This is a genomic window from Mesorhizobium sp. SARCC-RB16n, from assembly GCF_008520305.1.
Classification (GTDB): domain Bacteria; phylum Pseudomonadota; class Alphaproteobacteria; order Rhizobiales; family Rhizobiaceae; genus Mesorhizobium.
In genome coordinates, this window is sequence record NZ_ML703255.1 from 40,458 (window position 1) to 96,873 (window position 56,416).

At 62.6% G+C, this 56,416-nt stretch carries 51 protein-coding genes and 6 pseudogenes (1 of these 57 running past the window's edge); 33 read left to right on the top strand and 24 right to left on the bottom strand.

Annotated elements, in window-relative coordinates; genetic code table 11:
* From C7I87_RS35805 to C7I87_RS35810, 7 genes and pseudogenes are all read left to right on the top strand, one after another.
* Positions 1–429: pseudogene (locus C7I87_RS35805) on the top strand (hypothetical protein); the annotation flags it as partial.
* A 394-nt stretch (positions 430–823) separates the two neighbouring features.
* Entirely contained in the window at positions 824–1,762 is a 939-nt protein-coding gene (gene pqqB / locus C7I87_RS03160; protein WP_149902828.1) for a pyrroloquinoline quinone biosynthesis protein PqqB, read from the top strand.
* Positions 1,759–2,517: a pyrroloquinoline-quinone synthase PqqC gene (gene pqqC, locus C7I87_RS03165; protein ID WP_149902829.1), complete on the top strand. Its 759-nt coding sequence runs from the start codon at positions 1,759–1,761 to the stop codon at positions 2,515–2,517. The genes pqqB and pqqC overlap by 4 nt, the downstream gene beginning before the upstream one ends.
* On the top strand, positions 2,514–2,810 hold the full coding sequence (gene pqqD, locus C7I87_RS03170; protein WP_149902830.1) for a pyrroloquinoline quinone biosynthesis peptide chaperone PqqD: 297 nt from the start codon (positions 2,514–2,516) through the stop codon (positions 2,808–2,810). Before pqqC ends, pqqD begins: the two co-directional genes overlap by 4 nt.
* On the top strand, positions 2,780–3,928 hold the full coding sequence (gene pqqE, locus C7I87_RS03175) for a pyrroloquinoline quinone biosynthesis protein PqqE (RefSeq protein WP_373424611.1): 1,149 nt from the start codon (positions 2,780–2,782) through the stop codon (positions 3,926–3,928). Before pqqD ends, pqqE begins: the two co-directional genes overlap by 31 nt.
* Positions 3,929–4,929: 1,001 nt before the next feature.
* Positions 4,930–6,867, top strand: coding sequence for an AI-2E family transporter (locus tag C7I87_RS03180; RefSeq protein WP_373424617.1), 1,938 nt, complete (start codon positions 4,930–4,932; stop codon positions 6,865–6,867).
* A 123-nt stretch (positions 6,868–6,990) separates the two neighbouring features.
* Positions 6,991–7,181: pseudogene (locus C7I87_RS35810) on the top strand (HWE histidine kinase domain-containing protein); the annotation flags it as partial.
* Between the two features lie 14 nt (positions 7,182–7,195).
* On the opposite strand, the pseudogene C7I87_RS03185 reads toward C7I87_RS35810, so the two are convergent.
* The 3 genes and pseudogenes from C7I87_RS03185 to C7I87_RS03195 form a co-directional block, all read right to left on the bottom strand.
* Positions 7,196–7,878: pseudogene (locus C7I87_RS03185) on the bottom strand (CocE/NonD family hydrolase); the annotation flags it as partial.
* A pseudogene (locus C7I87_RS36710) lies at positions 7,872–8,266 on the bottom strand (class I SAM-dependent methyltransferase); the annotation flags it as partial. The pseudogenes C7I87_RS36710 and C7I87_RS03185, both read right to left, overlap by 7 nt.
* Positions 8,267–8,378: 112 nt before the next feature.
* A complete protein-coding gene (locus C7I87_RS03195; RefSeq protein WP_140765768.1) occupies positions 8,379–8,696 on the bottom strand; it encodes a YMGG-like glycine zipper-containing protein in 318 nt (105 codons plus the stop codon).
* Positions 8,697–8,933: 237 nt separating this feature from the next.
* On the opposite strand from C7I87_RS03195, the gene C7I87_RS03200 reads away from it, so the two are divergent.
* Positions 8,934–10,499: a recombinase family protein gene (locus C7I87_RS03200; protein ID WP_149902832.1), complete on the top strand. Its 1,566-nt coding sequence runs from the start codon at positions 8,934–8,936 to the stop codon at positions 10,497–10,499.
* On the top strand, positions 10,496–11,359 hold the full coding sequence (locus C7I87_RS03205) for a plasmid partitioning protein RepB C-terminal domain-containing protein (RefSeq protein WP_149902833.1): 864 nt from the start codon (positions 10,496–10,498) through the stop codon (positions 11,357–11,359). The genes C7I87_RS03200 and C7I87_RS03205 overlap by 4 nt, the downstream gene beginning before the upstream one ends.
* Before the next feature lie 128 nt (positions 11,360–11,487).
* Here C7I87_RS03205 and C7I87_RS03210 read toward each other — a convergent pair whose 3' ends face one another.
* Complete coding sequence (locus tag C7I87_RS03210) at positions 11,488–11,949, bottom strand: hypothetical protein (RefSeq protein ID WP_149902834.1); 462 nt, start codon at positions 11,947–11,949, stop codon at positions 11,488–11,490.
* On the bottom strand, positions 11,950–12,159 hold the full coding sequence (locus C7I87_RS03215) for a hypothetical protein (protein ID WP_149902835.1): 210 nt from the start codon (positions 12,157–12,159) through the stop codon (positions 11,950–11,952).
* Positions 12,160–12,353: 194 nt separating this feature from the next.
* On the opposite strand from C7I87_RS03215, the pseudogene C7I87_RS03220 reads away from it, so the two are divergent.
* From C7I87_RS03220 to C7I87_RS36600, 3 genes and pseudogenes are all read left to right on the top strand, one after another.
* Positions 12,354–12,646, top strand: a pseudogene (locus tag C7I87_RS03220) (transposase); the annotation flags it as partial.
* Between the two features lie 617 nt (positions 12,647–13,263).
* Positions 13,264–13,920 carry a GntR family transcriptional regulator gene (locus C7I87_RS03225; protein ID WP_149902836.1) on the top strand — a complete coding sequence of 219 codons (657 nt, stop codon included), beginning with the start codon at positions 13,264–13,266 and terminating at the stop codon, positions 13,918–13,920.
* Between the two features lie 134 nt (positions 13,921–14,054).
* Positions 14,055–14,225 carry a hypothetical protein gene (locus C7I87_RS36600; RefSeq protein WP_306440424.1) on the top strand — a complete coding sequence of 57 codons (171 nt, stop codon included), beginning with the start codon at positions 14,055–14,057 and terminating at the stop codon, positions 14,223–14,225.
* 43 nt (positions 14,226–14,268) lie between these two features.
* On the opposite strand, the gene C7I87_RS03230 is transcribed toward C7I87_RS36600, so the two are convergent.
* A complete protein-coding gene (locus tag C7I87_RS03230; RefSeq protein WP_306440426.1) occupies positions 14,269–15,021 on the bottom strand; it encodes a Gfo/Idh/MocA family protein in 753 nt (250 codons plus the stop codon).
* A 129-nt stretch (positions 15,022–15,150) separates the two neighbouring features.
* Between C7I87_RS03230 and C7I87_RS03235 the strand changes: the two genes are divergently transcribed.
* From C7I87_RS03235 to C7I87_RS35815, 6 genes and pseudogenes are all read left to right on the top strand, one after another.
* Positions 15,151–16,161, top strand: coding sequence for a sialic acid TRAP transporter substrate-binding protein SiaP (locus C7I87_RS03235; protein ID WP_149902837.1), 1,011 nt, complete (start codon positions 15,151–15,153; stop codon positions 16,159–16,161).
* Positions 16,162–16,175: 14 nt separating this feature from the next.
* Complete coding sequence (locus tag C7I87_RS03240) at positions 16,176–16,673, top strand: TRAP transporter small permease (RefSeq protein ID WP_149902838.1); 498 nt, start codon at positions 16,176–16,178, stop codon at positions 16,671–16,673.
* Positions 16,670–17,965 (top strand): TRAP transporter large permease, encoded by a 1,296-nt coding sequence (locus C7I87_RS03245; RefSeq protein ID WP_188393715.1) that lies wholly within the window; start codon positions 16,670–16,672, stop codon positions 17,963–17,965. The genes C7I87_RS03240 and C7I87_RS03245 overlap by 4 nt, the downstream gene beginning before the upstream one ends.
* Positions 17,962–18,858: a shikimate dehydrogenase family protein gene (locus tag C7I87_RS03250; protein ID WP_149902840.1), complete on the top strand. Its 897-nt coding sequence runs from the start codon at positions 17,962–17,964 to the stop codon at positions 18,856–18,858. The genes C7I87_RS03245 and C7I87_RS03250 overlap by 4 nt, the downstream gene beginning before the upstream one ends.
* A gap of 11 nt (positions 18,859–18,869) precedes the next feature.
* Positions 18,870–19,772: a dihydrodipicolinate synthase family protein gene (locus tag C7I87_RS03255; RefSeq protein WP_246696173.1), complete on the top strand. Its 903-nt coding sequence runs from the start codon at positions 18,870–18,872 to the stop codon at positions 19,770–19,772.
* Positions 19,769–19,977 (top strand): annotated as a pseudogene (locus C7I87_RS35815) (3-keto-5-aminohexanoate cleavage protein); the annotation flags it as partial. The gene C7I87_RS03255 and the pseudogene C7I87_RS35815, both read left to right, overlap by 4 nt.
* A 59-nt stretch (positions 19,978–20,036) precedes the next feature.
* Here C7I87_RS35815 and C7I87_RS03265 read toward each other — a convergent pair.
* Positions 20,037–21,155 carry an NAD(P)/FAD-dependent oxidoreductase gene (locus C7I87_RS03265; protein WP_149902842.1) on the bottom strand — a complete coding sequence of 373 codons (1,119 nt, stop codon included), beginning with the start codon at positions 21,153–21,155 and terminating at the stop codon, positions 20,037–20,039.
* A 102-nt stretch (positions 21,156–21,257) separates the two neighbouring features.
* On the opposite strand from C7I87_RS03265, the gene C7I87_RS03270 reads away from it, so the two are divergent.
* The 5 genes from C7I87_RS03270 (at position 21,258) to C7I87_RS03290 (ending at position 27,988) form a co-directional block, all read left to right on the top strand.
* The gene (locus C7I87_RS03270; RefSeq protein WP_149902843.1) at positions 21,258–22,163 is read left to right on the top strand and encodes a LysR family transcriptional regulator; all 906 of its coding nucleotides are present in this window, start codon (positions 21,258–21,260) and stop codon (positions 22,161–22,163) included.
* An 89-nt stretch (positions 22,164–22,252) separates the two neighbouring features.
* A complete protein-coding gene (locus C7I87_RS03275) occupies positions 22,253–24,331 on the top strand; it encodes a hydantoinase/oxoprolinase family protein (RefSeq protein WP_149902844.1) in 2,079 nt (692 codons plus the stop codon).
* Positions 24,332–24,336: 5 nt separating this feature from the next.
* Positions 24,337–26,322, top strand: a complete 1,986-nt coding sequence (locus C7I87_RS03280; RefSeq protein WP_149902845.1) for a hydantoinase B/oxoprolinase family protein — start codon at positions 24,337–24,339, stop codon at positions 26,320–26,322.
* A complete protein-coding gene (locus C7I87_RS03285) occupies positions 26,319–26,624 on the top strand; it encodes a (2Fe-2S)-binding protein (RefSeq protein ID WP_149902846.1) in 306 nt (101 codons plus the stop codon). Before C7I87_RS03280 ends, C7I87_RS03285 begins: the two co-directional genes overlap by 4 nt.
* On the top strand, positions 26,621–27,988 hold the full coding sequence (locus C7I87_RS03290) for an FAD/NAD(P)-dependent oxidoreductase (protein ID WP_149902847.1): 1,368 nt from the start codon (positions 26,621–26,623) through the stop codon (positions 27,986–27,988). Before C7I87_RS03285 ends, C7I87_RS03290 begins: the two co-directional genes overlap by 4 nt.
* A gap of 16 nt (positions 27,989–28,004) precedes the next feature.
* Here the strand turns inward: C7I87_RS03290 and C7I87_RS03295 are convergent, their stop codons facing one another.
* Positions 28,005–29,330: an NAD(P)/FAD-dependent oxidoreductase gene (locus C7I87_RS03295; RefSeq protein WP_149902848.1), complete on the bottom strand. Its 1,326-nt coding sequence runs from the start codon at positions 29,328–29,330 to the stop codon at positions 28,005–28,007.
* A 223-nt stretch (positions 29,331–29,553) separates the two neighbouring features.
* On the opposite strand from C7I87_RS03295, the gene C7I87_RS03300 reads away from it, so the two are divergent.
* On the top strand, positions 29,554–30,030 hold the full coding sequence (locus C7I87_RS03300) for an Lrp/AsnC family transcriptional regulator (RefSeq protein ID WP_149902849.1): 477 nt from the start codon (positions 29,554–29,556) through the stop codon (positions 30,028–30,030).
* Positions 30,031–30,069: 39 nt separating this feature from the next.
* Here C7I87_RS03300 and C7I87_RS03305 read toward each other — a convergent pair whose 3' ends face one another.
* A complete protein-coding gene (locus C7I87_RS03305; RefSeq protein ID WP_149902850.1) occupies positions 30,070–31,011 on the bottom strand; it encodes a LysR substrate-binding domain-containing protein in 942 nt (313 codons plus the stop codon).
* 93 nt (positions 31,012–31,104) lie between these two features.
* On the opposite strand from C7I87_RS03305, the gene C7I87_RS03310 reads away from it, so the two are divergent.
* Positions 31,105–33,153, top strand: a complete 2,049-nt coding sequence (locus C7I87_RS03310; RefSeq protein ID WP_149902851.1) for an NADH:flavin oxidoreductase — start codon at positions 31,105–31,107, stop codon at positions 33,151–33,153.
* 63 nt (positions 33,154–33,216) lie between these two features.
* Here the strand turns inward: C7I87_RS03310 and C7I87_RS03315 are convergent, their stop codons facing one another.
* From C7I87_RS03315 to C7I87_RS35095, 8 genes are all read right to left on the bottom strand, one after another.
* Positions 33,217–34,872 carry an ABC transporter ATP-binding protein gene (locus C7I87_RS03315; RefSeq protein WP_149902852.1) on the bottom strand — a complete coding sequence of 552 codons (1,656 nt, stop codon included), beginning with the start codon at positions 34,870–34,872 and terminating at the stop codon, positions 33,217–33,219.
* The gene (locus C7I87_RS03320; protein WP_149902853.1) at positions 34,869–35,720 is read right to left on the bottom strand and encodes an ABC transporter permease; all 852 of its coding nucleotides are present in this window, start codon (positions 35,718–35,720) and stop codon (positions 34,869–34,871) included. Before C7I87_RS03320 ends, C7I87_RS03315 begins: the two co-directional genes overlap by 4 nt.
* Entirely contained in the window at positions 35,717–36,667 is a 951-nt protein-coding gene (locus tag C7I87_RS03325; RefSeq protein ID WP_149902854.1) for an ABC transporter permease, read from the bottom strand. Before C7I87_RS03325 ends, C7I87_RS03320 begins: the two co-directional genes overlap by 4 nt.
* 87 nt (positions 36,668–36,754) lie before the next feature.
* A complete protein-coding gene (locus tag C7I87_RS03330) occupies positions 36,755–38,365 on the bottom strand; it encodes an ABC transporter substrate-binding protein (RefSeq protein ID WP_149902855.1) in 1,611 nt (536 codons plus the stop codon).
* Positions 38,366–38,435: 70 nt separating this feature from the next.
* The gene (locus C7I87_RS03335; RefSeq protein WP_373424618.1) at positions 38,436–39,128 is read right to left on the bottom strand and encodes an HAD-IA family hydrolase; all 693 of its coding nucleotides are present in this window, start codon (positions 39,126–39,128) and stop codon (positions 38,436–38,438) included.
* 266 nt (positions 39,129–39,394) lie between these two features.
* On the bottom strand, positions 39,395–40,768 hold the full coding sequence (locus C7I87_RS03340) for an aspartate aminotransferase family protein (protein WP_149902856.1): 1,374 nt from the start codon (positions 40,766–40,768) through the stop codon (positions 39,395–39,397).
* A 126-nt stretch (positions 40,769–40,894) separates the two neighbouring features.
* On the bottom strand, positions 40,895–41,734 hold the full coding sequence (locus C7I87_RS03345; protein WP_149902857.1) for a GNAT family N-acetyltransferase: 840 nt from the start codon (positions 41,732–41,734) through the stop codon (positions 40,895–40,897).
* A 179-nt stretch (positions 41,735–41,913) separates the two neighbouring features.
* Positions 41,914–42,054 (bottom strand): hypothetical protein, encoded by a 141-nt coding sequence (locus C7I87_RS35095; RefSeq protein ID WP_188393716.1) that lies wholly within the window; start codon positions 42,052–42,054, stop codon positions 41,914–41,916.
* Here C7I87_RS35095 and C7I87_RS03350 point away from each other — a divergent pair.
* Together C7I87_RS03350 and C7I87_RS03355 are read left to right on the top strand one after the other, a co-directional pair.
* The gene (locus C7I87_RS03350; RefSeq protein ID WP_149902858.1) at positions 42,053–42,721 is read left to right on the top strand and encodes a haloacid dehalogenase type II; all 669 of its coding nucleotides are present in this window, start codon (positions 42,053–42,055) and stop codon (positions 42,719–42,721) included. The genes C7I87_RS35095 and C7I87_RS03350 overlap by 2 nt on opposite strands.
* 16 nt (positions 42,722–42,737) lie before the next feature.
* Complete coding sequence (locus tag C7I87_RS03355) at positions 42,738–44,012, top strand: NAD(P)/FAD-dependent oxidoreductase (protein WP_149902859.1); 1,275 nt, start codon at positions 42,738–42,740, stop codon at positions 44,010–44,012.
* A 23-nt stretch (positions 44,013–44,035) separates the two neighbouring features.
* On the opposite strand, the gene C7I87_RS03360 is transcribed toward C7I87_RS03355, so the two are convergent.
* From C7I87_RS03360 to argE, 6 genes are all read right to left on the bottom strand, one after another.
* Complete coding sequence (locus tag C7I87_RS03360; RefSeq protein ID WP_149902860.1) at positions 44,036–45,493, bottom strand: NAD-dependent succinate-semialdehyde dehydrogenase; 1,458 nt, start codon at positions 45,491–45,493, stop codon at positions 44,036–44,038.
* Between the two features lie 17 nt (positions 45,494–45,510).
* Positions 45,511–46,554, bottom strand: a complete 1,044-nt coding sequence (locus C7I87_RS03365) for a tartrate dehydrogenase (protein WP_149902861.1) — start codon at positions 46,552–46,554, stop codon at positions 45,511–45,513.
* A gap of 10 nt (positions 46,555–46,564) precedes the next feature.
* Positions 46,565–48,028, bottom strand: a complete 1,464-nt coding sequence (locus tag C7I87_RS03370) for an aldehyde dehydrogenase family protein (protein WP_149902862.1) — start codon at positions 48,026–48,028, stop codon at positions 46,565–46,567.
* Positions 48,029–48,177: 149 nt separating this feature from the next.
* Positions 48,178–48,531 (bottom strand): cupin domain-containing protein, encoded by a 354-nt coding sequence (locus C7I87_RS03375; RefSeq protein WP_149902863.1) that lies wholly within the window; start codon positions 48,529–48,531, stop codon positions 48,178–48,180.
* Between the two features lie 23 nt (positions 48,532–48,554).
* Positions 48,555–49,478, bottom strand: coding sequence for a 2-hydroxyacid dehydrogenase (locus C7I87_RS03380; protein WP_149902864.1), 924 nt, complete (start codon positions 49,476–49,478; stop codon positions 48,555–48,557).
* A gap of 13 nt (positions 49,479–49,491) precedes the next feature.
* Positions 49,492–50,616: an acetylornithine deacetylase gene (gene argE, locus C7I87_RS03385; RefSeq protein WP_149902865.1), complete on the bottom strand. Its 1,125-nt coding sequence runs from the start codon at positions 50,614–50,616 to the stop codon at positions 49,492–49,494.
* Positions 50,617–50,848: 232 nt separating this feature from the next.
* Between argE and C7I87_RS03390 the strand changes: the two genes are divergently transcribed.
* Genes C7I87_RS03390 through C7I87_RS36715 form a run of 3 tightly spaced genes read left to right on the top strand, consistent with a single transcriptional unit; the run spans position 50,849 to position 52,158 of the window.
* A complete protein-coding gene (locus tag C7I87_RS03390; RefSeq protein ID WP_149902886.1) occupies positions 50,849–51,751 on the top strand; it encodes a GNAT family N-acetyltransferase in 903 nt (300 codons plus the stop codon).
* A 60-nt stretch (positions 51,752–51,811) separates the two neighbouring features.
* Positions 51,812–52,039: an SDR family oxidoreductase gene (locus C7I87_RS03395; protein ID WP_246696175.1), complete on the top strand. Its 228-nt coding sequence runs from the start codon at positions 51,812–51,814 to the stop codon at positions 52,037–52,039.
* Between the two features lie 5 nt (positions 52,040–52,044).
* Positions 52,045–52,158 carry a tautomerase family protein gene (locus C7I87_RS36715; protein WP_373424615.1) on the top strand — a complete coding sequence of 38 codons (114 nt, stop codon included), beginning with the start codon at positions 52,045–52,047 and terminating at the stop codon, positions 52,156–52,158.
* A 389-nt stretch (positions 52,159–52,547) separates the two neighbouring features.
* On the opposite strand, the gene C7I87_RS03405 is transcribed toward C7I87_RS36715, so the two are convergent.
* Positions 52,548–53,561, bottom strand: a complete 1,014-nt coding sequence (locus tag C7I87_RS03405) for a LacI family DNA-binding transcriptional regulator (RefSeq protein WP_246696176.1) — start codon at positions 53,559–53,561, stop codon at positions 52,548–52,550.
* A 199-nt stretch (positions 53,562–53,760) separates the two neighbouring features.
* Between C7I87_RS03405 and C7I87_RS03410 the strand changes: the two genes are divergently transcribed.
* The 3 genes in view from C7I87_RS03410 to C7I87_RS03420 are tightly spaced (at most 36 nt apart) and all read left to right on the top strand, a layout consistent with a single transcriptional unit that may run on beyond the window.
* On the top strand, positions 53,761–54,804 hold the full coding sequence (locus tag C7I87_RS03410; RefSeq protein WP_149902867.1) for an ABC transporter substrate-binding protein: 1,044 nt from the start codon (positions 53,761–53,763) through the stop codon (positions 54,802–54,804).
* Positions 54,805–54,840: 36 nt separating this feature from the next.
* Positions 54,841–55,878 carry an ABC transporter ATP-binding protein gene (locus C7I87_RS03415; RefSeq protein ID WP_149902868.1) on the top strand — a complete coding sequence of 346 codons (1,038 nt, stop codon included), beginning with the start codon at positions 54,841–54,843 and terminating at the stop codon, positions 55,876–55,878.
* Positions 55,875–56,416, top strand: partial view of an ABC transporter permease gene (locus tag C7I87_RS03420; protein WP_149902869.1) — the 5' portion only. 346 nt of this gene lie beyond the right edge of the window; only the first 542 of its 888 coding nucleotides appear in the window; the start codon lies at positions 55,875–55,877; the stop codon falls past the right edge of the window. The genes C7I87_RS03415 and C7I87_RS03420 overlap by 4 nt, the downstream gene beginning before the upstream one ends.

A 56,416-nucleotide genomic window follows, 5' to 3' on the forward strand; every position in this document is an offset into this window, starting at 1 on the left:
GCCGCGGCCATCGACGGCACGCTGGATCCACGTCCACCAAACCTATATGCCGAACGAGCCTGGAATTACATCACACTCGGTTACGGTCACGGTGAGACCTGGTGGCGGCAGTTCTGTACCGCGCTCAAGCAGGTCGGCTACGACGACGTCTTGTCAATCGAGCACGAGGACATGATGCTGACCCCGATGGAAGGAATGCGAAAATCCGTTGCGCTGCCGCGCAACGTCGCAATCAACCTCTCATTAAGCGGGAACTTGCCGCGGTTCTGGCTGAGAGAGCATCGCACGCGCACTCTCATGCGTCGGCACCATCCAAGACCCCAACGCCTGTCCAATCGTAGCGCTTTGACATCGAGTCGATCGCTGTCACCTCCGGGTGAACTCGGTCGGTATAACAGGACGGCGATGAAAGGGAGGAACCGACCTTGAGGTAGACAGTTATGTTTTGTTCGCTATTTTTGGTCGTTTCAGAACCCAGCGTTTCATTTGTCCATTTTTCACGTGATGCACGAGCCATTGCATACGCACTGGCGCTGATAACCGGCCCCTTTTCGGGCTAGCAAAACAGGAGGCTGCGATGAAGAAGAGCTGGAAGAAACCAACTATGTACCAGATTGCTGCGGGGTTCGAAATCTCGCGGTATCTGCCTGCCGAAACTGCTCCCAGGAAGTAGGCCGCAAACGGGCATGTGGTTGGCAACCGGGGCATGCACCTTGCCGCGTGGGGTCTTCGCAATGGGCATTGCCGCGGGGAGTGCAGGCGCCAAGCCGTCTAGCGCCGAGAATTTCGTGCCGGTCAAATGGGCCGCCGAGCAGGCACTGCCATGCGCGTGAAGATCATTGGATCCGCGGCGGGAGGCGGCCTTCCGCAATGGAACTGCAACTATCGCCTGAGCCGCGCAGCTCGCAGCGGGTTGTTAGGCGTGCATTCACGAACACAATCATGCGTTACCGCATCGGCGGACGGGATAGGCTGGGTTCTCTTCAATGCATCGCCCGACATTCGCCAGCAGATTGCGCAAACGCCTGAACTGCAGCCCGCGGTCGATGGGCCGTTGCGCTCGACGCCAATCCGCGCGGTGGTGCTGACCAATGCCGACATAGATCATGTCGCCGGCCTGCTCAGCCTGCGTGAACGACAGCCTTTCGCGATCTACGGCACGGCGCAGGTACTGGCGACGCTTGAGGCCAGTGCGATCTTCAATGTTCTCGATCCGGCGATCGTGCCGCGGCGCCTACTAGCGCCAACCGAGGAGCTGGCGATCCGCGATGCGGAGGGCGGCGAGACAGGCATTGTCGTTGACAGCTTTCCGGTGCCCGGGAAGGTCGCGCTTTATCTTGAGCAGGGACGCGATCCCGGCGCCGACTTCAGCTCCGACACCGGCCACACGATAGGCGTCCGTATCACCGAGGCCGGCAGTCGCGGCGGCGTTTTCTACATCCCGGGCTGTGCGCGCATCGATGTCGCCCTGCGCGCTCGGCTGACCGACGCCGCCTGCCTTCTGTTCGACGGCACAGTCTACACGGACGACGAGATGATCGCTGCCCGGGTCGGCCAGAAAACCGGTGCGCGCATGGGGCACATCGCGATCTCTGGAGCAGCGGGTTCGATTGCAGCGTTAGCCGATGTGACGATCGGCCGCCGGATCTTCGTGCATATCAACAACACCAATCCTGTTCTCGAAGAGAATTCCGCAGAGCACGCAGCAGTCAAGGCGGCTGGCTGGGAAGTCGCCAGCGACGGCATGGAGATGGAATTTTGAGAGATTTCCACGACGCGGCCCGATGCGGCCTCTCGAAGGGCGAACTCGAGGCCGTGCTGCGGCAGGTCGGTCGCGAGCGCTATCACAACCACCATCCGTTCCACCACAGAATGACCAGAGGCGCACTGTCGAAGGCCGAAATGCAGGCCTGGGCGCTGAACCGCTATTGCTACCAGGCCGTTATTCCGCGCAAGGACGCCATGATCCTGGCACACGCCGAGGATCCGGCGTTTCGCGCCGCCTGGCGCAAACGCATCGAGGACCACGACGGCGAGGACGGCTGGAGCGGCGGCATCGCGCGGTGGCTGCATCTGGCCACCTCGCTCGGGCTCGATGCCGAAGCCGTCAAGAGCGAAAGGCTGGTGCTGCCGGCGACACGCTTTGCGGTCGGCGCCTATCTCTCTTTCTGCACGAACCGGACCTTGCTCGAGGCGGTCGCATCGTCATTAACCGAGATGTTCTCGCCGCTCATCATCGACGAGCGGGTGTCGGCGATGCTGGCCAAGTACGAATATATCACAGAGGATACGCTGGCCTATTTCAGTTGGCGGCCCGAACAGGCATCGCGCGACGCTGAGTTCGCCCTCGCCTACGTGCTCGGCCATGCCGACTCGGCGAAACGCCAGCAGCAGACGATCGATGCGCTGGTGTTCAAATGCGATATACTCTGGGCCATGCTCGACGCGCTTCAAAATGCCTATGGCGCGCCAGGAAACATACCGCCGGGCGCCTTCCGCCCAGAGGCAGTCCGATGATGGCGCTGCGCGAAAGAGCCTTGGTGTCGTTGCAATCGGTGCCATCGCTGCCGAAGCATGTGCGCATACAGTACGACGCCGTGCGGCAAGCCTTCGCCGTGCTTTCGCCGGAGAAGATATTCTGGCCGAACGAGATCAGCCTCGACATATTGCGCCGCTGCGATGGGCAGTCCACGGTCGATCACATCATCGCCGATCTTGCCTCGGACTATGAGGCCGATCGGAAGGAGGTGGCGGCCGACGTCATCGCGTTCCTGCAGGAATGGTCGGACAAGCTGCTGGTGAGGCTGTGAGCGAGCCCATTCTCCCTCCGATCGGCATGCTGGCGGAACTGACACATCGCTGCCCGCTCCAGTGCCCTTATTGCTCCAATCCGCTCGAATTGCTGAAGGCCAATCGCGAGCTCGACACGCAGACTTGGCTCGATCTCTTCTCGCAGGCTGCCGATCTCGGCGTTCTCCAGGTGCATCTATCCGGCGGCGAGCCGACGCTGCGTCGCGACCTCGAGCAACTGATCGCCGGACTCTCGGCGCGCGGCGTCTACACCAACCTCATCACCGCCGGTATCAACATTGCCGAACGCCGCATCGAAGCCTTTGTCCAAGCCGGCCTCGACCATCTGCAACTGAGCTTTCAGGGTGCCCGTCAGGCGACCACCGACCGTATGGGCAACCACAGCGGCAGCCATGAAAAGAAGCTGGAGACGGCACGCCGAGCCCGCGCCGCCGGCCTGCCGCTCACCATCAATGCACCGATCTATCGCCACAACATCGAGGAAGTGCCGGAATTCATCGATCTGGCCCTTTCGTTGGGTGCGGAGCGGCTAGAGATCGCCAACGTGCAGTATGCCGGCTGGGCTTTGGCTAATCGCAATGCGCTGATGCCCGAACGTGCCGCGGTCGACCGGCAGATGGAGATCGTCGCGGCGGCGCAGGAACGGCTTGCCGGCATCATCAACATCGATTTTGTCCCGCCGGATTATTTCGCTGTTTATCCCAAGCCGTGCATGGGCGGCTGGGCGCGAGACGCCTTCATGGTGACGCCCGACGGCACCGTGCTGCCGTGCCACGCCGCGCAGACCATCCCTTCGCTCCGCTTCGAACGTTTCGGGCCGAACTCGCTCGCCGAGATCTGGACCGATTCAGCTGCACTCAATGCCTTCCGCGGTACCAAATGGATGCAGGAGCCTTGCCGAAGCTGTGAGCGGCGCGAGCTCGATTGGGGTGGCTGCAGATGTCAGGCAATGACAATTGCAGGCGATGCGGCTGCAACGGATCCAGTCTGCATTAAGTCGCCGATTCACGCCCGCATGGCCATGCTCAGCGGCGAGACGGGGCGCACAGCGAAACCTGCCTCGGCGGACGAAGCCTTCATCCATCGTCAGATAGGAATTATGACTGAACGCGCTTAGAGGGCGTTTGGAAATCGGAACATTGTGATTCCGGCCGCCGCTGGTTGTGATTCAAGCTGTGGAGTGGGCCCGACAGAGCCGTGCCCGCCGATCGGCCCTCCGCCGCACAAGCTGTGGCGCCGGCCGTCACTGCCGCCAATTAGGTTACCTTCGCTCAGGCGACGACTCCCTGGTGAAAGCAATCCAGGATCAGCGCCCGTGTCGTGAAACGGCACGGATACGCTTACAAGGGAGTACTAGCTGTTGAGGTCTGTTCGCCGTGTGTTCCTCCAAAAATCGCATAATTGGCAGTCTGGAATTTGCGGAGAATTTCCAGAAACCGCCATCTCTTAGCGGCCTCAGATTGCGGTGAACCTCAAATCAACAGTCGTGACGATCATTGCAATTGTCGCGACCTTTGGCCTGTCGTTCACGGCAAGACTCGCCCTACACATGCCGATCGATTGGCTGAGTTGGATTGAGTGCACCCTCATCCCCATCCTGATTGGAATACCCGTCGGGGCCTATATCTCGCTCAGTCGGAAACGATCCAGGGCGCATGTGACAAGCTGGAAATGTCGTATGCGGCCCCTGAGAGAGACCCACGACAAGCTGGCGTTCGTTCACCGGAAGAGGATCGAGCGCTGGGGGGTCGGAAACGACAAGAGCTGCCTAATTGTCAGAGATTGACTCTAACATGATCTCCGCCGATTTTGACGTCTCGTCACCGGACGCCACTGTTGTCCAGGGTAATTTGCCAACCCGCGAAGGCGTTTGATGCAGAACTGTCGATCCGCGGGTATCCTCCTCTTGGTGGAACAATTACACTCCTGCACCGGTAGGCACTCCAAGTTCGCATTGGGTTACGGATTCCGAACCGTGCATTATGCGCAAAAACCCACTGCAACCATTAGTCTCTGCTAACGTTGCAGGACCAGCTGACAGGCGCCCCTATCACTGAAGGGCAAGGTGGAGGGGTTATTGTGGGGATCGATCGTAACGGCAGATATCCCTTCTCCGGACTGCAAAGTACCCTTCCGGCAGCACATCGGCGGACCGCGTTGCCCACCGTCGCGACGGTCGTCGTGACCGTGGCCGCTCTGTATTTCGGGCGCGAGGTTTTCCTGCCGATTGCGATTGCCCTGCTGTTGACCTTCGCGCTCGCCCCGATGGTTTCCTCGCTAAAACGGGCCGGCATTCCCCGGGTCGCGGCTGTCGTATTGAGCGTCCTTGGCGCCTTCGCAGCGCTGGCTCTGTTCAGCTTCATTGTCGCCTCGCAGGTCAACGAATTGGCGCAGAATGTCGCGCTTTACCAGGCGAACATTCTAACCAAGGTGCGCTCGCTCAAGGAAAGAGGCGTAGGGGGCGGCATCATTGGCAGGTTGAGCGATGTGGTCGAGCGTGTCGGCCAGGAGATCGATAAACAAGAACCTGCGCTGCCCTCAGCGGCAAACACGCCAAAGCGCGAACCGGTGCCAGTCGAAATCGTCCCGCGCGAAAGGCCGCTCGAGGTGCTCCAGAGCATCGTCGGCCCCCTGATCAGTCCCTTGGCATCTGCCGGTCTGATCATAGTCGTTGTCGTCTTCATGCTCCTAGAACGGGAAGATCTACGGGATCGTTTCATCCGGCTTGTGGGCTACGGCGACCTTCATCGAACGACTCAGGCGTTGCAGGATGCCGGAAGGCGAGTCGGTCGCTATCTGCTGATGCAGATGGTGGTCAACGTCGCCTATGCAGTGCCAATTGCGATTGGGCTCTGGATACTCGGCATCCCTAACGCCTTGCTCTGGGGCTTGCTTGCACTTGCACTGCGCTTTGTGCCCTATATCGGTCCGATTATCGGTGCTTCCCTTCCTTTATTCCTAGCGCTCGCCGTGGCTCCCGGATGGTCGCTCCTATTGTGGACAGCGGCGCTGTTCGTCGTGATGGAGCTGATCACCGGCAATGTCATCGAGCCTTGGCTTTACGGGTCGCGCACAGGCTTGTCGCCTCTGGCGATCATAGTCGCCGCAATTTTCTGGACCTGGTTATGGGGGCCACTCGGGCTGGTCCTGTCAACGCCCTTAACTGTCTGTCTGGTCGTGCTCGGTCGGCACGTTCCGCAATTTGAGTTCCTCGACGTGCTGTTCGGCGATGAGCCGATGCTTGAACCGCATGCGCGGCTCTACCAGCGTCTGCTCGCCGGTGACCCAGAAGAAGCCACAGACCATGCTGAGGAGTTTCTTGAAGAGGGATACTTGGTCGAATTCTACGACAAAGTGGCCATTCCCGCCTTGCTGCTAGGTGAGCAGGATCGGGTTCGCGGCGTAATGGGCGAACCGCAAAGACGCCAGGTGGCGGCAAGCGCCCAGACTATGGTGGCAAACTTGGTGGAAAGCGCGCAGCAGGAGGCCAGCGAGGAAGAGGAACCGACCTTGGCCGACGACGCCGAACCGAGCGACGCCAAGGACGGCGAGTATGAGATCGAACTGCCTGATGGTACAGATATCACCGTGCTGTGCGCAGGCGGGCGTGGCGAACTCGATGACGCTGCGGCCGCCATGCTGATGCAGGTGCTGGAAGTCCAGGGTGCGGAAGCATCAATGGCCAGCTTTGCCGATTTGGAGCCAAACGCTCTTCGCCGCCTCGAACTTGGCAGCTTCGACACCGTTGTCGTCAATTTCCTCAACCAGGATTCGGTCAAACACGCTCGCTTCCTAGTTCGTCGCTTGAAGCGGGCAAAGGTGTCGCTACGGGTAGGCGTGGTGCTTTGGTCCGGGCCGGGCAATGACGACAACGACGCATGCGAGAAGCTCGCCACTGGCATCAACGCCGATTTCGTCGCGGATGGCATGATCAGTGCTGTGCTGGGTGCGCTTTCCAAATCCGCGCCAGTGGGGCTCAAATCAACGGCAAAACGCCGTCCCCGTCGCCCTCCGCCTCGACCGAAGAGGGCTCTCTCGGCCACTCCGGCCGAGTGATCTCCATATCATCACGACGCGGGCGATCTTTACCGTTCCATCCACCCAATGTGCGACCTGACTGATCCGTTGCGGTGGGAAAGATATTACCTGGAAACTCGCGACTAGAGACCGCACGGGTGGCTCAGTCCCATCCATGACGAGCGGCTAGCATATCACTTCGGCTCACAGAAGACCGAACCGACTATCGCAAAATCGAGAGCCTTGAAGTGTTGGAGCATCGTCTGCTCCTGGAGGTCGACCATCGTGCCAATAACGTGCTTGCCCTAATCGACAGCATCGTTCGGCTGACCGCGTCACACGAAGCTGCCCTGGAACCTAATAGGTCCGGTCGCGGCCCGTCCACGATATCGGCACGCAGCTTCGGCGTATTCTCCACCTTGTTGTCTTCTGCGCAAAGCCAATGGCGCCACCATGAAATCGCCTCGGCATGGAAGTCGGCGCGGGGTTTGGGATCAGCAAAATGCGGATACTTGTATATCCATGGGCCGATCAGGTCCCAGGCCATTTCCGGCATTCCGGCGACCGCCTTCAAAGGCGTGTTGCGGTAGCCGTCGGCCCATCCAGCAATGACCAGTGCGGGGACGGAAAAACCGTCAAAATCCTCGCAGATCGAACCGTGGCGCCAGAAGTCGTCGGGGCGCTAGTGAGAGAGCCACTCCTCCATGAAGAACGGCTCGCCTTCCAGCCGCTCGAGCCACATGTCGCGCCAACGTTCTTTAACGAGATCGGGATCGGGGGGCCGCGCCTGGAAGGCAATCATCGCCGCCCATGACAGTTGCGCCGATAGATGCGTTCCATTCTTGTAATGAATATCGTCGTTATAACGATCGACAGTCGATGACAGGGAGATCACGGCCTTGAGAGCAGGGGCTTGAGGGCCGCCTCGATAACCTCGACCGCATCGGCAAGCTCACGTACGGTATATTCGCCGTCGATCACACCGTCGGACTCGCCGCAGCCACGAATGTCGACAAGCACGCCCGCGATACCGGCCGCCGCGACCGGCCATGCACGCGAAACAAGAAAGGTGTCGCCACCATCGCCCAGCCGCCGGGCTTCGTCATTGCGTGGATATTGGCGGCCGCCGCATGCGGGCACTGCACATGCTCCAGCACCTGGTCGGCGATGACGATGGAATATTGCTCGTCGGTGCGGTCCTTGCAGATGTCGAACTTGGGAAAATCCACCGACCGGTAATCCGGGCACAGCGCCCGCCAGTAGCGGTTCCAGCCCGGCGAAATCTCGATCACGTCGCGCGACTTGCGTTGGCGGCTTCGAGGAAAACCGTGAAGGCTTCGATCTGGCGGATGCGCAGCCAGTTGCGGTCGTCGTAGCGAAGTAGCCGCTTCACAGCATGCTTGCCGCGGTTTTTCAGGGCACCGGCAAGGCTTGACATTCTCGACCTCCTCCTGCCCGCCGCAAAACCGTCATATCCCGCAAAGCGTACAAAAGAGTGACGGTGTGAGGGAGCCGGCGTTAACGCGCCGGCTCACACAGTCAGAAGCTCATCAATAATTGCCGTTGTAGTAACGGTCGTCGCAGGGCGCGGTGTAGATGCGGCCGTAACGGTCCTGGTAGCGGCAGAGCTGGTCCTCTCGGCGCTGAGGGGTGGTGGCGGAGCCGACGACGGCGCCAAGCAGCGCGCCGCTGGCCGCGCCGATGACCGTGCTCTTGGTGTTGCCGCCGATGGCCTGGCCGACGAGAGCACCGCCGGCGCCTCCCAATAGCGCACCGGTGGTGGCGCGCTGCTGGCCTTCGGTCTGCGACTGGCAACCTGCAAGCGCTGCGGTGATCAGAACCGCCAGAATAGCCTTCTTGATGATCATCACTGGAACTCCTCTGAAGCCCCGCGGACTGACGGACAGGGGCGAACGAAGCCGATGCGGCTGCATTGCGGCGGAACGGCGGCGCGGCTTCTCACGAAGTGAGTCAGGGTTTCCCATGAGTTGAAAGCCATGGTTTCCAAAGTGCAAAGCTGTCGGGCGGACGCTTCGATTTAATCTTGACTGGAATTGGCATGGGCTGCCCGCTAGAATTGACATTCGTCCCGATGGTGCAAGGCGATGGACAAGGTTCCTGCGGCCCGCGAACCTCCTACGGAGAGGCGAAGGGTTCGCGCGGCTCAATATGTACGAATGTCCACCGAGCACCAGACTTATTCCCTCGAGAATCAGAAGGATGCAATCCACAGCTATGCAGAGGTCATGGGGTACGACATCGTCGCCACCTATGAAGACCCCGGCCGTAGCGGGTTGCACATAGAAGGCCGGCCCGGGCTCAAGAAGCTGCTGTTCGACATTGAACACGGCCTCGCCGATTACGAGACTGTCGTCGTCTATGACGTGAGCAGATGGGGCCGGTTCCAAAGCGTCGATGAAAGCGCTTCCTACGAATATCGATGTCAGATGGCGGGTGTTCGGATTGAGTTTTGCGCCGAGCAGTTCGCGAACGATGGCACCGTCGGATCCGATGTACTCAAGGCCATAAAGCGCAGCATGGCTGCAGAGTACAGCCGGATGTTGTCACAGAGGGTCTTCTTGGGCCAGGTGAGGATGGCCCGCATGGGCTTCCACGTGGGCGGCATCCAGGGGCTCGGACTAAGGCGTCTGATGGTTGACCAGTTCAGACAGCCCAAACTCATCCTCGCCCGCTATGAATACAAGAACTTCCAGACAGACCGGGTGATCATCGTGCCGGGGCCACCGGAAGAGATAGCTACTGTTCGATTGATCTTTCGCCTGTTTGTCCGGTCACGCAAAAACGAACCTCAAATCGCAAAATATCTGAATGACCGAGGGATCCTGAACGACTTCGGCCGGCCCTGGAAAGCCGATGGCGTGCGCCGTGTCCTGACCAATGAGAAATATATCGGCAACAACGTCTGGAATAGACGCTGCACCAAACTAAAAACCAAGGTTGTGTACAATCCCCCGGACCAATGGGTCAGAGCTGAAAACGCCTTTGAGCCTATTATCAGTCGCCAATTATTCGACAAAGCACAGCAAATATTGAAATCGCTTTATCTTCACATGAGCGATGACGAGATGCTGGCAGTCCTACGAAGACTCTACAAACGTCATGGGAAACTGTCGTCCGACATCATCAACGCAGCGCCCGAATGCCCTTCGGCCTATCGCTATAGCGCGCATTTCGGAGGTCTGCTCGGTGCATACAAGCTGATCGGTTGCCTGCCGCCCAGAAAGTCTCATTTCATCGAAATTGACAGGCGCCTCAAGGCTATCCGCCATCAGGCATTAGAAGACCTGCTGGTCGCGATCGAACAGGCAGGCGGCCACGCTTCCCAAGACCCTGAAACGGAGATCATCCGCATCAATGGCGAGTTGACCGTAGCGCTCGCGATCGCCAGGTGTCGCGTTTCGCATTCTGCCTATCCCCGCTGGTCTTCGCGGGCCGTGCGAGAGGCCAGGGCGGGTATTTTCGTCTTGATCCGCATGCAGCCGGGCAATCTGATCGTTCGCGACTACCTGATCGCTCCGACGCATGAAATTTCCGGGTTCAAAGGAGATTTCCATGTCAACAATGGAATGAAGCTGGATGCGTTTCTTTTCCGATCGCTAGATCCGCTCGTTGCGCTGGCTGAGCGAACATTTGTCGGGAGCGCCACATGAAGGAGCGCCGCACAGTTTTAGGCCTGGAAGCCGCCGACCTCCTTTTGCAGAAAAACCGCACAAGACATGCGGCGCTTTTGGAAAAGATGCAAGAGCCCAACAGATGGTTCACCGGTCCATGGCTGTGCAGAACCTATCAGGCTGAATGCCAAAGAACGCGCGACATGATCGCAGAAGCGATTATCTCTCGGCATCTGCTGGAGACGATCGCCGAGGTGTTTCGATATCCGATCAAGCAGGAACCGTTCCGTCGCCTGCTATCGGCCGAAAGCCTGGCCTTTGTGCCGAAGGCCCTGGCCGAGGGGCCTACTTTGAACCTGATTGCGGAGAGTTCAGCGCCAAGCCCGTTGGTCAATGGAGTTTCTCCCGAGGCTCTCGAGCTTTTGCAGGATTGGAATGTGCCGCCACAGGTCTTCGCGTCCTTGCGCAAGATGGTTCCGGAAAGGCAGCTCAAAGCGGCAAGGCTCATGATCGCCCTGAAGAGAGTGAGCTTCCATTATGCGCAACTCCTCTCAACGCTTACTCCGGCGTCGCAGTTGGTGGATCCCTCCAGGCCGAGAAAGAAGTTTGTCGGGGTGACAGCCGACCAGCTGGCCGCCATGGAAGCTGAGTTTGATTTGCTGAACGAAGAATTTCTGTACTGCGCCAGCCTTCGTGGCACCTGGGCGCTGGAGTTGATGGTGGCAAGGCTCTATCTCGACCGGTTGATGGAAAACGCGCGGGTGGTTAGACACCTTGCGCGGGATTTTCCGGAGCAGCTCGCAAGGTTCCAAATGATACTGGACATTCCAGCGGATCAGGAAGCTTTGACGAGCCAACCGGTAAAAACCGGGCTAAAGCGCACGCATTTTGTCTTCTGAGTTGGCGCCTTCGGGCAAGATGCTGCCCGCTCGCACAAAATGACGCGCTTCTCCCAGCAGCTACGCGATCTGGCTAATCCAGGCGCCCACGACAGCGTCGCCGCGATGCAAGCCGGGCCGTAAGGAATTCAGTTTCGTGGCATGCTGTGGACCTCGAGCCGGACCGGCCCGCCCCGATCGCAATTCGTGCAGAAAAGCGCCCGTTCGACCGAGCTGAACAGGGCTTCCCTGCCGTAACGCCGGATCAGCCCTTCCGGCTTTACCGTGGCGTGATGCGAGCATTTCGTGCACCAGGCCCGCAACGTGTGCCATGAGCGCAGATCGCCAAGCGCGACATCCAAACCGGCGTGGATGCTGCCGTCGATAATCGTTTGCGGCGGGATTTTCACTTCGCCCGGAGTGATGATCTTTTCCATGACATGGCGACTGTTGTAGTGGATCAGCAGCATGCCTGGGCGGCGCCGGATGGCTGCCTGCCAAGCGGCCTGGCTGACCACGGCATCCGGAGACCGACAGATGGTTTCGAGATGCGTGTTCTCCTCTCGGTCCCAGACCTCGATCCAGAAATTGTCTTCGGCCGTGTCCGCCATTTAGGGTCGCGCCTTGTGCCAGCCCCGAGAGAAACCGTTGGAAACCGCTTTGCGCGACAGCGCGAGCTCGCGCTCGAGTTCTGCGTTCCTGGCCAGAATGTTCAGCAGTGCGATCACGGCGTCGCCGCCGGCCGCAGCAATGGCATCCTGCGCCGCCATTTCCAGTTCCGACATGCCTTCGTCGGCTGGCTTGTTTTTGCGCTTTCGCATCTTTCCTCCGATCGACACGACGGCTACGACAACCCCGGAACTACATGCTTGGGAGGCGTGTAGCGGCGCCGGGCAGCTACCGTGTGCCATGAGAACGAATAAGGAACATTCTCCTTGCCCGTCAAGATCGATCGTGGAATCTATCCCGCATGAGCGACGAACCTACCAAGCTTGCGATGGCATGACGCGGCGCGGGCCTGACGCCAGCACGATGCCAGTCCGGTGAAACTGACATTCAGGGCAAGGTCAGCGTTGCGGCGACGAACTCGCCCGCACCGCCCTCTACGAGGCAGCACATTCGCTACTCGTGCGCTCGAAGAAATGGTCGAGCTTGCGCGCCTGGGGCATGAACATCGCCAAACGTCGCGGCATGGCGCGCGCCCGCGTGGCGGTAGCCCGCAAGCTGGCCGCCATCCTGCATCGCATGTGGGCCGACGCAACCGAATTCCGCTTTGGAAAGGAAGCCGCCGGCCCCACATTGGCATGAAATAGAACAAGGAACAAAAACGAACACAGACAGCGGTTCGCCCGAGAGGGTGATCCGGATCGTTCCCGGGGGGACGGTGGGCAAGGCGATCTCGTTAGCAGGCACGATCCTGGGGGGAATTCTCCAAGGTCGTTCAACAGATTGAGACGCCTCGCTCTCCCTGACCCCATCATGCGGCGGCTCCGCGCCGACTGCGAAGAGAAGCCAGTGACCCGCGGGGCGACATGATCCGGAAAAATATCAGGAGGAGCTTGACCTCAACGACCCCAATCAGAGAAGCCTGCTAGAGCACATCACCTATATCGATGCACTCGAAAGCCGAAACTCTGCCCGGGTTGCAAAGGCCTGCCGAGCGCATCTTGCTTCGGCAAGAGCAACGCTGATGCGTTCACTGATTGCATTCGAAGAATGATCAAAGCAGCCGAGCCTTCATGCTAACCGGTAACGGGATGAATAACGCGCAATTCCTGACCCAAAACGGCAGGCTTAAGAGTCGGCGAACTCATGTTCATCTCGACTCAATTAGGGGCGCATATTGTTTGGCTTCGGGCGGTTAACCATGGCTGTCGAACGTCACGATCTATGGCATTTTCGGAAATTTATGATATTCCTGCGAAATGCTCGCGAACGCTCCCGCCGCCACAATATCGGACACGACCTATCACCAGATAAGGGCCGACATAATCTTTGGCCGGCTCGCCCCTGGGGAGAAGCTTAAGCTCGACAAGCTGAAGGGCCTTTATGGGGCCAGCGTTTCAACCCTGCGGGAGATCCTCAATCGACTGGCTTCCGATGGGCTCGTTGTCGCCGAGGGGCAACGGGGCTTCCAGGTCGCGCCGGTCTCGCCCGGGGATCTCAAGGAGATCGCGGCGCTGCGGCAATTGCTGGAATGCTATGCGATGGAATTGTCCTTCCCCGCCGGCGACATGGATTGGGAGGGCAGGGTGGTGTCGGCCCATCACAAGCTCCACCAGATGGAAATCAGGATGATCAGCGGGGACCGGTCGGTCACCAAGGACTGGAAACGTTACGACTGGGAATTCCACCAGTCGCTGATCTCGGCCTGCGGTTCTCGCGCTCTGATGGAAACGCATGCTGCCGTTTTCGACAAGTATTTGCGGTATCAGATGATTTCGCTGACCTTCCGCGGCCAGATCGCGGCCGACGAGCACAAGCAATTGTTGGACGCGGCGCTGGCGCGGGACGTGGCCTCGGCACAGGCAATCCTGCGCAGGCATGTCGAGGCGGGCGTGAAGCACGGCTTGACCGCCTGACGGGATCGCGTGCGGCAGCCCGCGCGCATAGCTGGTCTAAGCGACTGCAACCCGCTCGCGTGCGCGCCGCCTTTTTTATCGCGGCCAAGCTTCAACGCTTCTAACCCTTCGCGCCCGGAGACCAGCGGGGCGGCATGGCCAAGCGCGACATCGGCGAAATGCCGGATCTGCAAGGCCAGGGGATCGTCGATGCGGTGTTCGAGATGACCGCGTTCGATCGGCTCCCACCAGCTGCGCCGATCATCGTAATGCCAGAGCGCGAGATCGGGATCGACAGCGGGCCGCGCGTGCCGCCGATCAGGTAACAGGCCTGGCCGGTGTTGGGGTAGGCCAGGTTCTCGCCAGCCGTCAGTTCCCAACTCCAGGGTGCTGCGATCGTGTCGGAAATGGCCATCGTACCGATCGCGCCGCTGCGAAATTGCAAGAGGAATGCCGGCCGTCTCCTCGACCGGATTGCCGCGCACCGCTTTCGATTCCATGGCGTGGACCGAAGCGATGTCGCCGCATAGATGCCGCAGCAGGTCGATGTCGTGGATCAGATTGACGAAGACGGGTCCGGCACGGGCTGGCGCCGCCAGCCGACGTCGAAATAGTCGTCGGGCTTGTAGAACCAGCATGTCGCCTGGATCGCCAGCACGGTGCCGATGCGGCGGCCTCGATCTCCTGCATGGCGCGCCGGATCAGCGGATTATGGCGGCGGTGGTGCCCGACGAGGATCGGCACGCCGGCGGCGTCGGCCTCGTCCATCAGGGTCTTCGCGGCCGCCAGGTCGTCGGCAATGGGTTTTTCGATCAGCATCGGCAGCCTGGCGGCGACGCATTGCAGCCCGTTTTCCACATGCAGCTGGTTGGGCGTGGCGACGACGATGCCGTCCGGCCGTTCCGACGCGAGCAGCGCCGCAAGGTCGGCGAACCAGCGGACATTATGGGCATCGGCGATGGCCCGGGCCGCCGGCGGCGGGTCGACAACCGCCGCGAGCTCGGTTTCACGCGCAATTGTTGGACATAGCGCCGGCCGAGGAGGCCGGCTCCCATCACGGCGAGGCGGGCTTTGCTGACCATCGGGAACCCGATTCGGTGGAAAAGATGTCTCTCGGATCATCCTATAAAATGGTAAATCTCCGATGTCTATAATTTTATGGGTTGAAGAAGCACAGGTGTCATGCAATGCTCGATGATTGGCGGGCCTGCGCGCGACGCGGCCCGGACATGCAATTCAGGGAGGAAAAGCATGACCACCACAACAATCGATCGCCGCAGGTTTCTTGGTACCACCGCTTTTGCCGTCATCGCCGGGGACATGTTTGGCTCGCGCGCAACCCGGGCACTGGCGCAGGACAAGATCACGCTGCGGCTGTCGTCGCCGGCATCGCCGGGCGACCAGCGCGCGGTGGCGCTGACCGACGTTTTCGCCCCCGCGGTCAGCACCTTCGCCACTTTCGAGCCGCACTGGAACGCCGAACTGTTCAAGCAAGGCACCGAGCTGGAAGCGATCGCCCGCGGCAATCTCGAAATGTCGATCACCTCGGCGCAGGAACTGGCCTCGCTCTATCCCGAATGGGGGATCTTCACCGCCGGCTATCTGCATCGTGACGCCGAGCATCAAAAGAAGGTTTTCGCGGCCGACTTCATGGACCCGATGAAGAAGAAGGTGGAGGACGAACTCGGCGTCAAGCTGTTGACGGTGATGTATCTCGGCCGCCGCCAGTTGAACCTTCGCATCGAAAAGGAAATCAAGACCCCGGACGACTTGGCCGGCGTCAAGCTCAGAATGCCCGGAACCGATGCCTGGCAGTTCCTGGGCAAGGCGCTCGGCGCCAATCCGGTACCCGTGGCGTTCACCGAAATCTACACCGCGTTGCAGACCGGTGCGATCGACGGGCAGGACAATCCGCTGCCGTCCGACAAGGACTCCAAATTCTACGAGGTCACCAAGCAGATCTGCCTGACCAGTCACCTCGTGGACCTGAACTACCTCGCCTTTTCCAAGAAGGTCTGGGACGGCCTTGCACCGGATCAGCAGGCGGCGGTGCAGAAGGCGGCGGACGATGCGGCCGAGTCAGGGCGGCAGAAGCAGCTGACGCTGGAATCCGAACTCGAGCAGTTCTTCAAGGACAAGGGTTTGAAGGTCTACACACCTGACGTCGACGCCTTCCGCAAGCATGTTCAGAAGGCCTATCTGGACTCCGACTTCGCCAAGGACTGGCCGGAAGGCATGGTCGACAAGATCAACGCCCTCTGAGCCGGGATAGACCGATGTCCGCAACCATCCGCTGGTTGCAGGCGCGGGCCGACAACGTGGCGGTGGCGCTCCTCGCCGCCATGTTCATCGCCTTCATCCTGCAGATATTCACGCGCTACGTGATCAACGATCCGCTCGGATGGACACTGGAAGTGTGCCTGACAACGTGGCTGTGGCTGGTGTTCTGGAGTTCGGCATTCGTGCTCACCGAGCGCGACCATGTCACGTTCGACCTGTTCTACCTGATCGCCAGCCGCCGCACGCAGCGCGTCTTCGCGATGATTTCGGCGGCGGCGATCGTCGTCGGATTCCTGGCGGCGCTGCCGGCGACATACGAATACATCGCCTTCTACAAGATCAAGAAGAGCGCCACGCTGCGCATCCGGCTCGATGTGGTGTTCAGCGTCTACGGACTGTTCGCCGTCGCCGTCATCGTACGTTGCGCCCTGCGCATATGGCAACTCGCTCGCGGCGGCGCGCCCGAGCCGCACGACGAGGCGACACCGCTGTGACCCTCGCCTTCACCCTTTGCCTGTTGGCGCTGTTCGTCCTTGCCGGGATCGGCACGCCGGTCGCCTATTCCATGATCGTGGCGGCGATCGTCTATCTTGCCGTGAAGGGCCAGGACCTGGGGCTTGCCGCCGAGCAGATCATCCAGGGGCTCTATGACGGCTTCATCATCCTGGCCGTGCCGCTGTTCATCGTCGCCGCCAACATCATGAACGCCGGCACGATCAGCGAGCGGCTGCTGCGGTTCTGCATTGCAATCGTGGGCCGTATGCGAGGCGGGCTCGGGCACGTCAACGTCGTCGCCAATGTGATCTTCTCCGGCATGTCCGGCTCGGCCGTGGCCGATGCCGCCGGTCTCGGCAAGATCATCATCGAGATGATGACCAGGGACGGCCGTTATCCGCGTGGCTACGCCGCCGCCATCACCGCCGCCGCTTCGACCATTGGGCCGATCATCCCGCCGTCGATCCCGATGGTGATGTACGCGCTGGTCTCGGATGCCTCGATCGGCTTCCTGTTCCTCGGCGGCATCCTGCCAGGGCTGCTGATGGGCGCGGTGCTGATGGGCCTCAACGCGTGGCTCGCCCGCAAGCGCAATTTCGCGGTCGAGGAAGCCGTGCCACTGCGGGCCTTGCCGAAGGTGACGCTCAATGCATTTCCGGCGCTGCTTATGCCGGTCATCCTGCTCTACGGCATCTATGGTGGCGCGACGACGCCGACCGAAGCCGCAGCAGTCGCGGCCGCTTATGCGCTGATCCTGGCCGGCGTCTTCTACCGCGCGCTGAGCTGGCGAGGCCTCTATGCCATCCTTTCAGAAAGCGCGCGTTCGTCCGCTGCCGTCGGCTTGGTCATCGGCGGTGCCCTGATCTTCAACTACATCGTCGCCAGCGAAAATATTCCAGCCCATATGGCTGCCTCGCTTCAGGGACTGAACATATCCCCGCTCGCTTTCCTGTTCATGGTCAATGTGCTGTTGTTGCTGCTTGGCTGTCTGCTCGATGCGTCGACGATCATCCTGGTCATCGTTCCGCTGTTCATCCCGACCTGCCGGCTGCTCGGGATCGACCTGGTGCATTTCGGCGTCGTCGTGGTGGTCAACACCATGATCGGGCTGATCACCCCGCCCTATGGCGTCGTGCTCTTCGTCATCAATGCGACGACGCGCATTCCGCTGCGCGAAATCATCAGCGAGATCTGGCTGTTCATCGGCGTGCTGGTCGTTGCGCTGCTGCTGATGATGCTGTTTCCGGAAATCGTGCTGTGGCTGCCGAGGCAGTTCGGATACCAGGGATGAGCACGGCTCCGCACGATCGCCGGGGTGCCGGCCCGGTCATGCTGGGGTTGGTTGGTGACAACATAAAGCGCTCGCGTTCGCCGGACCTGCATCGCCTCGCCGGCCAGCTCAGCGGCCTGGACGTCAGCTACGACCTCTTCATCCCGCGCGACATGGGCAAGGATTTCGACACCGTGTTCGATGCCTGCCGCGACAGCGGTCTTCGCGGCATCAATGTCACTTATCCCTACAAGGAGATGGTGGCCTCCAGGCTGCGAATAGACGACGAGCTGACCAGACGCATCGGTTCGGTCAACACGGTGCTGTTCGGACCACGGGGCGCAAGCGGATACAACACCGACCATACGGGGTTCATCGCCGCCTACCGCGAGACCTTCGGCGACATGGCGCCGGGCAAGGTCTGCATGATCGGAGCCGGCGGTGTCGGCAAGGCCGTGGCTTTCGGGCTGCTGGCGCTTGGCGCCGAGGCCCTGACCATCATCGACAGCGATCCCGGCAAGGCGCGCTCGCTCGCCGCCGCGATCGCGGCAGCCTCGGATGGCGCCGTCAAAACGTCATCCGGCGATGCTATCGAGACGGCGATGGACGGCGCGGAGGGCATCGTCAATTGCACGCCGCTCGGCATGATCGGCCATCCCGGGTCTCCGCTGCCGCCGGAATTGCTCGGGGCCCAGCGATGGGCGTTCGACGCCGTCTACATACCGGTCGAGACGCTGTTCAAACAGCAGGCGGAGGCGGCGGGCCTCAAGGTGCTCAGCGGCTACGAACTGTTTTTCCACCAAGGCATCGACGCCTTCCGCATCTTCACCGGACAGGTGCCGGCCGATCTTGGCGCCTTGCGCCGAATGCTTCTCGACACCTCCCAACTGACCAAGGATTATCCGCAGTGCTAGACGATCATCCCATGCGCAAGAAAATCGGTGTCAGCGCGGCGCTGACGTCGCCGTTCGACGATAGGGGCGCAATCGACTGGCCGCGCTTTGCCGCCCACGCCAAACACCTGCTGGCGCAGGGTATGCGGGTGGTGACCGCCTTCGGCACGACCGGCGAGGGCATTTCCATTTCGGCCTCGGCCCGCGCTCCGCTCTACGAGCGCATGGCCGCCGCCGGGATCGGGGCCGGCAGCCTGGTCGAATGCGTCTACGGGCCGTCGTCGCAGGATGCCGGCGACCATGCCCGGCGATCGCTGGATGCGGGTTGCGGGGGCATCCTTTTGACGCCGCCCTTCTATTTCAAGCAGCCGACGGAGGAAGGCGTCTATCGCTGGTTCTCGGAGGTTCTAGAGCGTGTCGGCCCGGCCGGCCGCGACGTCATTCTTTACAACATCCCGGGCCTCACCGGCGTGCGCATCGGCCCGAAACTCGTGGCACGCTTGCGGTCGGCCTTTCCGCAAGCCATTGCCGGGGTCAAGGATTCAAGCGGGGACTGGGACCAGACCACGGCGCTGCTTGCCGGGCATCGCGATCTCGCCATTCTCGTCGGCCATGAAGGTCACCTGGCCCGGGCGGTCAGGCAAGGCGCCAGCGGCGCGATCAGCGGCGTGGCGAATTTCGCTCCGGCGCTGGTGGCGAAGCTGGTGCGCGGCGAAGACGATCCAGTGATCGATGCCTTGCTCGGCATGCTGCTCGAACTACCCGTCGTGCCTGCAGTCAAGGCCGTCCTGGCGGCTCGGACGGGTGACGCCGCATGGTTGCGCGTCCGCGCTCCGTTGGAGGCTATCGGCGAGGCAAGCGGTTTGGAGGCCTGCCGCAGAATGGCCGCGATGGTTTCGGCGGAGGCGGCGGATCAAACCACGATGTCGACATGAAAACCTCGATTGCGACGGTCTCCGTCAGCGGCGATTTCGCGGAAAAGCTGTCCGCCATCGCCGCGGCGGGGTTCGACGGGATCGAGATCTTCGAGAATGATTTCGTCGCCTTCGACGGCACAGGCGACTTCGGCCGATGGTTCGCGACGCCGGGCTGGAAATCACCTTGTTCCAGCCGTTTTGCGATTTCGAAAGCCTGCCCGAGCTATCCCTCCTTTCACGGCCAAAGAAGCCATGGTTGCGCGGATGTCGGAAGTTGCTTCTTCAGGCGGCGCGGCCGAAGCGATCGACCCTGAAATCATCGAGCGGCGTTCCGCATCGGTCGGTCATAATGAGCTCGGCCATGGCATCGCCCACGCCCGGACCGAGCTGGAAGCCGTGTCCGCTGAAGCCGAAGGCGTGGAACAGGCCCGGCGTCGTCGCCGAGCGTCCCATGACCGGCAGCATGTCCCTGACATAGCCCTCGCAGCCTGACCAGGTGCGGATGACGATGGCGTGCGCGATTGCCGGCAGCAGCCGTGCTACCGCGCGTAACTGCACGGGCAGGCGCATGGGGTCGGCCGCCGCATGGCCTCGATCGAGGTCCACCGCTACTCTTTCGGCCGCGCCGCCGAACACGATGTTGCCGCGCTCGACCTGGCGCAGATAGGCGCCATGGTTCTTGTCACGCGTCCAGATGCCGACCACCGGCAGGATCCGGTGCGGCAGCGGCTCGGTCACGCCCATCTGCGGGCCTCGGGCGTCGAGCGGCACCGCTTCGCCGAACTGTGCGGCGATGCCCGAGCCCCAGGCGCCGGCGGTGTTAAGCAGGCACTCGGCAGCGAATGTGCCTTTTGAACTGGTGACAAGGAAGCTGGATCCGGTGTGCCCGATCGTCGTGCCTTTCGCCTCCTCCACGATTTCGGCGCCTAGCCTGCGGGCGGATTCGGCAAAAACAGGCGCGATGAGCCGCGGATTGGCGCTGCCGTCATGCGGCGAGAACGACGCCGCGATCGCATTGGGGCCGAGGCCGGGAAAGCGGGTGTGAATCTCGCGCGGGCTGAGTTCCTCCAGGTCAAGTCCCCAGGGCCGCGCCGCCTCCGCATAGGTCCGCATGTCGGCGAGACCATCTTCACCGAAGATCAGCCGGATATGACCGGTGGCGCGGAATTCGACGTCGCGGCCAAGCATTTTCTCGGCCTCGCCCCAGAGCCTGAGCGAGCGATGGGCCAATGGAAGCTGGGACAGATGACGCGCCGTGCGCCGGATGTTGCCGAAGGAGGCGACCGTTGCCCCGGTGCCGATGCGGTTGCGCTCGATCAATGTCACGCGCGCGCCGCGCCGGGCGAGGAAATAGGCCGAAGCCGTCCCTATCAGTCCGCCGCCCAGCACGATCACATTCATGGCGCCCTCTGGCGATCAATCCCAGCCGATCTTGTGCGCGCCGCGCTGTTGCGTCAAAGATGGGTTTGGACAGAAGCCATAAGCTTTACCTATGGAGTAGCAATGCGGGCCCGGCAGCTCGAAGTGTTCATCGCCGTGATGCGCGCGGGTACCGTGACCGCCGCGGCGCGGATGCTGAACATTTCCCAGCCTGCACTCAGCCAGATCCTACTTCACGCCGAGGACGAACTCGGCTTCACCCTGTTCGAGCGGGTGAAGGGCCGACTGCGACCAACTCCTGAGGCGCTAGAAATCTTCCCCGATGCCGAGAGGTTGTCGGCGGGGCTCGACGGCTTGCGCCGCAAGACCACCGATCTGCGCCTGGGTAGGGCCGGGCTGGTGCGGGTTGCGGCGTCGCCGCCGCCGGCAATGGCGATATTGCCGCGTGCGTTCACCAAATTCCGGGCGCAGCATCCCAACATAATGCTGCGTGCCCATACCGCGCCCATCTCGGAAATCGTCGACATGCTGCGCGCGGGCGATGCCAGCCTCGGCCTGGCAATGGACGACCGGCTGCCTCCGGATATCGAGGCGGAGGTGGTCGGCAGACTCGGCTTCGTATGTCTGCTGCCCGCCGGACACGCGCTGCAAACGAAAGCCGAGCTGACGCTCGCCGACCTCGTCGAGGAAGAGTTGATATCCTATCGCGGCAACACCCGCCCTGCCGACGAACTGGCCCGCGCGGCCCAGGCGCAAGGCGTGGCGCTTTCGCCGTCGCTGGAGATCGACGTATCCATCTCCGCAGTCGGCTTCGTCCAGGCCGGCCTGGGCATCGGTTTGGTCGATGCGCTGCTGCCGTGGCATCAGTTTGCCGGGCTTGCGGTCAGGCCGCTCACGGCAGGACCGGAATTCCCTATCGCACTGCTATCCTCACGCGCCCGCGCCCTTTCGCGGGCCGATGAGATGATGCGCGACGAAATTCGCGCGGCCTGTTCCGCCGTCCTCGGCGAGCATCGAGCCGAAGCATAAGCACGACTTATATCCTTGCTCCTCATCCATCTTGGACCGGAACCATCCGGTCGTGCCAGCTTTGGTTGGCAGACAGGAAGGGACGCATCATGGATGGTGTCATGGCGACGGATGCAGCGCGGAACGGGGACGACTGGAAGGTCGGCATCGATATCGGCGGGACGTTCATCGATTTCTGCGCGCTCGAAGCAAACTCGGGCCGCGTCGCCTCCCTGAAAGTGCTGACGACGCCGGAGGATCCGGGCGCCGAGCTGATGACGGGTCTCACCCTGCTGGCTGAGCGCGAAGGCTTCGACCCTTCTCATATGACGCGCTTCGTGCACGGCACGACGGTCGGCATCAACACGATCATCCAGCGCAAGGGCGCGCCGCTCGCGCTGTTCACCAATGCCGGCTTCGAGGACGTGATCGAGCTCGCACGGCTTCGAATGCCGGACATGTATTCGCTGTTCTGCTCGCGGCCGGACCCGCTGATCTCGCGCGACATGGTGTTCGGCATTCCGGCGCGCATGCGCGCCGATGGCAGCGAGACGAAGGCGCCCGATATAGCGGTCGTGGAAAGCGCGGTCGCGGCGGCCAAAGCGAATGGGGCGCAGGGCATCATCGTGTCCTTCCTCCATGCCTGGCGCAACGCCACGCAGGAGGCCTCCGTCAAGGCGGCGATCGCGCGTCTGGCGCCGGACCTCTTCGTCTTCACCTCGGCCGAGGTCTGGCCGGTCATCCGCGAATACGAGCGCAGCTCCACCGCCATTCTCAACGGCTATGTCCATCCCCGCGTCTCGGGCTACCTGACGGCGCTGGAAGAACGGCTGAAAGGGCGGGGCGTGCCGGCCCGCCCGATGCTGACCAAGTCGAATGGCGGTCTGATGAACGCTGCCGAAGGCAAGCAGGCCTGCGTCAACATGCTGCTGTCGGGAACGGCCTCCGGCGTCATCGGCGCCGCGTGGCTGGCACGCCAGGCCGGCGAGGACAGGATCCTTACGCTCGACATCGGCGGCACCTCCGCCGACTTCGCGCTCATCATCGACGGTGAGCCGCAATTCGGCACCGGCGAGCTGATCGGCGAATTTCCGCTCCATATCCCGTCCGTGTCGGTGAGCTCGATCGGCGTCGGCGGCGGCTCGATTGCCAGTGTCGATGCGCAAGGCGTGCTGCGCGTCGGCCCGGAATCGGCCGGCTCGTCACCGGGACCGGCCTGCTACGGCCGTGGCGGCAACCGGGCGACGGTGACGGACGCTATGGTGGTGTGCGGATGGCTCGGTCACAGCGAGATGGCCTATGGCCAGCTCCGCATAGATACCGGGCTGGCGCAGCGTGCAGTCGGCGAACTCGCGGCGCGGCTTAGCCGCCCGGTCGAGCAGACCGCGCAGGCGATCCTCGACATCGCGGTGTCGGAGATGTTCGTCGAGGTCGAGAAGCTCGCCTCGCGCGCCGGCGTCGACTTGCGCGATTTCACGCTGATGCCCTTTGGCGGCGGCGGCCCCATGCTCGGCGCTTTCCTTGCCCGCGAACTCGGCATGAAGCGCGTCATGGCGCCACGACGCCCCGGCGTCGTGTCGGCGCTCGGCGGGCTGGTGGCGGATCTGCGCGGAGATTTCATTCGCACCATTTTCTCGCCGCTGTCGGCCGCGTCGCTCCCAATTATCCGCGCGGCTTTCGAGGCCCTCGCAAGCGAGGGCCGCGATTGGCTCGCGGCGCAGGGGCATGACGCGGCCGTTGAGCTCAATTTCTCGTGCGATATGCGCTATCTCGGTCAGAGCTATGAGATCGAGATCGTCCTTTCGCCTGAATGGCTCAAGGAGAGCGACGCAGAGGCCATCGAGCAGGCCTTTCACCGCACCCATGAGCGGCTCTACGATTTCCACGACCCGGACGGCGAGATCGAGCTTGTGAATATCAGGCTGTCCGCCGTCGGTGCGGGTCCGGCGCTCTCCTTTCCAGAGATCGACGAGATCGACGTCTCCGCCAGTCCGGCGCGCCGGCTTCCGGTCTATACCGGCCTGAGTGTCGAGACCGTCGACCTGCACGACCGGCAGACTCTTGTGCCTGGCAGTAGTTTCCAAGGGCCTGCCGTGGTCGTTCAGGAAGACACCACCTTTGCCATTCCCGCCGGAGTGCAGGCGCGGGTCGATCGCCACCTCAATCTTCTTCTGACTTTCGCGGAGTGACGCCTTTGTTTGACCGGACAAACCTTCAGGTTCTGGCGAACCATGCCCGCGCGGCGGCCGAGAACATGGCCCACACGCTGCACCGCACCGCGCATTCCGCCTTCGTCAAGGAAACGCAGGACTTCACGGTGATGCTGATGGACCGCTCGGGCGCGACCTTCGCCGTCCCCATGGAACTCGGCGCCACCTGGTATCCCGGACTTTCCTATCGCCGCGCCATCGCGATGGTCGACGATTACCGGCCGGGAGACGTCGCCTTCACCAACGATCCCTATTCCGGCCATGTCGCCACGCATGCACCGGACACGCATCTTTGGAAGCCGGTCTTCGTCGATGGCGAGATCGTCGCCTGGACCGGAGGGCACATCCACAACACCGACATGGGCGGGGCGGTGCCGGCTTCGCTCAGCCGGGCGCTGACCGAAATCCATCAGGAAGGCATCCGCTTTCCTCCCATGAAGCTGGTGCGGGAGGGTGTCTTCGACGAGATGATCCTGCGTATCATGAGCACCAATGTGCGCAAGCCGGATCTCAACATCGGCGACATCAAGGCCCTGGTCGGCGCGCTCAACACCGGCGAGCGAAAGATCCAGGCGATGGTCAGGAAGTTCGGCAAAGCCGGCTTCGTCGAAGGCGTTGCCGCTCTTCTCGACCATGCCGAGGCACAGGCGCGCGACGTGCTGCGCGCAATGCCCGACGGCACCTGGGAATTCGCCGACTATGCCGACGAGGATTCCGTCGAGGCCAATCCGTGCCGGCTGAAGCTGACGCTGACGATCAAAGACGGGGAGGCGGTGCTCGACTTCACCGGCTCCGATCCGCAACTCGGCTCCTCGCTCAACGTGCCCTCGGGCGGCGACCCGCGCCACACCATGCTGCTGGTGGGCGTCTATTACGTTCTCTATACGCTCAACTCGAAGATCCTTCTCAACACCGGCCTCACTCGGCCGTTTACCTGCATCACCCCTGAAGGTTCGGTGCTGAACCCGATCCACCCCGCCGCCGTTGGCATGCGCTCGCTCACCTGCGCTCGGCTGCGGTCGGTCATCTTCGGCGCCTTCTCGCAAGCCGTGCCGGAGCGCCTGCCTGCGGCTCCGGCCGGCAACAACTGCATCATCAACGTCATGACGACGGACGAGCGCACCAGCCGGAGCGTCATCGCCGCGGTAAACCCCGTCGTTGGCGGCGGCGGCGCGATGCCGCATCGCGATGGCACCAACGGATCGGGCGCCGATGCCGCCTATCTCAAAAACACGCCGATCGAGATCACCGAGACCGAAACCCCAGTCGAATTTGTGAAATACGGGCTCGCCAGGGATAGCGGCGGCGCCGGCCGCTGGCGCGGTGGGCTGGCGACCGAGATGGCGTTTCGCGTCTTTGCGCCCGATTCCAGGATCACGGCGCGCAACCGCGACCGCAGTTTCTTCCGCCCTTGGGGCGTACTCGGCGGCAAGGCGGCCGGCCTGTCCGACATGGTCGTCAATCCGGGGGGCGAGCACGAGCGGCGGCTGGGCAATATCGACACGGCGGTCCTGCAGCCTGGCGACATGCTCGAGATCCGCTCCGCCGGCGGCGGCGGGCGCGGTGACCCGTTTCAGCGCGAGCCATGGCGGGTCGCTCAGGACGTGCGGCGCGGCTATCTCTCGCCGACAGCCGCCGAGCGTGACTATGGCGTCGTCATCCGCAGCGGCGAGACTGATGAACACGCGACCAAGCTGCTGCGCTCACGCAAGGAACCATCAGTCGGTCATTTCCATTTCGGTCCGGAGCGCGATGGTTACGAAGCGCAGTGGACGCCGGCGGCCTATGACCAGCTTCATGCGGTGCTGGACGCCTTGCCGATTCATTGGCGCTTCTTCGCCAAGACGGAGATCTTCCGCCGTATGAAAGGACGGTCCGGGCCGGAGGGCGTTCAGGCAGCCTTCGATGCGGTCTGCGAACGCTTCCACGAATTGCCGCGACCTCGTCCGCTGCAAGAGGCAGCGGAATGAGCACGGCCGGCCGTATCGTCCGGCTGGCCGAGCGTAACCGGGCACACGTGCACTTCTTTCTCGACGGTGAGATGCGTCACGCGCTGGCGGGCGACACCGTGCTGACCGCCATGCTGGCTTCGGGGCACACCTTGCGACAATCAGAGTTCGGATCCGAGCCGCGCGCAGGGTTCTGCCTGATGGGCGCATGTCAGGATTGTTGGATATGGCAGGAGGAGGAGAGACCGCGTCTGCGCGCGTGCACAACCCTTATCGGTGAGGGTCTGCGGCTGCGCACGACACCTCCGGAGAGCTGGCCGTGAACCAGGCCACACCGCCACGGATTGTGATCGTGGGTGCAGGTCCCGCCGGCATCAGGGCCGCCGCCACGCTGGTCGAGGCCGGGCTCCATCCGACGGTGATCGACGAAGGGTATCGCGCGGGCGGGCAGATCTATCGCCGTCCGCCTGCCGGGTTCGGCCGCACGCCAAAGCAGCTCTACGGGTCGGAAGCGGCGAAGGCGCGCGCACTGCATGCGCTCTTCGATCGGCTGGCCAAGGATGAGCAACTCACCCATTGCGCGGGCAGTTCTGTCATAGCCGCGCATGGCGGCCAGTTGCATGTGCTGGGCGAGGACGGCGTTCAGGTTGTCGGCTATGAGCGTTTGATCCTTGCCACGGGCGCGTCCGACCGCGTCGCGCCGATCCCCGGTTGGCAGAATGCCGGCGTCTACAGTCTTGGCGCGGCGCAAATCGCGCTCAAGGCGCAAGGTGTGGCCCTTGGGCGGCGGATCGTCCTGGCGGGATCGGGGCCCTTACTGACGCTGGTCGGCGCCCAGCTCGTCGAGGCTGGAGCGGATGTGGCCGCGGTGCTTGATACGTCTCCCTGGCATCAACAGGTGCGGGGATTCTCAGGCGTTGCCGCCCGGCCGGTCGTTGCGTTGCGCGGCATGGCCCTGCGGGCGCGGCTCGGGCGCCGCTATCACGCAGGTGTGACACTGGAGCGGATCGAGGCCGACGGGCAGGGCGTCGCAGCCTTGCGCTGGCGCGATGCCGGCGGACGGCAGCAGCTCACCTCCTGCGACATGATCGGCATGGGCTGGCACTTGCGGGCCGAAACCCATCTGGCCGATCTGGCGGGATGCGCCTTCACCTATGACGAGCAATGGCGGCAGTGGCTGCCAAAGACCGACGAAATGGGTCGGGCCGGCAACGGTGTCTACTTTGCGGGCGATGGGGTTCGCCTGCTCGGTGCCGATGGCGCCGAGATTGCGGGGCGCCTTGCAGCGGCGGCGTGCCTTGCCGACAGCGGATGTCGGGCGCCCTCGGTCAGTGCCGATCTGCGCAAGCTCGTGCGGCTCGAGCGCTTTGCTCGCGGTCTGGCTCGCGCCTTTCCCTGGCCGGCGGCCATGGTACGGGCGCTGCCCGATGAGGCGATCGTCTGCCGGTGCGAGAACGTCACCGCCGCAGCCGTGCGCGAGGGGACGGATTTCGGCGGCTGCGAGGCCAACAGGGTGAAATCACTTTCACGCGCCGGCATGGGGCGCTGCCAGGGGCGCTATTGCCAGTTGGCTGCCGTCGAACTCGTCGCCGCGCAAACCGGCTGTATGCTCGAAGCCGTCGGCAGGTTTCGCGCGCAAGCCCCTGTCCGGCCAGCACCCATCGGCGCCTTCCTCCGGGAAGACTGATGCGACGTCGCCGGCTCTAGAAGTCGGCGACCTTGCCCCATACCGAAACGTCGAAGCGGCGCGGGTTATAGGATGTCGCATCGACGATCGGTTCTGTTCCGGTCACCAGATCGGCAACGAGGTGCCCGGCGCCTGGGCCGATGCCAAAGCCGTGCCCCGAAAATCCGGCCGCCAGGAAGAAACCCGGAACGCTATGGATCTCGCCGATGGCGGGCACTCCGTCCGGCGTGCTGTCGATATAGCCGGCCCAGGCCGCGCTGATCCTGGTCTGGCGAAGTGCAGGCAGCAGCTCGAGCGCCCGGGCGTGGGTCAGTCGAATGGTCCCCTGATCCGGAACCGGGTCGAGGATGCGCATCCGCTCCATCGGCGTCGGCCGGTCGAGCCGCCAGCGTTGCAGCGTTTCGTGGCCCGAACGCATGCCTTGCAGCCCGCCAGGCCCGATGCTGCGCCAGCGCTTCAGGAACATGGGAAGGAACTGCGACGAGAAACGCAGTTGCTGCGCGGTCACGTCCACGCGTCCGCGTCCGCTTATGGCGAGCGTATAGCCGCCGTCGCCGCGGCGCGTGGCCGAAACCTTCGCGGTGTGCAGCGCGTCCGGCAGGCCCTCCGCACCGGGCGAGACGGACAGGATGGACGAGCGTACCGACGCCTGCGGGAAGCGGAAACCAAACTGGTGGCAAAAGGAGGAGGCCCAGGCGCCACCGGCCATGACCGCAGCTTTGGTCCGGATCGTTCCACTTTCCGTGACCACGGCGCTCAGTCGCCCGCCCTCGGTCTCGATACCGCGCGCCGCGCAATTCTGGTGGACGATGCTCCCAAGCTTGAGGATGGCGCGGGCGACCGCGGGCGCCGCCCGCGAAGGATCGGCTGTGCCGTCGGTCGGCGAGAAGACGCCGCCCCTCCAGCGCCGGCCGGTGGCACGGCCCCGCTCGGTGGCCGCGGCACTGTCGAGCATGTGCGTTGTAACGCCGGCGGTTCTGGCGAAGTTACGCCAACGCGCCCAGCCGGCAAGTTCCGCCTCGTCATTGCTGAGATAAAGCAGCCCGCAACGGCGAAAGCCGGTGTCTTCGCCGGTTTCCGCCGCAAAGCTGTCCCATAGGTCGAGGCTTCGGGTTGCAATAGGCAGCTCGCGGGCGTCGCGGTTCTGCTGGCGGCACCATCCCCAGTTTCTGCTGGACTGCTCGGCGGCGATGCGTCCCTTTTCGACCAGCGCGACCTTCAGGCCGCGCCTGGCCAGATAGTAGGCCGCAAAGACACCTACGATGCCTGCGCCGATCACCACCACATCAGCCGATTGCGGCAGTTCGGCGGACGTTTCGATTTGCTGCAGCGGCGCGCGCATGGTTCTCTCTGCCTTGAAGCGCCAATCTAGCGTGTCGCGCAGGCAGCCGCTGCTGCAGTTGTGGCCTGAGCAGAATTTTATTCCGGCAGCCGTCTTAAAATCGGGAGTCCCTGCGTTTCAAGCGGCATCCGGTCGGATGGACAGCCCGGCGGGCTGTGGTAGTCTCGACGGTCACTAGCAAGGCAGCATTTTGTGCTGCGGCCTTCTTCCTCGGAGACAACCCGTGAAACTCGATCGGATCGATATCAAGATTCTTCACGAACTGCAGAAGAACGGCCGCATCACCAACGTGGAATTGGCGGAGGTGGTGCATCTATCGCCGAGCCCATGCCTGATGCGGGTCAAGAGGTTGCAATCGGAAGGTTATATCGAAGGCTATTCGGCGCAGATCAATATCGGCAAGCTCGGCCAGACGTTGACCGTCTTCACCGAAATCACCTTGAAGAACCACCGCCAGGTAGACTTCGCCCGTTTTCTCGCCGTCGTGGACAAGATCGAGCAGGTCATCGAATGTCATCTTGTGTCGGGTGGCTACGACTATCTGATGAAATTCGTCACCTCCGGCATCGGCGAGTATCAGTCGATCATGGAGCGGCTCACCGACATGGATATCGGCATCGACAAGTATTTCAGCTTCGTGGTGCTGAAGTCTCCCATCGTCAAGGCGCACATGCCGCTGCCCAGCCTGTTTCCGAGGTAGGGGTGGCCGCGACGCGCGCGGTTGTCGCCCCGCAGCCCGCTACAAAATGTCCAGCCGCAGTATCGCGTGCAATGCTTTCAATTCGGCTTGCATCTCAGCGACCATCCAGGCGCTGATATCAGAGACGACAGGCCGTACCGGCTTTGAGCGCGGCGCAATCAACTGATGGATCCGGCCCGTCTTGATCTGCCTGTCCGAGGCCGGAACAAGCGTTCCCTGAAGCAGCGCCCTTGAAACATTGCTGAGCCAGCCGAGCGCCACGCCTTCCCCGTTCATCGCTGCCTGAAGGACGACCGCGTAGTCCGAGAACTCGAGCCACTTCGCCCTGCTGGTCTTGCGGTCCGCTACACCGCCCCATGCATCCAGCCACTGCTCCTTGGCGTCTGTAAGATGAAGCGGGACATGACCGTCCCCGGTTCCGGCATGTATCAACCGACCGTGGGCCGACAGATAGGATGGACTGCATACGGGAACGATGATTTCCGGCGAGAACGCCCAGCGGTGATACTGCGTATCGTCATCGGTCAGGATTCTCGTGGCAAGGTCCACATTCTCGGCAGGCCCTCGTAGAACGCCGGCGATCAATTCGAACCTCAGGTCCACATCAGGAAATCTCTTGTTGAACGCCCCTAATCTGGGAACAAACCAGTGTGTTGCCAGAGAACTCGAAAGGGAAAGGGTAACCAGCGGCTTTGCAGCGCTGTTCTGCCTGATCTCCCGGATGACCTGCGCGATGCCTTCAAATCCTTCTCGCACAGCTGAATAAAGGGCGCGCCCTGCCGGGGTCGCGGCCAATCCCGTTGGCTCCCGGGTGAACAGAGCGGCTCCAAAATCGGCTTCGAGTTGGGCGATGCTGCGGCTAACGGATGGTTGAGTGACGTTGAACTCCCGCGCGGCGGCCGTGAAGCTGCCCAGTCGGACAGCAGCCTCGAAAACGAGAAGTCCGCGCGCGGAAGGAACGAGTTTTGCAAAACCAGTCATACGTCCAGCGTATAGCCACCCCAACAATTTTCAAGCTTTCTGAAGTCTCGTAAAGAGCAGACTATAACTCTCGGGAATGGCACGGAGCAGGACGTGAAGGTAGCGGCATCTCAAGCAGACAGCACATCCGGCGATCCTCTGCTTCAGCCGTTCCGGCTCAAGGGTCTGACGCTGCGCAACCGCGTCGTCAGCACCAGCCATGCCTCGATGCTTGACGAGGGCGGCCTGCCGCTCGAGCGCTACCAGCTCTACCATGAGGAGAAAGCGCGCGGCGGCCTGGCGATGACCATGGCAGGCGGCTCGGCGATGACCTCGCCCGACTCGAGCTGGGGCGGTGGTCAGCTAGATCTTTCGAGCGATCGCATCGTCCCCCATCTTCAGTCTCTGTCGCGGCGAATCCATCGCAACGGCGCGGCAGTCATGTGCCAGGTCTCGCATCTTGGCAGGCGCGCCACCGCCTATGCCGGGAACTGGCTCCCGCCGGTGGCGCCGTCACGGGTGCGCGAGACGCGAAACCGGAATTTCCCGAAGGAGATGGACGCAGCCGACATCGACAGGATCGTCAAGGATTACGCAAGCGCCGCCAAGCGCTGCCGTGACGGTGGGCTGGACGGCATCGAGACGGTCACCGGCGGCCATCTCGTCGGCCAATTCCTGTCGCGCAGAACCAACAGACGCATGGATGGATTTGGCGGCTCGCTCGAAAATCGCGCCCGCTTCGGCCTGATGGTTCATGAGGCAATTCGCCAGGCGGTTGGCGACGATTTCGCGGTCGGCATTCGATTCGTCATCGACGAGGGGGTCGATGACGGATCGGATTTCGAGGAATGCCTCGCTTTCGCCCAGTTGTTCGAGCGGGAAGGCCATATCGATTTCTTCAATTGCATTTTTGGCCGCATGGACACCGACCTGTCTCTGGCCGAGCAGAACATGCCTGGCATGTTCACCCGCAGCGCGCCGTTTGTGCCGCTGGTTGGGCAGTTCAAGCGGGAGACCCGATTGCCTGTCATCCACGCCGCAGCCATCAGGGATGTAGCCACGGCCCGGCATGCCGTCCGCGAGAACCTTGTCGACCTGGTCGGCATGACGCGGGCGCATATTGCCGACCCGCATATCGTCAACAAGGTGATGCGGGGAGAAGAAGACCGCATTCGCCCGTGCGTCGGCGCTTCCTACTGCCTGTATAAGAAGGTGCAGTGCGTTCACAATCCGGCCAGTGGCCATGAAACGATCATCAGCCATACCATCGCCGGGGCCGAAACGCCGAAACGTGTGGTCGTGGTCGGCGGGGGGCCGGGTGGAATGGAAGCGGCAAGGGTCGCCGCCGAGCGCGGGCACAAAGTCTGCCTGCTTGAAGCCGGAGCGCGGCTCGGTGGGCAGGTGCTCGTTGCAGCCTCCGCCGTCGACCGCAAGAATCTCATCGGCATAGTCGACTGGCGCGTCGACGAACTTGCCCGCCTCGGCGTGGACGTCCGTCTCAACACCTATGCGGACGCAGAGATCGTCCTGGCCGAGAAGCCGGACGCGGTGATCGTTGCCACCGGCGGCGTTCCGGACATGGAATGGCTGGAGGGCGCCGAACATTGCGACAGCGTCTGGGATGTCTTGACCGGCGTCCTGCCGGCGAAAGACGATGTGCTCATCTACGACGAAACCGGACGCCAGGCCGCCATTTCCTGCGCCCTGCATCTTGCCCGCCTGGGGCGCGTGGTTAGCCTGGCCATAGCGGACGATACCTTGACGATCGAGACACCCTATCCGGACAGGGTGAGTTTCCGCAAACTTGCCTCGGAACTCGGCATCCGGGTAGTCAGCGACGTGCGCCTAGTAAAGGCGGTAGGCCAAGGCAACGGGATCGCCGCCCGGTTCCGGCATGAGCTCACCGGCGCGGAAACGGAAATGATGGCAGCCCAACTCATCGTCGAACGCGGCACCGCGCCCATGGAAGATACCTACCTGGAATTGCGTGCGCGCTCCTCCAACAATGGCGTCACCGATATCGCACTCATGATGGGAACGAAGACAAAGGGTGGTCCCCACGCTGCTGGATCGTTCATCTTGCACCGCATTGGAGATGCGGTTGCCAGCCGGGATATATACTCAGCGATCTATGAAGCCTACCGGCTCTGCTCGCAATTGTAGAGCGGGAGAAAGCAGGCATGCTGGCTGACCTCGATGCCGCTGCCCAGCCTGTTCCCGAGGTAGTCAGCGGTGGCCGTACTGGCTGACCAGTTCGGGATCGCGGACGAGGCCGTCGAGCCATGCGGGATCGAGTTTCGGCACCGAGGAGAACAGAAGCTTGGAATAGGGGTGGGTGGCTGCCTTGACCTTGTCGGGCGTGATCTGCTCCACGCGCTGCCCATTATACATGACCATGATCTCGTCGCAGATGGCCTCGACGACCGAGAGGTCGTGGCTGATGAAGATGTAGGAGAGCCCCAGCTCGCGTTGCAGCTCCTTGAGCAGCTCGATCACCGCGGACGCCACCACCGTGTCGAGTGCCGAGGTGATTTCGTCGCAGATGATCAGCTTGGGGTCCGCCGCCAGCGCGCGCGCGAAGTTCACGCGCTGCTTCTGGCCACCCGAGAGCTCGGATGGATGGCGGTAGCGCAACGTCTTGGGCAGGCGCACCATGTCGAGCAGTTGGTCGACGCGCTTCGACCGCGTCTGTCTGTCGAGCCCGTGGTAGAAGGCCAGCGGACGGGCGATGATGTCTTCCACTGGCTTGGCCGGATTGAGCGCGGTATCGGCGTACTGGAACACGATCTGCATCTCGCGCAGCTGGTCCTGGGTGCGTTTGCCCGCCGCGCGCTGCAGTTCCTTGCCATCGAAGACGATCTCGCCGGCGGCCGCCGGATGGATGCCGGCGATCACCCGCGCCAGCGTCGATTTTCCGCAGCCGGATTCGCCGATGATGCCGAGATTGCGCCCCTTCTCCACGACCAGGCTGACGGAGTTGACGGCACGGATGAGGGGCAGTCCGTCATCCCGAACCGCGCCGTAGCCGGCCGTCAAATCGTCGATGCGCAGCAGCTGCTTGGTTGCCGCATTCGTGTCCGCATGCGCTTGCCGCCGCTTCGGTTCGAACGCGGCCAACAGTTCGCGCGTATAGGGGTGCTGGGCAGCCGAAAGAATTTGAGCCGTGGTGCCGGTCTCCTGCACTTCGCCACCCTTCAACACCACGATATGGTCGGCGATCTGGGCGACGACCGCGAGGTCGTGGGAAACGTAGACGCCCGCTATGCCGCCCGCCCGCATAACCGATTTAAATGCCTTCAGCACGTCGATCTGCGTCGTCACGTCGAGGGCTGTCGTCGGCTCGTCGAATATGACCAGCTTGGGATCGCCGATCAGCGCCATGGCCGCCGAGAGCCGCTGCAATTGTCCGCCCGAAACCTGGTGTGGATAACGGCCGCCGATCCCATCGGGATCGGGTAGTGACAAGGCCCTGAACAGCGCGATCGCGCGCTTTCGAGCCTGTTCGGGAGGCATCAGTCTGTGGATCCGCGTCACCTCGATCACCTGCTCCATGATGGTGGACGCGGGGTTGAAGGACGCGGCGGCACTTTGCGGAACATAGGCGATGTCGGTACCGCGTAATTTGGCGCGCTCCTTTTCGGAAAGTGCTGCCATGTTCTTGCCGTTGACGTTGATCTCGCCGCCGGTGATCCGGCAGCCTGGCCGGGCGTGCCCCATGAGCGAGAGCGCCACAGTCGTCTTGCCGGAGCCGCTCTCACCGATGAGGGCGACGATCTCGCCGTCGGCTATATCGAGGCTGACGCCTTTGATGATTTCGACAATCCGCCCGGCGTCGGTCGTTGCCTCGATCTTCAGGTTCCTGACCTCGACGAGATTGGTCATGCGTCCCTGTCCCTGATCTTGTTCGGCAAATTGTCGATCAGCAGGTTGACGCTGATGGTGAGGCTGGCGATCGCCAGCGAGGGCACGATGACAGCGGGCGCTGCGAAAGGTAGGCCGCCGATATTTTCGCGCACCAGCGCCCCCCAATCGGCGAGCGGCGGCTGCAACCCAAGCCCTAGGAATGACAGGCCGGAAAGCAACAGCACGATGAAGACGAAGCGCAGGCCGAAATCGGCCAGCACTGGGCGGATGATGTTGGGCAGGATCTCGGAGCCGATGAGATAGATAATGCTCTCGCCACGGACACGGGCGACGGTCATGAAGTCCATGGTGTTGATGTTGACGGCGAGCGCCCGTGCGAACCGGTAGGCGCCCGGGGTATAGATGACGGCGAGCGTCAGGATCAACACTGGGATCGATGAGCCGACTGCCGCAACGACAACAAGGCCGAACAGCTTGCTGGGAATGGAGTTCATGGCGTCGAGGAAGCGGCTGAGGCAGGTGTCGAGCCAGCCGCCGGTGACGGCCGCGATCATGCCGAGCACGACACCGGAAAAGCAGGCGATGACGACGGCGGCAAGCGATATGCCGACGGTATAGCGCGCGCCCATCAGCACCCGCGAGAGCATGTCGCGCCCCAGATAGTCCGAGCCGAGCCACAGCCCCTGGCGGATCGGGCCGAAATAATCGTCGTCGACGATGTCGCCGATCGAATGGGGAATGATGTAGGGCGCGAAGATGGCTATCAGCGTCCATGTCAGGATGACCAGCGCGGCGATCACGCCCACGAGATTGTAGCTGTGGCCCAGGAACGACCGTCGGGAGGCTACGACGCGTGCCGCCATCATCTGAGCCTCGGGTTGGACATGATGGCGATGATGTCTGCGGCGGTGATGAGCAGGAGATAGCCGAGACAGAAGATCATGGCGCAGCTCTGGATCAGCGGCAGGTCGCGGGTCGCAACCGCGTCAACCATCAGCTTGGCGATGCCGGGATAGTTGAAGATCGTCTCCACGATGATGACGCCGCCGACCAGGTAGGACAGCGACAGCGCGACCGCGTTGACGATCGGCCCGAGCGCATTGGGAAGCGCGTGCTTCAGCACCATGCGGCTGCGCGAAGCACCCTTGAGAAGCGCCATCTCGACATAAGGCGTGGAGAGCGTTTCGATCACCGCGGCGCGGGTCATGCGGATCATCTGGGCGGAGATGACGAAGGTAAGCGTGATCACAGGCATCGCATAAATGCGCAAGATGTCGGTCAGCGAATGAGCCTCGTTGACCGAGGACAACGCAGGTAGCCATCTGAGATAGACCGCGAACAGCAGCACCGCGAGAGTCGCGACCATGAATTCCGGTACGGAGATGATGCCGATCGAAAGGATGGTGACGGTGCGGTCGTAGAAGGAACCCCGCAGCATCGCGGCGGTGATGCCGAGCATCAGCGCCAGCGGCACCGAGAGCAGCGTGGTGATGCCTGCGAGCTCCATTGTGTTGAGCAGGCGTCCGCCAATCAGTGCCGCGACGGGCATATTGTTGGCGTAGGACGTGCCGAGGTCGCCGTGCAGCAGGCCCACGAGCCAGAGCAGGAAGCGCAGGATCGCAGGATCGTTGAGATGCATGGCCTCGCGCAGGCCGGCGACCGCTTCGGGGGTCGCCGCCTGGCCGAGCAGGATCGACGCGGTGTCGCCAGGCAGCATGCTGGTGGCGAAGAAAACCGCGAACAGGACGATCAGAAGGGTGACGACCGCGATCGCCAGCCGCTTCAACACGAGGTTTAGAACCCCAGACGTCATGGAAGCGCTCCTGCGGTTGCGTTCGGCCAAGCCATGTTGCGCAATAGGTGCCGGGGACCGGCTGTCCGGTCCCCGGGCAGGACCCTCTCAGGATTCGAGCCAGAGGTGTTCGGCCATTGCGTAGCCCATCATGCCACCAAGCGGGTTCGCCTCCAAACCCTTCACCTTGCTGGATAGCGCATCGACGTTGGAAATGTAGGCCGGGATGATGGTGCCCGCCTCCTCGGAGACCATGGCCTGCATCTGGTTGTAGATTTCCTTGCGCTTGGCCTGGTCGAGCGAGCCGCGAGCTTCGACAAGCAACTTGTCGAACTTCTCGGACTTGTACTGGCTTTCGTTCCAGGGCGCGTTGGAGGCATAAAGCAGCGAGAACAGGATGTCCGGGGTCGGGCGCGGATTGATGTTGCCGAAATGGACCGGCGCTTTGAGCCAGTAATTGTCCCAGTAGCCGTCTGCCGGGACGCGCTGGACGTCGAGCTTCATGCCGATGTCGGCGCCGGCGGCCTGGATGATGACAGCCATGTCGATCGACGAGGTCGCGGCGTCGGACGCGACCACCGGGATTGACTGGCCGAGCAGGCCCGCCTTCTGGAAGTGGAACTTCGCCTTGTCGGGGTCGAAACCCTTCGGCTTGAGGTCGGCATTGTGGAAGATGTTCGCCGGCGAGACAGGCTGGTCGTTGCCGATTTCACCGAGGCCGCGCAGTGCCGATTTGACGATCTGCTCGCGATTGACGAGATACTTCATGCCGGCCACGAAGTCGGCCTTGTTGCCTGGATCCATGTCGAGCCGGATGTTGAGATCCGTGTAGTTGCCCGAGGTTGTCTTCGACAATTCGAAACCCTGCTGGCCGGAGATGAGCTTCATCGCACGTGGATTGATCGAAGCGGCGAAATTGATGTCCCCTGACAAGAGTGCATTGACGCGGGCACTGTCGTCGCTGATGGCAATGAATTCGAACGAGTCCAGATAGGGCTTGCCCGACTTCCAGTAGTTTTTGTTCTTGGTGACGACCGATCGCACGCCCGGTTCGAACGTCTGGAGAACGAAGGCGCCCGTGCCGTTGCCCTTGGAAAAGTCGGTGGTGCCATCCGCCACGATCATGAAGTGATGCAATGCCAGGATGGTCGGAAGGTCGGCATTCGGATCGGCGAGGGTGATTTCGACGGTCGATTTGTCGACCGCCTTGAAGCCGGTCATCTGCGCGGCGATCTTGGCGACCTTGGAGCCGACCGCCTTGTCAAGGTGGCGCTTCAGCGAGAAGATGACGTCTTCGGCGGTGAGGTCCTTGCCGTCGTGGAAGGTGACGCCCTTGCGCAGCTTCACGGTCCAGGTCTTGGCGTCCTTGCTGTCGAAACTCTCGGCCAACTCCATCTGCGTCTTGCCATCCTTGTCGAGGAAGGTCAGGCGGTTATAGAGCGAGCAGCAGCGGACATAGTCGGTGGAGAGCGACGCCTTTGCCGGGTCGAGCGTGTCGGCGGTCGAGGACGACCAGCCGGCCGCCTTTAAATTTCCGCCGGAAACAGGCGTGGCGGCGACGGCTTGGGTCGCTCGGCCGAGCACCAAGCTGCCCGCAGCAACCGCAGCGCCGCCGGCCAGCAGCATCTTGAGGAGTTCGCGACGGTTGGCGCCCCGTCGAATGGCATTTTCGACCATTGCATCGTCTGCTCCGGTCCAGTTCGTGATCTTGTCGGTCATGTCATTCCCCTTTTCTGTTTTCCGTTGGTTCGCCTGGATGCTCGTCTTGCCGCGCGCTTTCCGGCCTGGCTCAGGTTCGTTCCTTCAGGCTTTCCCGCACGGCCACAGCCAATGCGGCCATCGACTTGAAGTGATAGTCCGGCACGGTGAAGCGCTCAGGCTCGATCGTGCCGCCATAGCCCTTCTGCGCATGCCGGCGCTCGATCCAGCAATTGGTCATGCCAAGCGTCCGGGATATGCCGATGTCGTGGTGCTGGCTTTGCGCGACGTGCAGGATGTCGTACTTGCTGTCGCCACGGACAGCCACGAAGTCGAAGACCTTCTGAAAAAAGGCCGGGTCGGGTTTTTCCGTGCCGGTATCGTCGGCCGTGAAGGTGGCGAAAAAGGATAATCCGAGCTGCTTCTCGAAATGGTCAAGCGCCCAGCGCCGGGCATTCGTCGTGGCGATCAGCTTGTGCGACTTCGCAAGGTCGGCCAATGCCGCCGCGCTGTCGGGGAAGTCCTTCCAAATGCTGGCTGAATCCCGCAGTCGGACACCATATTTCTCTTCGGTCGGCAGGCCGAGCCGCGGCGAGATGATACTGTAGACACGCACGAGATCGTCGGGAAACAAACCTGCATCGGGCATGTAGCGGGCCTGCCGGTAAAGGACGAGCGCCTCTTCGCTGTCGATCGAAACACCGGCCTCGGCGGCAATGCCAGCCAGGCAGGTCATTATACCGCCTTCGAAGTCGATCAGCGTGCCGACCACATCGAAAGTCATGTATTTGAATTCGCTAAAGCCCCTGGCCAAGACTGGCTCTCCTCTGCGCGCTGCCGAAATGCATGTGCTGAACAGAACAAAATTCCGTGCTGCCCGGGGCGTCGGCCGTTTCCGAAGGCCCGGAAATCGGGCTTTCTGGCCTTGTCTTAACTGCAGTCTGGCACTTCCTCCGCGCTGGATTCGCCGAAAAGGCGCAAGTGCGCGGCACAAAATTGCGAAATCGTCCGCCCCGGCGATATTTCGAGATGTGAAAAATTCGTCGCTCGTCATGCCATGGCCTGGCGGACGTCTGGATCGTCCAGCGTCTGGTCGAGAGTTCGGCGCGTGCGCTCGATGATCGCATCGATATCGCTGTCGGTACAGCACAGCGGCGGCGCATAGCCGAGAACCCCATGCGCGAAGGCACGGATGATGAGGCCATTGTCCCACGCCCTGTCGAAGACCCGCCGCGCCGGCATGGCCGAAGCGGGAAGCGGTGTTTTCTTCTGCTTATCAGTCACCAGTTCGACCGCTGCAAGCATGCCGCGGCCGCGCACCTCACCGACGAGCGGATGGTCGCTCAGGCTGTTCAATCCCGCCATCAGGCGTGCGCCGGCCCTGATGCCGTTCTCCAAAAGCCCATTTTCATAGAGCCTCAACACTTCGAGCGCGACGGCGGCGCTGACGGGATGGGCGGAGTAGGTGTAGCCGTGGCCGACCGCCGAAGCGCCCGCGCCGTCGGCGATCACGTCGTAGACATGATCGGCCATGAACACCGCGCCCATCGGAACATAGCCCGAGGTCAGGCCCTTCGCTGTCGTCATGAAGTCGGGAACGATGTCCTCCTCCGTGCAGGCGAACAGGGGCCCGGTGCGGCCGAAGCCGGTGATCACCTCGTCGGCGATGAACAAGATGCCGTACTCCCGGCAAAGCTCGCGTATCGCCTTGATCCAGCCTTTCGGGGGGACGATGACACCGCCAGAGCCCTGGATTGGCTCGGCATAGAAGGCGGCGACCCGCTCCGGGCCGATCGCCTCGATCTTGGCCTTCAGCGCGCCAAGCGATGCGGCGATGATGGCGTCGCCGTCCTCGCCCACCGGGTTGCGGTAGGGATAGGGGGAAAGAATCCTGTGCTGCCATTCGAAGGGAATGCCGAAACCGGCGTGAAAAGCGGGCAGTGCGGTCAGGCCCGCGCCGACCACCGACGACCCGTGATAACCCTGCTCGATCGAAATGAACTGGTCGCGTTGCGGCTCGCCCCTGGCATTCCAGTAGTAGCGGACGAAACGGATCGTGCTGTCGACCGCGTCCGACCCACCAAGGGTGAAATAGACGTGGTTCAGATCCCCGGGTGCGCGCTCGGCCAGTTCTGAGGCGAGCCGGATGGCTGGCTCCGAGCCGAGGTCGAAATAGGCGGTGGCGTAGGGAAGCTCGCGCATCTGCCGGGCCGCGGCCTCGATGATGCTGTCATGGCCGTAGCCTGCGTTGACGCACCACAATCCTGCGAAACCATCGACGAGTTGCTTACCGGACGCATCGGTCACGGTCGCACCCTTCGCCGATTTCAGCACGCGCACGCCGAGCGCCTCGTGGCCGCGATATGACGAAACCGGATGAATAAGATGGGCGCGGTCGAGTTCGATCAGGGAATTGGCGAGCATTGATACCTCCGGCTAGAGCATGATGCCGAAAAGTCTGAAGCGGCTTTCGGACGACATCATGCTCTATCCCTTTGATTTAGAGTCGGATTCAGAATTCGGATCCACTCGATCCGAAATCATCCGACTCTAGCCGAGCGCCTGGTTGGCGAGTGCGTAAACTTTTGGCCGCGCCTGTGCCGCGTCCGGCCTGGACGGACGGTCCATGGTCACGCCACCGCCGACATGGGCGAGGCCGATTTCTGTGAGCCAATCGGCGATGCCGCTCCTGCTGTCGGTATCCACGCGCAGGAAGGCGCGGAGGCGCGACGCGGCGAAAAAGCTGATCAGGCCCTTGGCGTCCTCGACACTTCCGGCGATCACGGGGCCGATCACCTCGCCGCGTCCGAACGGGCGGATCGCCGCATAGGCCTCGAGGGTGCCGTTGCGGCGGACGACGGCGAATTCCCCGCGCTCGGCAAGCGCATCGATCAGAGCTTCACGGTCCGCGCCATAGGCGTCGCGGTCCATCGCCTTGATTTCCGGCAGGTCGACAATGGCCGCGGCCTCCACCCCGGCAGGCGCATGAAGCTCCGCGACCTGGCCCTGATGCTGCAGGACCGTGCCGGAGGGCACAAAGCCTAGTTTCTCGTAGAGAGGCATGCCATCCCGCGTCGCGACTAGCCGCAGTGGACGGTCTTCGGCAAGGGCGAAGGCCTGCTCCATCAGCCGGCGGCCGAGCCCCTTGCCTCGCACATTCCTGTCGACAATCACCATGTTGATCATGGCGCAATTATCGCCATAGGGCGTAACCAGGATGGTTCCAGCGACCCGACCGTGATCGCCGAGGGCGACCGCGCCGCTGGAGAGTTGCAACGCCATCTGCCAGTCCTGCGGGCGATGCGGCCAGTTCTCCTGACGCGAAAGCGCGACGGCGCCCTCGATATGGTCCGGCCCGAACGCTCGGAGTTCGATTTCATCCTGCTGCATGAGGCATCCTTCCGTCTGCCGTAAGTCTCGACCATCGGCGCGCCGCAGATCGTCTGAAGGCGCTGGCTTCGGCGGTATCATTCGCCGTAGCGCGAGCGGTGCGCCGCATCTTGTGCTGGTGTCGCCCATGGCGGATGCGTTTCAGGTCGAGAAAGGCACACTCATTGGCCATCGGGATGCTACAGCGTGCCAAACCAGCAGGCGGATACGAAACTTTCTGCTTTCGGGAAGGCTATTTCGGTCAGGTGGCTCGCCGCCCGGCGGCCTATGATGAAATACATCCCAGCGCGGATGTGCTTCCACCGGAGATCGACGGACATGGCTTCCTTCAGGCCCAAATACATCACCTTCGACTGCTACGGCACGTTGACCCATTTCCAGATGGCGGAAGCGGCGCGCGACTTCTACGGCAGCCGGCTCGACGAGCCGCGCATGCAGGAGTTCATCAAGAATTTCGCGGCATATCGGCTCGACGAGATCCTGGGCGACTGGAAGCCCTATGCCGACGTCGTCCACAATGCGCTTGAGCGCGCCTGCAAGCGCAATGGCGTCGCCTTCAGGCCCGATGACGCCAGGATGGTCTATGAGCGTGTGCCGACCTGGGGGCCTCACGCGGATGTCCCGGCCGGCCTGGCGAAGGTCGCCAAGGAAATTCCGCTGGTCATCCTGTCCAACGCCATGAACGCGCAGATCATGTCCAACGTCGAGAAGCTCGGCGCGCCCTTCCATGCCGTCTATACGGCCGAGCAGGCGCAGGCCTACAAGCCCCGTTTCCAAGCGTTCGAATACATGTTCGACAGGCTGGGCTGCGGCCCGGAGGACATTCTTCACTGCTCGTCCTCGTTCCGCTACGACCTGATGTCGGCGCATGACCTCGGCATCAAGAACAAGGTCTGGGTCAACCGCGGCCACGAACCGGCCAACCCGTACTACGGCTATGTCGAGATATCGGACATTTTGGGCCTTCCAGGCGTGGTCGGTCTCTAAAACAGGCGGATTGCCGATGAAGTTCGTCTCCTACTGGCACGACACGGCTCCCGTCTTTACCGGCGGGGCGCAACACCCGGTCGAGGGGCACTATGATGCCGCCATCATCGGCGGCGGCTTTACCGGTCTCGCCGCCGCGCGCCAACTGGCGAAGGCCGGCGCGAAGGTGGCGGTGCTGGAGGCGGAGCGGGTGGGCTGGGGTGCATCGGGTCGCAATGGCGGGCATCTGAACAACGGGCTTGCCCACAGCTACCTCTCTGCCAAGGCGGAACTCGGCAAGGAACGCGCGATCGCGCTCTACCGGGCTCTGGACGACTCCGTCGACACCATCGAGGCACTGGTCGCGCATGAGGGCATCGATTGCAATTTCCGCCGCGCCGGCAAGCTCAAGCTCGCCTCCAAGCCGCAGCATTTCGAAGCGATCGCCCGCAACTTCGAAGCCATCCATGCCGAGGTGGATCCGGATACGGCGCTGCTGTCGGTAGATGCTCTGAAATCCGAAATCGGTTCGCCTTTCCATGGCGCGATGCTGTCGAAGAAGAGCGCCATGATGCATATGGGCCGCTATGTAGCCGGGCTGGCCACGGCGGCTGCCCGTCACGGCGCAATTATCCATGAGAACGCGGCGGTGACGGATCGCAAGCAGGTGGGAAAAAGGCATGAGTTGACCACGTCGCGTGGCCGCATCAGTGCCGATAATGTGCTGGTGGCGACCGGCGCCTATACCACGCCCGGGTTCGGCTATTTCCGCCGCAGGATCATCTCCGTCGGCAGCTTTATCATCGCCACGCGGCCGTTGAGCGACACCGAGATCGCCACGACCATGCCGGGCAACCGGACATGCGTGACATCGATGAACATCGGCAACTACTTCCGGCTTTCGCCTGACAATCGCCTGATCTTCGGCGGCCGCGCTCGCTTCTCCGCGACATCGGACCAGCGCTCCGACGCCAGGAGCGGCCAGATATTGCAGGCAAGCCTGGCCACGATCTTCCCGCAACTCGCCAAGGTCGAGATCGACTATTGCTGGGGCGGGCTGGTCGACATGACCAAGGACCGCTTTCCGCGGGCCGGCTACCATGACGGGGTCTGGTATGCGATGGGCTATTCCGGCCACGGTGCGCAGCTTTCCACGCATCTCGGCATGGTCCTGGCCGATGCCATGCTTGGCCGCGACGACCGCAATCCGCTGAAAGGACTCGAGTGGCCTGCCATCCCGGGCTATTCGGGCAAGCCGTGGTTCCTGCCTATGATCGGCCTCTATTATAAGGCGCTAGACCGGATCCAGTGACCTCCGATCCGACCGGGTCGGCTTCAGCCCAGCCCGCCGATGTGGAAGCTTTTCATCTCGAGATATTCCTCGATGCCCGCCTGCGCGCCTTCGCGCCCGAGGCCGGACTGCTTGACGCCGCCGAAGGGCGCCACCTCCATCGAGACCGAGCCGGTGTTGAGCCCAACCATGCCGAACTCCAGTGCCTCGCCGACGCGCCAGGCGCGTTTCAAATTTTCGGTGTAGAAGTAAGAGGCAAGCCCGTAGGGTGTACCGTTGGCCAGCGCGATCGCTTCCTCTTCCGTCTCGAAACGGAAAAGCGGTGCGACCGGGCCGAAGGTCTCCTCGTCGGCAAGCTGCATGTCGTTCGTGGCGCCGGTCAGCACTAGCGGCGCGACATATTGCAGGCCCTCCGGCAAAGCCGGCTTCTGCGTGATGATCTCAGCACCCTTGGCGAGCGCGTCCTCGACGTGGCGGTTTATCTTTTCGACCGCAGCCATGTTGATCATCGGTCCGATGGCGATGCCAGGCAGCGTGCCGGGCCCCACCGTCATGGCGTTGACGCGGGCGCTTAGCTTGGAGGCGAAGGCGTCATAGACTCCGGCCTGGACAAGGATGCGGTTGGCGCAGACGCAGGTCTGGCCGCCGTTACGGAACTTCGAGACGAGCGCGCCCTCGACGGCGAGATCGAGATCGGCGTCGTCGAAGACGATGAAGGGCGCGTTGCCGCCAAGTTCGAGGCTCAAGCGCTTCACACTGTCGGCCGCGCCGCGCATGAGCAGCGAGCCGACCCGCGTCGAGCCAGTGAAGGAGATCTTGCGCACCGTCTCGTTCGCCATGATCTCGTTGCCGATCTCGGCTGGCATGCCGGTGACGATGTTGATGACGCCGGCGGGGATGCCCGCCCGTTCGGCGAGTACGCCGAGCGCCAGCGCCGAATAGGGCGTGAACTCGGACGGCTTGATAACCACCGTGCAGCCGGCGGCCAGCGCCGGCGCGACCTTGCGGGTGATCATCGCGTTGGGAAAGTTCCACGGCGTGATGATGCCGCAGACGCCCACCGGCTCCTTCAGGACGATGATGCGGCGGTCGGATGTGGGCGAGGGGATGGTGTGGCCGTTGATGCGGCGCGCTTCCTCGGCAAACCATTTAACGAAGGATGCGCCGTAGCGGATCTCGCCCTTGGCCTCGTCCAGGGGCTTGCCTTGTTCCGTCGTGAGGATCAGCGCGAGATCGTCAAGATGCGCCAGCATCAGGCCATGCCATGCTTCCAGGAGCGCCGCGCGTTCGGCGTTGGTCTTCTTCCTCCAATCTCCATAGGCGGAAGCCGCGGCCTTTATCGCCGCACGGGTCTCCGTACCGGCCATGTCGGGTACTGTGCCGATCGCCAATTGAGTGGCCGGGTCGAGCACATCGACGGTTTTGCCGGAGCCGGCGGCGACCCATCTGCCGCCGATCAGGCCGGCTTCGCGGAAGAGATCTTCGTCTTTCAGGTTTTTCATCGAAAAATGCCTTGCAATCAGGTGAGTGCGGCGACGACGGCCGCTGTGATGGCTTCCGTCCTGTCCTTCCCGGGAGCGGTTCCAATGCCGCGCGCGGTTGTCGCTTCGACCGCCTTCATGACGCGGCCGGCCGCAGCCGTTTCGCCGAGATGTTCGAGCATCATCGCGCCGGACCATATGGTGGCGATCGGGTTGGCGATGCCCAGATGCGCGATGTCTGGTGCGGAGCCGTGCACCGGCTCGAACATGGACGGCGCCGAGCGGTCGGGGTTGATGTTGGCGGAGGCGGCGTAGCCAAGCCCGCCCTGGATCGCCGCGCCGATGTCGGTGAGGATATCGCCGAACAGGTTGGAGGCGACGACCACGTCGAGGCTCTCCGGCGCCATGATCATGCGCGCGGCCAGCGCATCGACATGATAGCTGGTCACAGCCACGTCAGAGTACTCCGCAGCCAGCTTTCGCGTGATCTCGTCCCAGAACACCATCGAGTATTTCTGCGCGTTGGACTTGGTGACGGAGGCGAGCTTGCCGCGCCGTGTCCGCGCCTGCTCGAAGCCGAAGCGCAGGATGCGCTCGACGCCGGCGCGGGTGAAGATCGAGGTCTCCACGGCGACCTCGTCCAGAGTGCCTTGATGCACACGCCCGCCGGCGCCCGAATACTCGCCTTCCGTGTTCTCGCGGATGCACAATATGTCGAAGCTCTCAGCCCGCAGCGGACCCGTCACGCCCGGCAGCAGGCGATGCCGCCTTATGTTGGCGTATTGCACGAACGCCTTGCGGATCGGCAGCAAAAGACCATGCAGCGAAACGGAATCCGGCACTTCTGCCGGCCAGCCGACGGCACCGAGCAGGATGGCATCGAAGCCGCGCAAGGTCTGGACGCCGTCCTCCGGCATCATGCGGCCGGTATCCCGGTAGAATTTGCAGGACCAGGGGAATTCGGTTCCGGCCAAGGCAAAGCCGGCGTGATTGGCCGCCGTCTGCAGCACGGACCAGGCAGCGGCGGTCACGTCGGGGCCGATGCCGTCACCGGGGATCAGGGCGATCGAATAGGACTTCATCGGCATCTCTCTAGAGGCTGATCAGGACGCTCTTGGTCCTTCGATTGGCGAGATAGGCCTCGCGGCCCAGGTCCTTGCCGATGCCGGAACGCTTGTAGCCGCCGGTCGGCAGGATATGGTCGCGCGAGCGGCTGTAGCGGTTGACCCAGACGGTGCCCGCTTCAAGCTTGCGCGCGAAGCGGATGGTGCGGGACAGGTCGGAGGTGAACAGGCCGGCAGCCAGCCCGTAGGTCGGATGGTTGGACAGCGCCAGCGCCTCCTCCTCGGTCTCGAAGGTCTGCATCGTCAGGACCGGGCCGAAGATCTCCTCGACGATCGCCGGATTGGCCTGGTCGACATCTCTAATCAGCGTCGGCTCGTAGAAATAGCCGGCATGGCCCATGGCGGTGCCGCCAGTCAGGCATTCGCCGCCGGCCTCAACCGCGGCCCGCACGATGCCGTCGATACGCGCCCGCTGCCGTTCCGAGACGATGGGGGAGTACTGCGTCGTCGCGTCCCAGGTCGGGCCGGGCCGCACCGCCTTCATCCGTTCCAGGATGGCGGCTGTCAGCCTGTCGGCCACGCTCTTCTCGACGATCAGCCGCGTGCCGGCCACACAGGCCTGGCCGGCATTGAAGGTGACGCTGCCGGCGATCGCTGATGCCGCCTTGTCGAGATCGGCATCGGCAAAGACGAGCTGCGGGCTCTTGCCGCCGAGTTCAAGCGTCATTGGCTTGACGCCGGTGCGGGCGATATTCTCCATGATCGCCGATCCGGCGCGGGTCGAGCCGGTGAAGCTCACCTTGGCGATCTCGGGATGGCCGGTCAGCGCCGTGCCGGTTATCGGACCGTCTCCCAGCACGACGTTTATGAGCCCTGCGGGCAGGCCCGCTTTAACGGCGAGTTGCGCCATATAGACTGCCGAAAAGGGCGTCATTTCCGACGGCTTCAGCACGACCGCGTTGCCCGCGGCCAATGCCGGACCGAGCTTCCATCCAGCCATCGAGATCGGAAAATTCCAGGGCGTGATCGCACCGACCACGCCATAGGGCTCGCTCATGATCATGCCGAGACTGGCGTCGTCGGTGGGCGCGAGCTCGCTGCCTTCCTTGTCGGCGAATTCGGCAAAGAAACGGATTTGCTCGGCGGTAATGGCTATGTCGCCGGCGACGAGTTGGCCGACGGGCCGCGTCGAGCACAGCGCCTCGATCCTGGCTAGTGTTGCCGCTTCCGCTTCGATCAGATCGGCCCAGGCCTGGAGTGCCTTGGTGCGCTCACGCGGCCGGACGCCGCCCCAGTTGCTGGCCCTCAGCGCCGCCTTGGCGCTCTCCACCGCACGCTCGACCATGTCTATGCCGGCCACGGGACAGGAAACATATGATTTGCCGTCCGACGGGCGGCGCATCTCGATTCCGCCCTCAGCCGGAATCAACTCCCCGCCGATGAAATGGCCGACGGGAAGGGGGATTGTATCGGGATCGAAGCTCAGGCTCATCGACAACCACTCTGCGGCATCGACAGGAGCCTAGCGCGTGCCGGCACGCAGCATGCGCTGTTCGGCGTTCCGCCACCGACGAATGTTGTGTGCTGGGTGAGGGGGACGGCAAAATCTTCCGCGCGGGCCAGCACCTCGCTTGGATCCTGTCATCCCACGGTCACGTAGATCTTGCGCACCGTTTCGATCGTTTTCCAAATGCCCGTGAAGCCAGGTTTCATCACAAAGCTGTCGCCGGCGCGGTAGGTCATCGGCGCGCCGACATCGGGCGTGATTTCAATGACGCCGGAGAGGATGTGGCAGAACTCGAATGTCTCGCCCTTGATCGAGCGCGTCTCGCCTGGGGTCGCTTCCCAGACGCCTGTATGGACGAGGTCGTCCTTGGAGACGTCCTGCGCCCAGGTCTTGAAGGCAGGGTCGCCGGCGATCAGCCGCTCAGGCAGCGCCTTGGATTCGCGCGGCGAAAAGACTGGGTTGGGATCGACGGTCTTGAGCTGGGACAAGGGATGACCTTTCTGGTTGGACTTCAATAACCGCGCGACCGGTCGACGAGCCCGATGGGGTCGAGCCCGGCGCGGTGGCGACGGATATTGTCGATGACGGCGCGTGCGGCGGTCGCGGGCTGGGTGACGCTGGCGACATGCGGGGTCAAAATGACCTTTTGATGCGACCAGACCGGATGGCCCGCCGGCAGCGGCTCGGGATCGGTGACGTCGATCATCGCCGCAGAAAGATGGCCGCTGTCGAGCGCGGCGACAAGCGCTTCATGATTGAGCTGTGGCCCCCGGCCGGTGTGGACGAGCGCCGCACCGCTGGGCAGTTTCGCCAACAGGCCGGCATCGAGGAAGCCGCGGGTCTCCTCGGTCAGTGGCAGCAGGCAGATCAAAATGTCGCTGGCCGCGAGCATCTCGTTCAGCCCGGGCTCGCCATGATGACAGGTGACGCCCTCGATCCGCCGCGGCGAGCGGCTCCATCCGGCAAGCGGGAAGCCGAAGGGCTTCAGACGGTCAAGCACGGCTTGGCCGAGTTGCCCGAGGCCGAGCACGCCAACCCGGCGCGACCCGGCCTGCGGCTGTGCAATATCGGCCCATTCGCCGGCGCGCTGCTGTGCCAGATATCCAGGCAGGTTGCGGTGGAGCGCGAGCACAGCAAGCGTCACATATTCCTGCATCATGCGCACGATGCCTTCCTCGATCATGCGCACGATCTTCACGTTCGCCGGCACCGCATCGAAGTGAAACTGGTCGACGCCGGCGCCGATGGAAAACAGGATTTTCAGGTTCCTGTAGCGGGTGAGATTTTCCGGCAAGGTCCAGGTGATGAGATAACGCACGGTGTCGGGATCGACTGTCCCAGCATCAATCGTGAAGGGGATGTCCGGCAATTCTTTGGCGAAAGCATCGGCGAAGACTGCGCCGCGCCGCGCATCGGAATTGAACAGGAATGTCATTTCCGGTTCCCCTTCAGACCGCGCAACGGACACCCAGCACTTCGATCATCCGCTGGCAGGTGGCGAGTTCACTGGCGAGAATGAATTCGTCCGGCTTGTGGGCGCGGGCAATGTCGCCCGGGCCGCAGATGATCGCGTCGAAGCCGGCAGCCTGGTAGAGCCCACCCTCCGTGCCGTAGCTGACGGCGGCAAGCGGCGCTTCGCCGGTCAACTCGCCCAGCAGTGCCGCCAGGCTCGCGTCTTGCTGCAGCGATAGCGCCGGATAGGCGCTCATTGGCACCCACTCTATCCGAAAGCCTGCGGCCGCGAGTGCTTCGGCCCGCGCCTTGACCGGCGCGAGCAGGCTGGCAGGGTCGACACCGGGTATGGCACGCGCCTCGAGGTCCAGCGTGCAGCTGTCGGGGATGATGTTGACCGACTGTCCGCCCGCGATCACGCCAGCCTGCAGCGAAGAATAGGCTGGCTCGAAGGCAGGATCGAAAGGACCATGCGTCAGCCGCTCGGCCTCACTCACGGCAGCGGCGAGCACTTCGGACATCGCATGGATCGTGTTGAGCCCGAGGTCCGGCCGTGAGGAATGGCCTGCACGTCCCTTGATGGTCACGCGGGCGGCCGCCTTGCCCTTGTGGCCGAGCACGGCGCGCATGCCGCTCGGCTCGCCGACGATCACACCGAGCGGCTTCGCGCAAAGTTCGGCAAGGCGTGCGATCAAATGCGGCACGCCGTGGCATCCCACTTCCTCGTCATAGGAGAAGGCGAAATGGATTGGCTTGGCTAAGCGCAGCTTCGCCAGCGTGGGCAAGGCGGCTAGCACGGCGGCCAGAAACCCTTTCATGTCCGTTGTGCCGCGTCCATAAAGCCGCTCGCCATCCCGGCGCAGCGTGAAAGGAGCCGAACTCCATTGGGGCTCGCCGGCGGGAACGACGTCCAAATGGCCGGACAGGATATAGCCCGGAACATCGGCAGGGCCGATCGTCGCAAAAATATTGGAACGGTCGCCTTCCGGCCCCGGCAGCACCGTGACCTGCGCGCCGTGCTCCGCGAGATAGGCCTCGATCCAGCCGGCGATGTCATCGTTCGGCTTGCCGGCGACCGATGGAAAGGCGACGAGACGGTCGAGGATGTCGAAGACGTCCATTCCTGCCCTCAAAACATTTGGGTGCGCCGGATTGGTGCCGTCGACCATAAGCTTCAACAATTCGAAAGAGGATGTGCGCGTTCTTTCGCGATTGCGTGCCGAAAGCGGAAGTGTTTCAGTCGAATCTTGCGTTGGTGCGTGGCTTTCTAGCAAATCGTATCGGCAGTTTGTTTTAGCGTTGGCAGGAGCATGGGTGGCCTGTGTGTCGCTCGTTACGCGGTCTTTCAGAGGCATGGAATTGAAGCCGTCCGGAAGCTTGAAAATCGATGCCTTCTCAATGCGGATCGGCGACATCGAAGGCGTCGAACTTGACCGGTTGCACGCGCACTCTCTATCCGTGGGATGGCCGCATCGCGCCGAGGACTGGCAATTCCTGCGCGAATCGGGACGGGGGTTCGTTGCGCTCGACGAGATTGGCCGGGTGCTCGGCTCGGCCATGTGGTTCCCGCATGGCGACGATTTCGCGACCGTAGGGATGGTCATTACCTCGCCGCGGCTGCAGACGCTGGGAGCCGGCCAGTGGCTGATGAAGCGGGTCTTCGACAACGTGGTCGGGCGCGACTTGCGCCTCAATGCGACCCGGGCGGCAAAGCGGCTCTATCTTTCGCTCGACTTCAAGCCGGAGAAGACCGTCTATCACTGCCATGGGATTGCCCGCGCCGCCACGGCGACTGGAGGGGACAGGGAGTGTGGCGAGCTGCGTCGGCTGCTGGCTGAGCACTTGCCGGCGATCATCGCGCTCGATGCGGTCGGTTTCGGGGTGCATAGAGCGGCACTTGTCGAAAAGCTGTTCGAACAATCTGTTGGCTACGGGCTCTTTAACGAGGGGGCGCTCAAGGCCTTCGCTCTCTGCCGGCCCTTTGGCCGCGGCCATGTCATCGGTCCGGTCCTAGCGAAGCGAGATACCGATGCCATCGCAGTGGTCCGGCCGCACATCGCCGATCATTCGGGAAGTTTCCTCCGGGTGGACACGCATATGGGAAGCGGCGAATTCGCCGCCTTTCTGGCGCACAGCGGAATGGCGGTCTTCGACACGGTACTGACCATGTCGATGGGCAAACGCCTCGCCGATTTTGCGGTCGACGGTGCGGCTACACCGGTAACTTATGCTCTGGCCAGTCAAACTCTCGGATAGGTCAGCCGAGGATGCGGGCCGTCGCGGCTGCCTATGGAAGTGCTCAGGATGGAGTCTGCCATGGAGGGCACGAACATCCGCACAGCGACCCTCTATCCGGCAGCGATCAGCACCGAACTGCTGGGCGGGATCACCGACCCGGGCGCGGCCGACGCCATGAAGTCCCTCTATGACAAGCATGCGATCACTCCGGACCGGGTCGCCAACGTGGTTTCGTTCGCGATCGACGCGCCCGAGGACATGACGATCAGCGAGTTCACGGTCGGCCCGACCAGCCAGGCTTGGTGAGTGTCATGCCCCATGTGATCGTGAAGTTGTGGCCGGGCAAATCTGAACAGCAGAAGACTGAGCTTGCAGAAGCAATCACCAAGAATACGAGTCCGTATCGGTCGGCTTCGAAGAGGTAAGTTCCGGCGAGTGGCGCGAAAAGGTCTATGTTCCCGACATCATCGACCAGCGAGACAGGATCTACAAAAGACCCGGTTACAAGATGTGAGACGACGGAAACGTGACGAACTTACAAAATACGCGGCCAGCGACGATCTGCCGTGAGGCCATGAGCACCTTGGTCGGCCGCTATCAGATGCAAGTTGTGACGTGGGGAACTCTTTGGAATTCGTTCCCATGGTCCTATCTTGCGGTCGCTCGCAGCCGGTTCGAGGTTGCGTGGCCGACGGTGGGGGAAAACTCCACCGCGTCGATCGAGAGGTAACCCCGAGGACGCAGCACAGAACTCGAATACTTCGAGGTCATGGCGGCGGTTCCAATCAACGGCCAAATTGTTCTTGCGTCCCGTCTATTCGCCAGCGTCGAATTCACCTTTGAACAAGATTGCCTCCACCGGCCCCGCCGGATCAGTGATCCGCCTCTCCAGCACTTCGACAAGTGTACGCCCAACCGCGGCCATATCGACGGAATGAACGCCAATTTTCGCCGGCAGGAAGCGTGCCAACCGCGTGCTGTCACGAGTGACAATGTGGACGTCGCTCCCCAGCGCAAGACCTCTTTTGCCAAGAACATGTAACGCCCCTAGAAGGCCCAGTTCGTTGGCGCATGCCAGGCCCGTCGGGGGATCTGACGACGCCAGCAGGCGATCGAACCAGGCTGCGCTCGATTCCATAGTGAACGTGCCATGGCTGATCAGTGACTGGTCGATCGGAATGCCGGCCTCGGCCATCGCTCTCCGATAGCCTATCAGACGCGTGGCGCTCGCCTGGTCTTTGGGCACGAGGAGTTGCAGCGCAATACGCCGACAGCCTTTGTCCACGAGCCGTCGGGTCGCGTCGTAGGCGATCTGCTCATTGTCGATATCGACATAGGGATAGGCGATGTCCAGATCGGTTCTGCCGAAGGTGACGAACGGTATCGCCTGGTCAAGCAGCAGCTTAACGCGTGCATCGCCCGAGACCATGCGCGTGATGATCAATCCGTCCGCGCTGCGCGCCTGAAGCAGACGTCGCATGCTTTCGACTGGATCGTCGTCGGGCGTGGTGGAATATATTGAAAGGCTATAGCCCGTTTGCCTCGCCGCCAGCGTCATGCCCTCGATCAGGGGAAGCTTGGCCAGATCGGACAGGTAATCGCTCGTCTCCATCGGCAGTACTGCGGTCAGCGTCATTGTGCGTCCGGTTTTGAGCGCGCGACCGTGATGATCCGGCACGTACCCGACGCGCTTCGCCACCTCCTTGACCCGCGCCACGGTCAAGGGATGCACTTCCGGCCCGTCCTTCAGAGCGCGCGATACGGTCGTCACCGAAAGAGAAAGTTCCGCCGCTATCTGTTTTAGATTGGCCATGTCGCCCGACTTCATTTGCGGAAGCGTCGGCTGATTTTGCCGAGCTTCGTAACGTTACCGGATTCGACCTGACGGTCAAATCCGACGCCACCACAACCGAATGGTCCGTCTGAAAGCAGCTTGACTCCATAACGTTTCGCTGCAATCGTAACGTTACGATTGCGTAAAAGTCCGCCTAAGCGACATTCTGATAAATCCTGGAGGAGGAGAACCCATGTCCTGGCTACCACGCATTTCCCTTGTCGTGATCGCAGTCTCGGCTGCCTTGCCCGCCTATGCCCAAACGGTCACCATCACGACCGCCGGCGGCGACTATGGCAAAGCCATGAAGGAGGCCATGTGGGAACCCGCCGCCAAAGAGCTTGGCTATGATGTCCACGAGGAGACGCAGAGCGACGGGCTTGCCGCGTTGAAGATGCAAGTCACCTCGGGTGCGGTCACCACCGACATCATCCATCTCGGTTCACCGGAAGGCGCGCAGGCGGCCGCGCAGTCGTTGCTGGAGCCGCTTGACTACAAGATCATCGATCCCAAATCCGTACCGGCTGGCGCAAAGTCCGATTACTGCTATCCGTTCGATTCCTACGGCACCGTCATGTCGTGGAATACCAAGACCCTCGGCGAGAACCCGCCGAAGACCTGGGCGGAGTTCTGGGATGTCGCGAAATTTCCGAATCGTCGCGCCCTGCGCGCCAACGCGCAGGACCTGATCGAGATCGCACTGCTCTCCGACGGCGTGGCGCCGGCAGACGTCTATACCGTACTTAGCACGCCGGAAGGTCTGCAGCGCGCCATCAAGCGGCTTGAGGCGATCAAGCCAGACGTCTCGGTGTGGTGGACCTCGGGAGCGCAGTCGGCGCAGTTGCTGAAAGACGGCGAAGCGGATCTGGTCGTTACCTGGAACGGACGGGCTCAGACCGTGAAGGCGGATGGCGGCGCCGTAGACTACACGTTCAAGGGTTCCGTTATCGGCACGGATTGCCTCGGTGTGCCGAAGGGAGCCCAGAACAAGGATGCGGCCATGAAGCTCATTGCAGCGATGACGCAGCCCGCGCGCGTGGCGAAGCTCACCGACTTCATCGCCTATGGCCCGGTCAATCCCGCAGCATATGAAGGAGACCTTATTCCGAAAGATCGTCTGAAGACCCTGGCGACGGCGCCCGAAAATGCCGGCACCTCGGTGTTCTCGAATGCCGACTGGTGGGTCAAGAACGGTGAAGCCGCACAAAAGGCCTTCGATGAAATGATCAGCCGCTGACGCTCCAATGCATCAGTCGTAAGGCCGGAGCGCATGATGAAATCGCTTCCGATCACCATCGACAGCGTGCGTAAGGCCTACGGGTCTTACGTCGCGCTGGACGATGTTTCGCTCGATATCAGGGCCGGCGAGTTCCTCACGCTGCTAGGCCCGTCCGGATCGGGCAAGACCACCTTGCTCATGGCTCTGGCCGGTTTTGTCCGGCCCGATGCCGGAAAGCTCCTGATGGGTGATCGCAACATCACCCGCCTGGCCCCCAACAAGCGGGAGATCGGCATAGTATTCCAGAACTACGCCCTGTTTCCACACATGAACGTCCTCGCCAACGTCGAATATCCCCTGGCGCTGCGCAGGATTCCGAAGGCGGAGGCGCGTCAGCGGGCGCTTGACACCTTGGCTCGCGTGAAACTGGAAGATCTGTCGGAGCGCAGCGTCGCCGCCCTGTCCGGTGGCCAGCGGCAGCGGGTAGCGTTGGCGCGGGCGATCGTCTTCGAGCCGCGCGTGATGCTGATGGATGAGCCGTTGTCGGCGCTCGACAAGAACCTGCGCGAGACCATGCAATACGAGATCCGGCGTCTGCATGATGATCTGGGTATCACCACGATCTATGTGACTCATGACCAGCGCGAGGCGTTGACCATGTCCGACCGGATCGCGGTGATGAATTCCGGGCGCATCCAGCAGATCGATGCGCCGCAGCGAATTTATGATCGTCCATCCACCCGCTTCGTCGCGGAGTTCATGGGCGAGGCCAATATCGTGGCCCCGGGCCTGGTGCGCAGGATCGACGGTGCCGAAGGGCAGCGCGAGATCCTGATGATCCGTGCGGAAAGCCTGCATCTCGATGCGAGCCTCGTCGGCCGGGACGGAGTGGCGCTCGACGGGACGCTGCGCGCCAAGGCATTTCGCGGCGACAACTGGCTTTTGACGCTGGCGCTTCACGGTGGGCAGGAAATCCTTGTATGCATTCCGGCGGCACTGGCCGGCGGCTGTGCCGAGCTTGCCACCGGTCAATGGGTGACCGTCTATGCGCCAGCGGGGAAAGTTCACGCGATATCGGGGGCGATGGCGTGACCATCGCCGCCGATCCCGTGCTTGCCGCGGATGGTCGACGCGAGCGGCGGTTTTTCCTTTCGCTCTCGCTCCCGGCGCTTTGCATTGTTGGGCTGGCGGCGATACTGCCGCTCCTCTGGATCATCCGGCAATCCTTCCTGACTACGGCCGGCGAATACACCGTCGGCAATTACGACAAGGTCCTATCGAGCGGGCTGACATGGTCGGCGCTGGCCGCCACCCTTGAACTGTCACTGGGCACGCTGGTGGTCTGCATTCTTCTCGGCACCCCCTTGGCGCTGGCACTGGCCAGCGCCCGACCAAGAGTGGCCAACGTGCTGATGGCCTTCGTCATGCTGCCTTTGTGGACCTCTATTCTTGTGCGCACCTATGGCTGGCTCGTGCTGTTGCGGCGTGATGGCTTGATCAACGCGGCTTTGACGGCTTTAGGTCTGACCGCGGAGCCATTGCCGCTGGTCTACAACTTCACCGGCACGCTCATCGGCATGGTTCACTACATGCTGCCGCTGTTTCTGCTGCCCGTTTACGCCGCGATGCG

What these genes read in the sequence shown, in the direction of transcription:
- pqqB (WP_149902828.1), top strand. Translation starts at nt 824, where the DNA reads ATGCGCGTGAAGATCATTGGATCCGCGGCGGGAGGCGGCCTTCCGCAA.
- pqqD (WP_149902830.1), top strand. Translation starts at nt 2,514, where the DNA reads ATGATGGCGCTGCGCGAAAGAGCCTTGGTGTCGTTGCAATCGGTGCCA.
- pqqE (WP_373424611.1), top strand. Translation starts at nt 2,780, where the DNA reads ATGGTCGGACAAGCTGCTGGTGAGGCTGTGAGCGAGCCCATTCTCCCT.
- C7I87_RS03195 (WP_140765768.1), bottom strand. Translation starts at nt 8,696, where the DNA reads ATGATCATCAAGAAGGCTATTCTGGCGGTTCTGATCACCGCAGCGCTT.
- C7I87_RS03200 (WP_149902832.1), top strand. Translation starts at nt 8,934, where the DNA reads ATGGACAAGGTTCCTGCGGCCCGCGAACCTCCTACGGAGAGGCGAAGG.
- C7I87_RS03205 (WP_149902833.1), top strand. Translation starts at nt 10,496, where the DNA reads ATGAAGGAGCGCCGCACAGTTTTAGGCCTGGAAGCCGCCGACCTCCTT.
- C7I87_RS03210 (WP_149902834.1), bottom strand. Translation starts at nt 11,949, where the DNA reads ATGGCGGACACGGCCGAAGACAATTTCTGGATCGAGGTCTGGGACCGA.
- C7I87_RS03215 (WP_149902835.1), bottom strand. Translation starts at nt 12,159, where the DNA reads ATGCGAAAGCGCAAAAACAAGCCAGCCGACGAAGGCATGTCGGAACTG.
- C7I87_RS03225 (WP_149902836.1), top strand. Translation starts at nt 13,264, where the DNA reads ATGCTCGCGAACGCTCCCGCCGCCACAATATCGGACACGACCTATCAC.
- C7I87_RS36600 (WP_306440424.1), top strand. Translation starts at nt 14,055, where the DNA reads ATGGCCAAGCGCGACATCGGCGAAATGCCGGATCTGCAAGGCCAGGGG.
- C7I87_RS03230 (WP_306440426.1), bottom strand. Translation starts at nt 15,021, where the DNA reads ATGATCCGAGAGACATCTTTTCCACCGAATCGGGTTCCCGATGGTCAG.
- C7I87_RS03235 (WP_149902837.1), top strand. Translation starts at nt 15,151, where the DNA reads ATGACCACCACAACAATCGATCGCCGCAGGTTTCTTGGTACCACCGCT.
- C7I87_RS03240 (WP_149902838.1), top strand. Translation starts at nt 16,176, where the DNA reads ATGTCCGCAACCATCCGCTGGTTGCAGGCGCGGGCCGACAACGTGGCG.
- C7I87_RS03250 (WP_149902840.1), top strand. Translation starts at nt 17,962, where the DNA reads ATGAGCACGGCTCCGCACGATCGCCGGGGTGCCGGCCCGGTCATGCTG.
- C7I87_RS03255 (WP_246696173.1), top strand. Translation starts at nt 18,870, where the DNA reads ATGCGCAAGAAAATCGGTGTCAGCGCGGCGCTGACGTCGCCGTTCGAC.
- C7I87_RS03265 (WP_149902842.1), bottom strand. Translation starts at nt 21,155, where the DNA reads ATGAATGTGATCGTGCTGGGCGGCGGACTGATAGGGACGGCTTCGGCC.
- C7I87_RS03270 (WP_149902843.1), top strand. Translation starts at nt 21,258, where the DNA reads ATGCGGGCCCGGCAGCTCGAAGTGTTCATCGCCGTGATGCGCGCGGGT.
- C7I87_RS03275 (WP_149902844.1), top strand. Translation starts at nt 22,253, where the DNA reads ATGGATGGTGTCATGGCGACGGATGCAGCGCGGAACGGGGACGACTGG.
- C7I87_RS03285 (WP_149902846.1), top strand. Translation starts at nt 26,319, where the DNA reads ATGAGCACGGCCGGCCGTATCGTCCGGCTGGCCGAGCGTAACCGGGCA.
- C7I87_RS03295 (WP_149902848.1), bottom strand. Translation starts at nt 29,330, where the DNA reads ATGCGCGCGCCGCTGCAGCAAATCGAAACGTCCGCCGAACTGCCGCAA.
- C7I87_RS03305 (WP_149902850.1), bottom strand. Translation starts at nt 31,011, where the DNA reads ATGACTGGTTTTGCAAAACTCGTTCCTTCCGCGCGCGGACTTCTCGTT.
- C7I87_RS03315 (WP_149902852.1), bottom strand. Translation starts at nt 34,872, where the DNA reads ATGACCAATCTCGTCGAGGTCAGGAACCTGAAGATCGAGGCAACGACC.
- C7I87_RS03320 (WP_149902853.1), bottom strand. Translation starts at nt 35,720, where the DNA reads ATGATGGCGGCACGCGTCGTAGCCTCCCGACGGTCGTTCCTGGGCCAC.
- C7I87_RS03325 (WP_149902854.1), bottom strand. Translation starts at nt 36,667, where the DNA reads ATGACGTCTGGGGTTCTAAACCTCGTGTTGAAGCGGCTGGCGATCGCG.
- C7I87_RS03330 (WP_149902855.1), bottom strand. Translation starts at nt 38,365, where the DNA reads ATGACCGACAAGATCACGAACTGGACCGGAGCAGACGATGCAATGGTC.
- C7I87_RS03335 (WP_373424618.1), bottom strand. Translation starts at nt 39,128, where the DNA reads ATGACTTTCGATGTGGTCGGCACGCTGATCGACTTCGAAGGCGGTATA.
- C7I87_RS03340 (WP_149902856.1), bottom strand. Translation starts at nt 40,768, where the DNA reads ATGCTCGCCAATTCCCTGATCGAACTCGACCGCGCCCATCTTATTCAT.
- C7I87_RS03345 (WP_149902857.1), bottom strand. Translation starts at nt 41,734, where the DNA reads ATGCAGCAGGATGAAATCGAACTCCGAGCGTTCGGGCCGGACCATATC.
- C7I87_RS03350 (WP_149902858.1), top strand. Translation starts at nt 42,053, where the DNA reads ATGGCTTCCTTCAGGCCCAAATACATCACCTTCGACTGCTACGGCACG.
- C7I87_RS35095 (WP_188393716.1), bottom strand. Translation starts at nt 42,054, where the DNA reads ATGTCCGTCGATCTCCGGTGGAAGCACATCCGCGCTGGGATGTATTTC.
- C7I87_RS03355 (WP_149902859.1), top strand. Translation starts at nt 42,738, where the DNA reads ATGAAGTTCGTCTCCTACTGGCACGACACGGCTCCCGTCTTTACCGGC.
- C7I87_RS03360 (WP_149902860.1), bottom strand. Translation starts at nt 45,493, where the DNA reads ATGAAAAACCTGAAAGACGAAGATCTCTTCCGCGAAGCCGGCCTGATC.
- C7I87_RS03365 (WP_149902861.1), bottom strand. Translation starts at nt 46,554, where the DNA reads ATGAAGTCCTATTCGATCGCCCTGATCCCCGGTGACGGCATCGGCCCC.
- C7I87_RS03370 (WP_149902862.1), bottom strand. Translation starts at nt 48,028, where the DNA reads ATGAGCCTGAGCTTCGATCCCGATACAATCCCCCTTCCCGTCGGCCAT.
- C7I87_RS03380 (WP_149902864.1), bottom strand. Translation starts at nt 49,478, where the DNA reads ATGACATTCCTGTTCAATTCCGATGCGCGGCGCGGCGCAGTCTTCGCC.
- argE (WP_149902865.1), bottom strand. Translation starts at nt 50,616, where the DNA reads ATGGACGTCTTCGACATCCTCGACCGTCTCGTCGCCTTTCCATCGGTC.
- C7I87_RS03390 (WP_149902886.1), top strand. Translation starts at nt 50,849, where the DNA reads ATGGAATTGAAGCCGTCCGGAAGCTTGAAAATCGATGCCTTCTCAATG.
- C7I87_RS03395 (WP_246696175.1), top strand. Translation starts at nt 51,812, where the DNA reads ATGGAGGGCACGAACATCCGCACAGCGACCCTCTATCCGGCAGCGATC.
- C7I87_RS36715 (WP_373424615.1), top strand. Translation starts at nt 52,045, where the DNA reads ATGCCCCATGTGATCGTGAAGTTGTGGCCGGGCAAATCTGAACAGCAG.
- C7I87_RS03405 (WP_246696176.1), bottom strand. Translation starts at nt 53,561, where the DNA reads ATGAAGTCGGGCGACATGGCCAATCTAAAACAGATAGCGGCGGAACTT.
- C7I87_RS03410 (WP_149902867.1), top strand. Translation starts at nt 53,761, where the DNA reads ATGTCCTGGCTACCACGCATTTCCCTTGTCGTGATCGCAGTCTCGGCT.
- C7I87_RS03415 (WP_149902868.1), top strand. Translation starts at nt 54,841, where the DNA reads ATGAAATCGCTTCCGATCACCATCGACAGCGTGCGTAAGGCCTACGGG.